Origin of the sequence: Rugosimonospora acidiphila, from assembly GCF_039543385.1 — a bacterium.
GTDB classification, from domain to species: Bacteria; Actinomycetota; Actinomycetes; order Mycobacteriales; family Micromonosporaceae; genus Rugosimonospora; species Rugosimonospora acidiphila.
Map to the genome: position 1 here is coordinate 1 of NZ_BAABJQ010000013.1, position 57,671 is coordinate 57,671.

The 57,671-nt window shown below is 71.7% G+C and carries 45 protein-coding genes and 1 pseudogene (1 of these 46 running past the window's edge); 27 read left to right on the plus strand and 19 right to left on the minus strand.

All coding sequences use genetic code 11. The features are described 5' to 3' along the window. Positions 1-56: 56 nt before the first annotated feature. Complete coding sequence (locus ABEA87_RS21560) at positions 57-923, minus strand: oxidoreductase (protein ID WP_345632160.1); 867 nt, start codon at positions 921-923, stop codon at positions 57-59. 166 nt (positions 924-1,089) lie between these two features. On the opposite strand from ABEA87_RS21560, the gene ABEA87_RS21565 reads away from it, so the two are divergent. Continuing rightward, positions 1,090-1,983 (plus strand): helix-turn-helix domain-containing protein, encoded by an 894-nt coding sequence (locus tag ABEA87_RS21565; RefSeq protein WP_345632162.1) that lies wholly within the window; start codon positions 1,090-1,092, stop codon positions 1,981-1,983. 54 nt (positions 1,984-2,037) lie between these two features. On the opposite strand, the gene ABEA87_RS21570 is transcribed toward ABEA87_RS21565, so the two are convergent. Continuing rightward, positions 2,038-3,306, minus strand: a complete 1,269-nt coding sequence (locus tag ABEA87_RS21570; RefSeq protein ID WP_345632164.1) for a CobW family GTP-binding protein — start codon at positions 3,304-3,306, stop codon at positions 2,038-2,040. A gap of 153 nt (positions 3,307-3,459) precedes the next feature. On the opposite strand from ABEA87_RS21570, the gene rpmB reads away from it, so the two are divergent. Beyond that, a complete protein-coding gene (gene rpmB / locus ABEA87_RS21575) occupies positions 3,460-3,696 on the plus strand; it encodes a 50S ribosomal protein L28 (protein ID WP_345632166.1) in 237 nt (78 codons plus the stop codon). Beyond that, positions 3,696-3,863, plus strand: a complete 168-nt coding sequence (gene rpmG / locus ABEA87_RS21580) for a 50S ribosomal protein L33 (protein WP_345632168.1) — start codon at positions 3,696-3,698, stop codon at positions 3,861-3,863. The genes rpmB and rpmG overlap by 1 nt, the downstream gene beginning before the upstream one ends. A gap of 379 nt (positions 3,864-4,242) precedes the next feature. Here the strand turns inward: rpmG and ABEA87_RS21585 are convergent, their stop codons facing one another. Together ABEA87_RS21585 and ABEA87_RS21590 are read right to left on the minus strand one after the other, a co-directional pair. Further along, positions 4,243-4,470 carry a hypothetical protein gene (locus ABEA87_RS21585; protein WP_345632170.1) on the minus strand — a complete coding sequence of 76 codons (228 nt, stop codon included), beginning with the start codon at positions 4,468-4,470 and terminating at the stop codon, positions 4,243-4,245. Between the two features lie 216 nt (positions 4,471-4,686). After that, positions 4,687-5,286, minus strand: a complete 600-nt coding sequence (locus ABEA87_RS21590) for a helix-turn-helix domain-containing protein (protein ID WP_345632172.1) — start codon at positions 5,284-5,286, stop codon at positions 4,687-4,689. A gap of 73 nt (positions 5,287-5,359) precedes the next feature. On the opposite strand from ABEA87_RS21590, the gene ABEA87_RS21595 reads away from it, so the two are divergent. Then, complete coding sequence (locus tag ABEA87_RS21595) at positions 5,360-6,973, plus strand: methyltransferase domain-containing protein (RefSeq protein WP_345632174.1); 1,614 nt, start codon at positions 5,360-5,362, stop codon at positions 6,971-6,973. A gap of 159 nt (positions 6,974-7,132) precedes the next feature. Continuing rightward, positions 7,133-8,086, plus strand: a complete 954-nt coding sequence (locus tag ABEA87_RS21600; protein ID WP_345632176.1) for an MBL fold metallo-hydrolase — start codon at positions 7,133-7,135, stop codon at positions 8,084-8,086. A 23-nt stretch (positions 8,087-8,109) separates the two neighbouring features. On the opposite strand, the gene ABEA87_RS21605 is transcribed toward ABEA87_RS21600, so the two are convergent. The 3 genes from ABEA87_RS21605 to ABEA87_RS21615 form a co-directional block, all read right to left on the minus strand. After that, positions 8,110-8,376, minus strand: coding sequence for a hypothetical protein (locus tag ABEA87_RS21605; protein ID WP_345632178.1), 267 nt, complete (start codon positions 8,374-8,376; stop codon positions 8,110-8,112). A 92-nt stretch (positions 8,377-8,468) separates the two neighbouring features. Further along, a complete protein-coding gene (locus tag ABEA87_RS21610) occupies positions 8,469-9,410 on the minus strand; it encodes a PfkB family carbohydrate kinase (protein ID WP_345632180.1) in 942 nt (313 codons plus the stop codon). Then, positions 9,407-9,703 (minus strand): hypothetical protein, encoded by a 297-nt coding sequence (locus tag ABEA87_RS21615; RefSeq protein WP_345632182.1) that lies wholly within the window; start codon positions 9,701-9,703, stop codon positions 9,407-9,409. Before ABEA87_RS21615 ends, ABEA87_RS21610 begins: the two co-directional genes overlap by 4 nt. 355 nt (positions 9,704-10,058) lie before the next feature. On the opposite strand from ABEA87_RS21615, the gene ABEA87_RS21620 reads away from it, so the two are divergent. From ABEA87_RS21620 to ABEA87_RS21655, 8 genes are all read left to right on the plus strand, one after another. Continuing rightward, entirely contained in the window at positions 10,059-11,102 is a 1,044-nt protein-coding gene (locus ABEA87_RS21620; protein ID WP_345632184.1) for a LacI family DNA-binding transcriptional regulator, read from the plus strand. A 53-nt stretch (positions 11,103-11,155) separates the two neighbouring features. Beyond that, positions 11,156-12,139, plus strand: a complete 984-nt coding sequence (locus tag ABEA87_RS21625; protein ID WP_345632186.1) for a ParB/RepB/Spo0J family partition protein — start codon at positions 11,156-11,158, stop codon at positions 12,137-12,139. A 329-nt stretch (positions 12,140-12,468) separates the two neighbouring features. Further along, on the plus strand, positions 12,469-14,082 hold the full coding sequence (locus ABEA87_RS21630) for an ABC transporter substrate-binding protein (RefSeq protein ID WP_345632188.1): 1,614 nt from the start codon (positions 12,469-12,471) through the stop codon (positions 14,080-14,082). Between the two features lie 2 nt (positions 14,083-14,084). Further along, entirely contained in the window at positions 14,085-16,052 is a 1,968-nt protein-coding gene (locus tag ABEA87_RS21635) for a sugar ABC transporter permease (RefSeq protein ID WP_345632190.1), read from the plus strand. Beyond that, a complete protein-coding gene (locus ABEA87_RS21640) occupies positions 16,049-16,966 on the plus strand; it encodes a carbohydrate ABC transporter permease (protein WP_345632193.1) in 918 nt (305 codons plus the stop codon). Before ABEA87_RS21635 ends, ABEA87_RS21640 begins: the two co-directional genes overlap by 4 nt. 128 nt (positions 16,967-17,094) lie before the next feature. Further along, complete coding sequence (locus ABEA87_RS21645; RefSeq protein WP_345632195.1) at positions 17,095-19,236, plus strand: glycosyl hydrolase family 28-related protein; 2,142 nt, start codon at positions 17,095-17,097, stop codon at positions 19,234-19,236. A gap of 71 nt (positions 19,237-19,307) precedes the next feature. Next, positions 19,308-20,735 carry an alpha-L-fucosidase gene (locus ABEA87_RS21650; protein WP_345632197.1) on the plus strand — a complete coding sequence of 476 codons (1,428 nt, stop codon included), beginning with the start codon at positions 19,308-19,310 and terminating at the stop codon, positions 20,733-20,735. Then, entirely contained in the window at positions 20,728-22,350 is a 1,623-nt protein-coding gene (locus ABEA87_RS21655; RefSeq protein ID WP_345632199.1) for an FAD-dependent oxidoreductase, read from the plus strand. The genes ABEA87_RS21650 and ABEA87_RS21655 overlap by 8 nt, the downstream gene beginning before the upstream one ends. Before the next feature lie 127 nt (positions 22,351-22,477). Here ABEA87_RS21655 and ABEA87_RS21660 read toward each other — a convergent pair whose 3' ends face one another. Beyond that, entirely contained in the window at positions 22,478-22,822 is a 345-nt protein-coding gene (locus tag ABEA87_RS21660; protein WP_345632201.1) for a hypothetical protein, read from the minus strand. A gap of 233 nt (positions 22,823-23,055) precedes the next feature. Beyond that, positions 23,056-23,547, minus strand: a complete 492-nt coding sequence (locus ABEA87_RS21665; RefSeq protein ID WP_345632203.1) for a MerR family transcriptional regulator — start codon at positions 23,545-23,547, stop codon at positions 23,056-23,058. Positions 23,548-23,571: 24 nt separating this feature from the next. Here ABEA87_RS21665 and ABEA87_RS21670 point away from each other — a divergent pair, with 24 nt between their 5' ends. Further along, complete coding sequence (locus ABEA87_RS21670; protein ID WP_345632205.1) at positions 23,572-24,366, plus strand: SDR family NAD(P)-dependent oxidoreductase; 795 nt, start codon at positions 23,572-23,574, stop codon at positions 24,364-24,366. A 94-nt stretch (positions 24,367-24,460) separates the two neighbouring features. Here the strand turns inward: ABEA87_RS21670 and ABEA87_RS21675 are convergent, their stop codons facing one another. Beyond that, a complete protein-coding gene (locus tag ABEA87_RS21675; RefSeq protein ID WP_345632207.1) occupies positions 24,461-26,032 on the minus strand; it encodes an alpha-amylase family glycosyl hydrolase in 1,572 nt (523 codons plus the stop codon). Positions 26,033-26,204: 172 nt separating this feature from the next. Between ABEA87_RS21675 and ABEA87_RS21680 the strand changes: the two genes are divergently transcribed. Next, a complete protein-coding gene (locus tag ABEA87_RS21680; RefSeq protein WP_345632209.1) occupies positions 26,205-26,711 on the plus strand; it encodes a DinB family protein in 507 nt (168 codons plus the stop codon). Between the two features lie 168 nt (positions 26,712-26,879). On the opposite strand, the gene ABEA87_RS21685 is transcribed toward ABEA87_RS21680, so the two are convergent. From ABEA87_RS21685 to ABEA87_RS21695, 3 genes are all read right to left on the minus strand, one after another. Further along, positions 26,880-29,912, minus strand: coding sequence for a helix-turn-helix transcriptional regulator (locus ABEA87_RS21685; RefSeq protein ID WP_345632211.1), 3,033 nt, complete (start codon positions 29,910-29,912; stop codon positions 26,880-26,882). Between the two features lie 295 nt (positions 29,913-30,207). Continuing rightward, positions 30,208-32,220: a family 20 glycosylhydrolase gene (locus ABEA87_RS21690; protein WP_345632213.1), complete on the minus strand. Its 2,013-nt coding sequence runs from the start codon at positions 32,218-32,220 to the stop codon at positions 30,208-30,210. A 147-nt stretch (positions 32,221-32,367) separates the two neighbouring features. Further along, positions 32,368-32,682, minus strand: a complete 315-nt coding sequence (locus ABEA87_RS21695; protein ID WP_345632215.1) for a hypothetical protein — start codon at positions 32,680-32,682, stop codon at positions 32,368-32,370. Positions 32,683-32,712: 30 nt separating this feature from the next. On the opposite strand from ABEA87_RS21695, the gene ABEA87_RS21700 reads away from it, so the two are divergent. Next, entirely contained in the window at positions 32,713-33,327 is a 615-nt protein-coding gene (locus ABEA87_RS21700; RefSeq protein WP_345632217.1) for a TetR/AcrR family transcriptional regulator, read from the plus strand. A 64-nt stretch (positions 33,328-33,391) separates the two neighbouring features. Here ABEA87_RS21700 and ABEA87_RS21705 read toward each other — a convergent pair whose 3' ends face one another. Next, positions 33,392-35,629, minus strand: coding sequence for an ABC transporter permease (locus ABEA87_RS21705; RefSeq protein ID WP_345632219.1), 2,238 nt, complete (start codon positions 35,627-35,629; stop codon positions 33,392-33,394). Positions 35,630-36,070: 441 nt separating this feature from the next. On the opposite strand from ABEA87_RS21705, the gene ABEA87_RS21710 reads away from it, so the two are divergent. From ABEA87_RS21710 to ABEA87_RS21730, 5 genes are all read left to right on the plus strand, one after another. Further along, on the plus strand, positions 36,071-36,745 hold the full coding sequence (locus ABEA87_RS21710; RefSeq protein WP_345632221.1) for a class I SAM-dependent methyltransferase: 675 nt from the start codon (positions 36,071-36,073) through the stop codon (positions 36,743-36,745). An 18-nt stretch (positions 36,746-36,763) separates the two neighbouring features. Next, positions 36,764-37,300, plus strand: a complete 537-nt coding sequence (locus tag ABEA87_RS21715; protein WP_345632223.1) for an RBBP9/YdeN family alpha/beta hydrolase — start codon at positions 36,764-36,766, stop codon at positions 37,298-37,300. 579 nt (positions 37,301-37,879) lie between these two features. Then, positions 37,880-38,140 (plus strand): class I SAM-dependent methyltransferase, encoded by a 261-nt coding sequence (locus tag ABEA87_RS21720; RefSeq protein ID WP_345632225.1) that lies wholly within the window; start codon positions 37,880-37,882, stop codon positions 38,138-38,140. 11 nt (positions 38,141-38,151) lie between these two features. After that, complete coding sequence (locus ABEA87_RS21725; RefSeq protein ID WP_345632227.1) at positions 38,152-38,712, plus strand: SUKH-4 family immunity protein; 561 nt, start codon at positions 38,152-38,154, stop codon at positions 38,710-38,712. Positions 38,713-38,779: 67 nt separating this feature from the next. Beyond that, complete coding sequence (locus ABEA87_RS21730; protein ID WP_345632547.1) at positions 38,780-39,040, plus strand: YciI family protein; 261 nt, start codon at positions 38,780-38,782, stop codon at positions 39,038-39,040. A gap of 23 nt (positions 39,041-39,063) precedes the next feature. On the opposite strand, the gene ABEA87_RS21735 is transcribed toward ABEA87_RS21730, so the two are convergent. Both ABEA87_RS21735 and ABEA87_RS21740 read right to left on the minus strand, forming a co-directional pair. Next, entirely contained in the window at positions 39,064-41,151 is a 2,088-nt protein-coding gene (locus ABEA87_RS21735; RefSeq protein ID WP_345632229.1) for a glycoside hydrolase family 127 protein, read from the minus strand. A gap of 167 nt (positions 41,152-41,318) precedes the next feature. After that, positions 41,319-44,423: an NEW3 domain-containing protein gene (locus tag ABEA87_RS21740; protein ID WP_345632231.1), complete on the minus strand. Its 3,105-nt coding sequence runs from the start codon at positions 44,421-44,423 to the stop codon at positions 41,319-41,321. A 392-nt stretch (positions 44,424-44,815) separates the two neighbouring features. Between ABEA87_RS21740 and ABEA87_RS21745 the strand changes: the two genes are divergently transcribed. The 4 genes and pseudogenes from ABEA87_RS21745 to ABEA87_RS21755 all read left to right on the plus strand — a co-directional run bounded on the left by ABEA87_RS21745 (position 44,816) and on the right by ABEA87_RS21755 (position 50,202). Continuing rightward, complete coding sequence (locus ABEA87_RS21745) at positions 44,816-45,829, plus strand: LacI family DNA-binding transcriptional regulator (RefSeq protein ID WP_345632233.1); 1,014 nt, start codon at positions 44,816-44,818, stop codon at positions 45,827-45,829. Between the two features lie 526 nt (positions 45,830-46,355). Then, positions 46,356-46,646: pseudogene (locus ABEA87_RS42675) on the plus strand (hypothetical protein); the annotation flags it as partial. A gap of 35 nt (positions 46,647-46,681) precedes the next feature. Next, on the plus strand, positions 46,682-47,137 hold the full coding sequence (locus tag ABEA87_RS21750; RefSeq protein WP_345632235.1) for an alpha/beta hydrolase family protein: 456 nt from the start codon (positions 46,682-46,684) through the stop codon (positions 47,135-47,137). 137 nt (positions 47,138-47,274) lie between these two features. Beyond that, a complete protein-coding gene (locus ABEA87_RS21755; protein ID WP_345632237.1) occupies positions 47,275-50,202 on the plus strand; it encodes a glycoside hydrolase family 2 TIM barrel-domain containing protein in 2,928 nt (975 codons plus the stop codon). A 31-nt stretch (positions 50,203-50,233) separates the two neighbouring features. Here ABEA87_RS21755 and ABEA87_RS21760 read toward each other — a convergent pair whose 3' ends face one another. Further along, positions 50,234-51,343 carry a D-alanine--D-alanine ligase family protein gene (locus tag ABEA87_RS21760; RefSeq protein ID WP_345632239.1) on the minus strand — a complete coding sequence of 370 codons (1,110 nt, stop codon included), beginning with the start codon at positions 51,341-51,343 and terminating at the stop codon, positions 50,234-50,236. A gap of 5 nt (positions 51,344-51,348) precedes the next feature. Continuing rightward, the gene (locus ABEA87_RS21765) at positions 51,349-52,434 is read right to left on the minus strand and encodes a threonine ammonia-lyase (protein ID WP_345632241.1); all 1,086 of its coding nucleotides are present in this window, start codon (positions 52,432-52,434) and stop codon (positions 51,349-51,351) included. 411 nt (positions 52,435-52,845) lie between these two features. Here ABEA87_RS21765 and ABEA87_RS21770 point away from each other — a divergent pair, with 411 nt between their 5' ends. Both ABEA87_RS21770 and ABEA87_RS21775 read left to right on the plus strand, forming a co-directional pair. Next, the gene (locus ABEA87_RS21770) at positions 52,846-54,039 is read left to right on the plus strand and encodes a PucR family transcriptional regulator (protein WP_345632243.1); all 1,194 of its coding nucleotides are present in this window, start codon (positions 52,846-52,848) and stop codon (positions 54,037-54,039) included. 561 nt (positions 54,040-54,600) lie between these two features. Beyond that, positions 54,601-57,558, plus strand: coding sequence for a discoidin domain-containing protein (locus ABEA87_RS21775; protein WP_345632245.1), 2,958 nt, complete (start codon positions 54,601-54,603; stop codon positions 57,556-57,558). A 93-nt stretch (positions 57,559-57,651) separates the two neighbouring features. On the opposite strand, the gene ABEA87_RS21780 is transcribed toward ABEA87_RS21775, so the two are convergent. Then, positions 57,652-57,671: the 3' end of an APC family permease gene (locus ABEA87_RS21780; RefSeq protein WP_345632248.1), read on the minus strand. 1,486 nt of this gene lie beyond the right edge of the window; only the last 20 of its 1,506 coding nucleotides appear in the window; its start codon lies off the right edge, out of view; its stop codon occupies positions 57,652-57,654.

Here is a 57,671-nt window from a genome sequence, read left to right on the forward strand (position 1 = left end):
GCGCTTGGATGTGGCGGAGCGGGTCGGACGAGTCCGGCCCGCGCCGCCGTCTCGGCTCACCGGCCGATGGCGTCCAGCTCCGCGATGGCGTCGTCCGGCAGCGTCAGGCTGGCCGCGGCGAGGTTCTCCCGCAGGTGGTCCACCGACGAGGTCCCGGGGATGAGCACCGTCGTGGCGGAGCGCCGCAGCAGCCAGGCCAGGGCGACCTGCTGCGGGGAGGCGCCCACCCGCGCGGCGACGGCGTTGAGCGTGTCGTGCTGCAGCGGGCTGAACCCGCCGAGCGGGAAGAACGGGGCGAACGCGATGTTCGCCGCCGCGCACCGGTCCACCAGGGCGTCGTCCTGCCGGTTGGCGAGGTTGTAGAGGTTCTGCACCATGACGACCGGCGCGATGCGCTGCGCCTCGGTCAGCTGCGCCGCGGACACGCCGCTGAGCGCGAGGTGGCGGATCAATCCCTGCTCGCGCAGCTCCGCCAGGGCGCCGAACTGCTCCGCGATGGACTCCTCGGTGGTGCCCTCGTGCGAGGCGGTGCGCAGGTACACCACGTCGAGGGTGTCCAGGCCGAGGTGTCGCAGGTTCTCGCGGACCTGGGCCGCCAGGTCCTCCGGCGCCAGCGAGGGCCGCCAGCTGCCGTCCGCCCCGCGCCGCGCGCCGACCTTGGTGGCGATGCGCAGCTGCGACGGGTACGGCGACAGGGCCTCCCTGATCAACTCGTTGACCACTGCCGGGCCGTAGAAGTCGGAGGTGTCGATGTGGTTCACGCCCAGCTCCACCGCGGTACGCAGCACCGCGATGGCCTGGTCGCGGTCTTTGGGCGGACCGAAGACGTTGGGCCCGGCGAGCTGCATGGCGCCGTAGCCCATCCGGCTGATGGTCAGTTCGTCGGCGAGCGTGAGGACCCCGCCCGGAATTGTGAAAGTCATTTGCCCCATCCAGGACTAGATGTCACATAACAGGCGATCCGGTCATCTCGGGCAACCTGCCGTGACTCCCACTGTCCGCGATACCCGCCGCGGCCGGCAGTACTCCCGTGTTCCTGGGAGTGACAGGGCCAGTCACCTGCCGGAACGCGCCACTACGGTGGAGCGTATGGACGGTAGGAACGCGATCGGGGAGTTCCTGCGGGCCCGCAGGCAACTGGTCCGGCCCGAGGACGTCGGCATCAGGGCCGGCGGCCTGCGGCGGGTGCCGGGACTGCGCCGGGAGGAGGTCGCCATGCTTGCCGGCATCAGCTCGGACTACTACCTCCGGCTGGAGCAGGGCCGGGATCGTAACCCCTCGGTGCAGGTACTTGAGGCGTTGGCCAGGGTCCTGCGGCTGGACGCCGACGCGACCGCGTACCTGATCGGACTGGCCCAGTCGCGGTCGGCGCAGCGCCCGGCCCGGGCCGCCGCCCAGACCCGCCAGCCCGCGCCGGAGCGGGTGCCGGCGAGCGTCCTGCAGCTCATCGACGGCTGGACGAACAACCCCGCGTACGTCCAGAACAAGGTCTCCGACGTGCTCGCGGTCAACGCCCTCGCCGCCGCGCTGTCGCCGAACTACGCCCCCGGCGTGAACCTGCTGCGGGCCGCCTTCCTCGACCCCTCGGACCGCGCGCTGCGCCGGGACTGGGACGAGGCGACCGCGGAGGGCGTGGCCGGCCTGCGCGCGCAGGTCGGCCCCGACATCGACGACCCGCGGCTGGTGGAGCTGGTCGGCGAGCTGTCCGTGCGCAGCGAGCGGTTCCGGCGGCTGTGGGCCCGCCACGACGTGCAGCCGAAGCGGGGCCGGACCAGCCACCTGCGCCACCCGCAGGTCGGCGACCTGGAACTGCACTCCAACAAGCTGGTCGTCAGCGGCACCGAGGGGCTCATCCTGGTGGTGTTCCACGCCGAGCCCGGCAGCCGCAGCGCCGAACTGCTGGGGATCCTGGGCAGCCTCACCGCCCCCGCCGCCGGCCCCCGGCGCGCCGAGCCCGATCACTATCCCCTCGACGAGCGGTGAGCCGCGGCCGGCCCCGGGCTACTGCGCGGCCCCCGGCTACTGCGCGGCCCCGGGCTACTGCGCGGCCCCGGGCGGATCGGGCGCTTCGTCGTCGGCGAAGCAGCCGGCGAACGGATCGTCGAAGGTGCGCCAGCGTGACTCGCCCAGCGACAGTTCGGCGTCGGTGAGCAGGCAGCCGACCAGCGTCCGGTGCACCGTCGCGGCGTCCAGTCCGATGCCGATGAACACCAGGTGGGTGTCGCGGTCGCCGTAGTACGGGTCCCATCCGGCCGCCGCGGTGACCCGGCGCTGGTCGCTCGCCTCACTCCAGTCCTCATCCGGTACGGCGGCCAGCCAGCGGCCCAGCGACCCCAGGCCCAGGCCGCCGCCAGCGCCCTCCCAGGCGACCACCGTGTCGGGCTGGCTGGCCAGCCAGAGGTGGCCCCGGGAGCGCAGCGTGGGCACGGTCAGTCCGCGCAGTGCGGCGTCCAGCCGCCGCGGGTGGAAGGGGCGGCGGGCCCGGAAGACGACCGAGACCAGTCCGCAGTCGGGGACGGGTTCGTGCACGCCGACCAGATGCCCCTCGATGCCGCGGGCCAGGATGCCCGGGGTCTCAGGGTCGTAACGGTGGGTGTGGCCCACCGCCGGAAGCCGGCCCGGTGCCCCGCCGGTCACCTGGTGCTGGGTGGCCCAGGGCGCCAGGCGGTGCAGCAGCACGGACAGCCGTACCCGGTCGAAATCCTCGTCGGCGGTGTGCCAGAACAGCGCCAGCGTGTCGGCGGACTCGATCTGGTGCGCGACGAGGTCGGCGACCGCGCGGTGGTCGTCGTCGGCGGCCTGCAGGCCGCGGTCGGCGAGGTCGTCGGTGCTCGTCAGGTCGTCCAGCAGGCGCCGGCCGTGCACCACGGTCAGGTAGGAGTCGAACCGGACCGAGTCGGCGACCGGTGCGCCGTCGACCAGGCAGTAGGCGCACGCGGCCTGGAGCGTCTCGGGCTCGATCGACCGGGGGAGCACGAGCAACTGGTCGTGGTCGGGGTGGGTGGCGGCCAGCCGCACCAGGGTGGGCAGGACATCCTCGCGCAGGGTGCACGACACACAGCCGTGTACCAGCTCGACGGTGACGTCCTCGAGCACCTCCGCGCCGGTGCGTACCACGCGCCGTACGGCGCCGGCCGCCATGCCGGTCAGGTCGTGCTCGACGCACAGCAACGCCGGCCGGCTCGCCAGCAGGGCATCGGTGACGGCGGCGGTGGCCTCGGGCCAGAAGCCGGACAGCACGGTGACGGCCGGGCGGATCTCGGCCGTGGTGCGGCCGGCGCGGGCCGGGGCTATCGGTGAGGACATGCACCCTCCGGTGACACTAGTTGAAAACGATTGTCATTATAGAGCGGCGGTGGTGCCGGGAACAGCCCGGCCCCGCCTGCGATTGTCGGCCCGTCCGGCCGCCGGCCAGCGGGCCGCCGGCGGAAGGGCCGCCGGCCCGAAGGAGAAGAGTTCATGTCCCGACGATGCGACGTCACCGGGGCCGCGCCCAGCTTCGGTAACGCGGTCTCCCACTCGCACCGGCGCACCCGTCGCCGGTGGAACCCCAACCTGCAACACCACCGGTACTGGCTGCCCTCGCAGCGGCGCTGGGTCACCCTGAGGCTGACCGCCAAGGCGATGCGCACCATCGACCGCCAGGGCATCGAGGCGGTGGTCCGGCGGCTGCCCGACCGGGGAGCGGGCCTCTGATGGCCCGCCGCACCGCGATCCGGCCGATGGTGACGCCGCGCGGCACCGCCGGCGCCGGCCACCCGTACGTCATCCGGAAACACCGGCGCAATGATCCGGATCGGCTCGTGCCGCGCGACTACGACCCGAGCGAGCGGCGGCACGTCGAACTCCGCGAGCAGCGCTGAGCGGTGGCGGAAGAGAAAGTGGGCGGGGGCAGGCGGTAGGCAGGGCCTGCCCCCAGGTGAGGCAGGCGGGGTAGGCAGGGCCTGCCCCCAGGTGGGGCAGGGGGGGTAGGCAGGGCCTGCCCCCAGGTGGGGCAGGCGGTGAGCCCGCCTCGCCCTGCCACCGCGCTGCGGCGTCGCCAGGCGAATCGTGGGGGTAGTGCGACTCGTTGCGTCCCGGGTTGGTGACCGCCCAGAACGCGCCGAGGCCGCTGGAGAGGCTGACGACGACCGGATTGCGCGATCGGCCCAGCAGCGGCAGCGCGGCCCGGGTCACCCGGACGACGCCGGGCGCCTCACCTCCGGCTCAGCGGACGAGCGAACGGCCCGCGAGCCAGTGGGGTCAGCGGGTCCGCGGCGTGGCCGCCGCGGTCAGCTCGGCCAGGTGTTGGGGGGAGCACGCGGTCAGCAGCCGCCGCCCGTTGAGCGAGGGATCGTCGCGGTCCACCACGCCCGGATCCGCCACCAGAGCACAGCACGCGTCGTCGCGCAGTTCGACCGAGCACAACTGGCACCGGCTCGCCGGTAGGGCGCTGCGGCGGTGCGACCACCATTTTCTTCCAAGGCGCATCCTGCATGTCTACGTCAGATTCGCCGCGCTGCTCACCGGTCAGACACGCGATACCCGCCTCCTCCACTATCCGTTAGGCCCCCACGAGCAGGCGAGATGCTCGCCCGAACGGAGGACCTACGGTGTCGATCGGCTCATTTCGACCCGGTCCGACCCGGCTCAGCCAGGGCGGCTCACCGGCCCGGCCCGGTCCGACCCGACCCGGCGCGGCGCGGCTCAGGCGGTGCGGCGAGGGCGCTCGGCGGGTCGGGCGCGGACGTGCAGCCGTTCGCCCTGCGGCCCGAAGAGGCTCAGGACCTCCGCGGGCCCCGGCCCGGGGTTGGAGAGGCGGTGCGGCGTACGGGTGTCGAACTCGACGACCTCGCCCGGGGCCAGGATGAGGTCGTTCGCCCCGAGCAGCAGGCGCAGCCGGCCGGACAGCACGTACAGCCACTCGTAGCCCTCGTGGGTCTGCGGCTCCGGCGAGCAGGGGGCCTGGCCCGGCGGGAAGATCTGCTTGTACGCCCGCAAACCGCCCGGACGGTTGGTCAATGGCAGGTACGTGACGCCGTGCCGCACGATCGGGCGGCTGCGCACCCTCGGGTCAGCGGTCTCCGGCGCGCCGACCAACTCGTCCAGTGCCACCTGATGGGCCCGGGCCAGCGGGAGCAGCAGCTCCAGAGTGGGTTTGCGCCCGCCGGATTCGAGTCGGGACAGGGTGCTGACCGAGATCCCGGTGGCCTCGGCGAGCTGGCTCAGCGTGACGCCACGCCGCCTGCGCAGGGCGCGCAGCCGCGGGCCGACGGATGCCAGTGCCTCGTCGTCATCGTTTGCCATATCAGCAACGATACTTGCCGCATTCGTGGCGGCGGCGGACCGTTGGCGCGACGCCGAACGGAGGAGAGAAACGATGGTGGACGAGGCGTACGACGTGAACGAGGCGTACGACGTGGACGAGGCGTACGACGTGGTCGTGGTGGGCGGCGGAGCCGCGGGGCTCAGCGGGGCCCTGGCGCTGGCCCGGGCGCGGCGGTCGGTTCTGGTGGTGGACGCCGGGCAGCCGCGCAACGCCCCGGCCGGGCACGTGCACAACTACCTGGGCCGGGAGGGCACGCCACCGGCGCGGCTGCTGGCGACCGGGCGCGAGGAGGTGGCCCAGTACGGCGGGCGGGTCGTCGCCGGCCGGGTGGAGGCGGTGCGGCGGCACGGCGAGGGCGCGTGCTTCTCCGTCCGGCTGGATGACGGTCGTACCGTCTCGGCCCGGCGGCTGCTGGTCACCACCGGCCTCGTGGACGAGCTGCCCGACCTGCCCGGCCTGTCCGACCGGTGGGGGCGCGACGTGCTGCACTGCCCGTACTGCCACGGCTGGGAGGTTCGTGACCGGCGCGTGGGCGTGCTGGCCACCGGCCCGGCGGCGGTGGCGCAGGCGCAGCTGTGGCGGCAGTGGACGCCGCACGTGCTGCTGTTCCTGAACGGAGTTCCGGCGCCCGAGCCGGAGGACGCCGAGCGGCTGGCGGCGCGCGGGATCGTCGTCGTCGAGGGCCCGGTGGCGGAGCTGGAAGAGACCGGCGTGCGGCTCGGGTCCGGCGAGATCGTCGCCGTCGACGCGGTGGTGGCGATGCCGCGGGCCACCGCGCGCTCGGAGTTGCTGGAGTCGCTCGGCCTCACGCCGGTCGACGTCGAGCTGGCCGGCACGGTCGTCGGCGCGCAGGTGGCGGCCGACCCGACCGGGGCCACCGCCGTACCGGGCGTGTGGGTCGCCGGCAACGTGGCGGACCTCCGCGCGACGGTGATCGCCTCGGCGGCGGCCGGGCTGAGCGCCGGGGCGGCGATCAACGCCGACCTCGTCGCCGAGGACACCCGGGTCGCCGTGGACGACTACCGGCACCGGTTGAGCACCATGTTCGAGGAGGCCGCGTGGGAGGAGCGCTACCAGTCCCGCCCGGCCATCTGGAGCGGCCGGCCGAACCCGCAGCTGGTCGCCGAGGCGGCCGGGCTGACCCCGGGCCGGGCGCTCGACGTCGGCTGCGGCGAGGGCGCCGACGCGGTCTGGCTGGCGGAGCGGGGCTGGCGGGTCACGGCGGTGGACATCTCGGGTACCGCGCTGGAGCGGGCCGCCGCGCACGCCGCCGAGGCGGGGGAGCGGGTCGCCGGTCGCATCGAGTGGGTGCACGCGGACCTGCGCGACTCCCCGCCCGCCGAGGGCGCGTACGACCTGGTCTCGTCGCAGTTCATGCACCCGACGACGCAGACGCGCGAGCGGTTCTTCGCGGGGCTGGCCGCGGCGGTGGCGCCGGGCGGCACTCTGCTGATCGTCGGGCACCACCCGTCCGATCTGGCCACCTCGGCGCACCGGGCGCACTTTCCGGACCTGATGTTCACCGGTGAGCAGGTCGCCGCCTCGCTCGACCCGGCCGACTGGGAGGTGCGCGTCGTCGAGGCCCGGCCGCGCGCCGCGGTCGATCCCGAGGGGCACGACATCGCCATCAAGGACGCGGTGCTGGTGGCCCGCCGCCGCCCCTGACCCATCCTCCACAATGGACGGATGGGCCCGTGCGCCGGCCCGGCCCATCCGTCAACCCGGCGGTCGCCTCGCGCCCGAGGCCGCGTTGATCGGCTCGGAAGATCGACGGCTAAACTGGCGCGCTCCGAGCAGATGATCAATAGACGCGGGGTGTGTGGCATGGGCGAGATCGAGTACCAGGCGGGCCTGCACCGCCTGACCGGCAACACCTACGCCTACCTGCAGCCGCCCGGCACCTGGGGATTCAGCAACTGCGGCCTGGTGGTGGGCGAGGGAGAGGCGCTGCTGGTCGACACCCAGTTCACCCTGCCGCTGACCCGGCGCCTGCTGGCCGCCGTCGAGGAGGCGGTACCCGGCGTGCCGGTCACCACGGTGGTGACCACGCACGCCAACGGCGACCACGCCTGGGGTACCCAACTGCTGCCGGACGCCGTGACCATGGGATCGGAGGCCACCGCGCACGGGATGGCCGACGAGATCCCGCCACAGGCGTTGTCGGCGCTCGCCAGGAGCCCCGAGGGTGCCAGCCCGCTGGGCGACTACGCCCGCCGGTTCTTCGGGCACTTCGACTTCGACGGGATAGTGCTCACCCCGCCGGCGAAGACGTTCACCGGCGAGGCCGAGGTCACCGTCGGCGGCATCCCGGCGCAGCTGATCGAGGTCGGCCCGGCGCACACCTCGGGCGACGTCATCGTGCACGTTCCCGGCGAGGGCGTGCTGTTCGCCGGCGACATCCTGTTCATCGACGACCACCCGGTGATGTGGACCGGGCCGGTGCGCAACTGGATCGCCGCGTGCGAGCGCATCGCGGCCACCGGCGCCGAGTTCGTGGTGCCCGGCCACGGTCCGGTCACCGACGTCGCGGGCGTCCTGGTGTTCCGGGACTATCTGGCATACCTGGACGAGCACGCGCGGGAGAGCTTCCGGCGGGGGCTGCGGTACTGGGAGGCGGCCATGGCGCTGGCGCTGCCGGAGCCGTTCGCCTCCTGGGGGCACCGCGAGCGGGTGGTGATGAGCTTCGCCGCGATCTACCGGGAACTCGGCGACCGCGACGCCGCCGACCCGATGGCCGTGCTGCACCGCACCGCCGAGGCGTACCAGCGGCTGCCGTAGCGGCCGGCCGCGGGTGCGAACGGTTACCCTCGGCCGTCGAGTGGTTCGTTGTCCAGCCCGATATCGGTGTCGAGGTCGAAGCCGGCCACCTCGTGCGGGCGGGGCACGGGGTGCGCCAGGTCGGCGGCGAGATCGTACCCGGCGAGCCCGGCGTCACGCGCCAGCTCGTCGTCCCGCCCGCCGCCGAGCCCCGGCTCGTCGGCGACGTCGCGGTGGTGCGGGTGGAGCCGGCCGGCGAGGTCGCGTAGGTGCCCGTGCCCGTCGTTGGCGCCGGATTCGGTGCTGCTCATGCCGCCATCGTGCTAGCCGCGCGGGTCATGCCGGCGAACCGGGGATGGCCAACCGGCGAACGCGCGGTGCGCCCGGGGGCGCACCGCCGGCGTCAGTTCCCGGCCGCCACCTCGAAGGCGTCGATGTCGGCGGCGGTGGGTGCGGTGGCCGAGCCGTAGCGGGTGACCGAGATGGCCGCGCCCACCCCGGCCCGGCGCAGTGCTTCCGGCCAGTCGTACCCGGCGCCAAGCGCCGCGACCAGCACCCCCGTGTGCGCGTCCCCGGCCCCGGTGGTGTCGAGGGCGACCACCGCCGGCACGGGTACCCGCACCAGCCGGTCCGGCCGGTCCGCCTCGGCCGCCACGCTGGCCCGCGACCCCCGGCGCAGCACGATCCGCGCCCTCGCGGGCAGCCGGGCGGCCAGCGCGCGCACCGCCCCGGCCGGATCGCCGGCGCCGGCCAGCAGGGCGGTCTCGCGCCGGTTGAGGGTGAGCAGGCCGGTGCGGGCCAGCACGGCCGCCAACAGGTCGGCCGGGATCTCGTCGGCCACCGGCCCCGGGTCGAACACCAGCAGGGCTTCCTCGGGCAGGCCGTCCAGCCACCCGGCGATCGCCGGCCCGCTGTCGGGGTAGCACAGCTCGTACCCGGAGACGTAGACCGCGTCGTCGGGGCGGGCGCTCACCCCGGCCAGCCGCGCGCCGGTGAGCATCGACTCGGCGCCCGGGCTGGTCACGAACGTCCGTTCGCCGTCCGGTTCGATCAGCGTCAGCGAGAACCCGGTGTCGGTGTCGGGATCGGGGTCGAGCAGCACCGGGATGCCGGCGGCGTCGAGGTCCTGGCGCACCCGCGCGCCGAACGGCCCGACGCCGTGCCGGCCGGCCAGCGCCGCCGGCAGGCCGTTGCGCACCGCCGCGACCAGCACGTTGAACCCGCCGCCGGTCTGCACGTCGGTGCGGGTGGCCAGCCGGTCCCCGCCGCGCTCGGGCAGCGACGGCACCGCCATCCGGACGTCCGCCAGCACGCTGCCCACCAGCAGCAGCCGGGCCGGCCTCATCGGTCGGCCCCCGCGTGGCGGGCCCCGCCGGCCAGCCCGGCCGTGCCCGCCACCGGCCGGCCGGCTGTGCCCGCCACCGGCCCGCCGGCCGGGCGCACCACCGGCCCGCCGGCCGGGACCGGGGCCGGCTTGGCGGCCGGGCGGAGCCCGAACGCGGCGTAGAGGCCCGCACTCACGCGCTCGCCGTCGGGTGCCGGTTCGACGCCCCGGGCCTCGATGCTGCCGGGCATGCCCAGGGCGTCGCCGATCGCCGGGCCCAGCCGGGCGCCGTACGCGCGGTCACGGACGGTCATCGCAGTTCTCCCAAGGTCGTCTCCAGCCGGAAGTGGCCGGGGTCCGGTACGCGAGCGACCCGCTCGGCGACCTCCCGCGCCACCGGCGAGGAACACGGTGCGCGCGGTGTGCGGGAACGGTAAACCTTCGACCCCCGGTCGCCAAGGCCCGGACCTTCGCGCGGTCGTGGGCCGCGGGTGGGGAGAGCGTTTCTCGGCCGTTCGGCCGGGGCTTCCGGCTGGGCGGACGGGTGGCCCGCCCCGGGGCTTGACGGTGCGGGTGAGGCCGGGCTAATTTGCTGACACGAAACAGCAAATCAATCAGTGCGAGGGCTGACCCGATTGCTGACACGAGCTAGCTGAGGTTGTCTTGCCAGTGCCAGGTCACGCCGGACCGCCGACTCAGGCGGACGTTGCCCACCACGCCGGGGTGTCGCGGGCCGTCGTCTCGGCGGTCATCAACGATCGCGCCCGGGATCAGCGGATCTCCGCCGAGACCGAGCAACGGGTCCGCGACGCGGTCCGGGAGTTGGGCTATGTCGCCAACCTGGCGGCCCGCAGCCTCAAGGGCATGCGCAAGCGCATCCTCGGGGTGCACACCTTCGAGTCGGTGTTCCCCATCGCGCGCCGGGACTTCTACCACGAGTTCCTGACCGGGGTCGAGGAGCAGGCGGTGATCGAGGGGCATGACCTGCTGCTGTTCACCTCGGCCGAGGGCTCCGACGGGCGGCGCAAGCTGTACACGAACGGTTCGAACCGGCTGACCGCGGCGGACGGGGCGGTCCTGCTCGGTGTGACCGACGACCACTCCGACCTGTTCCGGCTCAGCCAGGAGCGGTACCCGTTCGTCTACATCGGCCGGCGCGACGTGCACGGCGCCGACATCGCCTGGGTGGGCCCCGACTACGCGACGGCCGCCCGCGACGCGGTGGCCCGGCTCGTGGCTCACGGGCACCGCACCATCGCCTACGTCGGGTACCCGCAGGCCCAGGAGGCCAGGGCCGACCGGGAGGCCGGGTACCGGGCCGGCTGCCGGGCGGCCGGGATCCCGCCGCTGTCGCTGCTGGTGAACCTGGAGGACCTGAGCCGGGAGTGGTTCGACCTCGCGCTGGCCACCGGCGTGACCGCGCTGGTCGTCGAGTTGGAGTCGTTCGCGAATCAGATCGCCGCGTGCGCGGCGGCCCGCGATCTGTCCATTCCGGCCGACCTGTCGGTGGTGGCGCTGGGCGGCACCGAATCGGGGCCGGTCAGCGAACGGAAATGGAGCTGTGTCGGCCTTCCCCGACGGGCGGTTGGCCGGGCGGCGGTCAGTTTACTGGTGGCCATGCTCGACGCGCCGGACGAGCCGTTCGACCACCAGATTCTGCTGCCGTGTACGCCGCCCGACGAATCGACTATCGCGCCCTCTCCCGCGTCCTAGCGGAGGGGACCGATTCTCCACCGAGTCTGACCTCTGTGGTCCTAAGGGGTGCCATGAACGAGCACGCGCAGCGCCGGGCCGGCGCGGACGGGAATGGTGAGATTGCCGCCGTACCCATCGAGAAGTTGCTTCCCGCCGACTCGCCGCGGCTTTCCGGAGTGGACGCGCGGCACGCCGCGTCGCTGGCCGACTCGGGGGCGGAACTGCCACCAATTCTCGTGCGGCGGCGCGACCTTCGGGTCATCGACGGCATGCACCGGCTGGCCGCGGCGCGGCTGCTGCGGCGCGACACCATCGAGGTCCGGTTCTTCGACGGCGACGACCACGACGCGTTCGTCCTGGCGGTGGAGCTCAACGTCGCGCAGGGCCTGCCGTTGAGCCTGGCCGACCGGCAGGCCGCGGTGGCCCGCATCCTGGCGACGCGCCCGCAGGTCTCGGACCGGTGGATCGCCGAGATCGCCGGCCTCGCGCCCGGCACCGTGGGCGCCATCCGGCGGCGCGACTCCGCCGGCCCGGCGGAGGTCGGCGCGCGGATCGGCCGGGATGGCCGGGTGCGCCCGGTGGACAGCACCGAGGGCCGGCGCATCGCCAGCGAGGTGGTGGCTCGGCGCCCGGACGCTTCGCTGCGGGAGATCGCGCGGACGGCGGGGATTTCCCCGGCGACGGCGCGCGACGTGCGGGAGCGGATGCGGCGCGGGGACGATCCCGTGCGACCACGGCGGCGCGGCGACCAGCACGCCGCGAAACGGTGCCCGACGTGCGGCGGCGGCGCGCACGCCGGCCGGTGCCGCGACCGGCGTGACCTGTCGTCGCTGCTGGAGACCCTGGCCAGGGATCCCTCGCTGCGCTTCAACGAGTCCGGGCGGACCATGCTGCGCTGGCTGCATGCCCGGGCCGACAGCCTGGACAGCTGGGAGAGCATGGCGGGCAAGATACCGATTAATTGCGCGTACTCATTCGCCGAACTGGCCTTCGGCTGCGCCCAGGAATGGATGGCGTTCGCCGAGAAACTGCAGGAACGACTGAACGCCGCCTGATATCGCACCGCGTTCAGCTGACCATTTTCCACAGTTGAACAACCCCGCCCCATCGCCTGCTGGTCGTCCCGGTGGGCGCTCGGGCCTGCCCTTATAGCCACACGACCGGGTCGCGCGGCGGATCCTGGGCGCCCCGGAATTGTTCATCGGAAATCGACCGTACGCGTTATTGACACCTCAAGATCCCGAGTTATAACGTCCCCGCAACACGCCATTCATCTCGCGAGTACAAGCCGAAATTCCTTCCCGCGCCGACCCGGCGCCGTCGTGGAAGCGACGGCGCACCGGGTAGCGCAATTTCCCGCGGATATCACGAAGAAGGGATCACCATGACCAGCGACGTCAGGCTGGATTCACTGGGCCCCGCGCAGGGGCGAGCGCCGAGCCGGCGGGAGTTCCTGACCCGCGTCGTGGCCGGCGCCCTGGCCGTGCCCGCGCTCGGCGGTGTACTGGCCGCGTGCACCGACAACGGTGGCGGATTCGACAAGAGCAGCAGCGGCGGCGGCTCGACCGGCGCCGGGAAGAAATTCACCGGCCAGCTGGTCATCAGCACCGTCATCAACCCGCCCAAGGCGGCTCAGCAGGCGCTCACGGACGCCTACAAGAAGGTCCAGCCCGGCGTCGAACTGGTCTGGGAGACCCAGGACTTCAGCGGCTCGGACGCTTACACCCAGTTCCTGACCACCCAGCTGGCGGCCAAGAGCCCGCGCCCCGACTTCGTCAGCGGCGTGTACGCCAAGACCTACAGCGGTTACGTCGACCTCGACCAGTACCGCCAGACCACCGACCCGTACACCAAACAGCCGTGGGGCCAGGACATCAACTTCGACCTCGGCGGTTCGCGCAACGCGCTCGGCCAGCTGTACCAGGCGTCCACCGCCGTGTCGCACTACAACTGGATCTACAACCAGGACATGTTCGGCAAGGCCGGCGTGCAGCCGCCGACCACCTGGGACGAGTTCGTCGACGTGTGCGCCAAGCTCAAGGCGGCCGGCATCACCCCGGTGGCGGCGAACTTCCAGTGGATCGTCCCGCAGTGGCTCACCGAGATCTACTTCGACCAGTACCACGTGGACTGGGTGCAGACCGTGCGCGCCCAGAAGGGTGACTGGAACTACGACCCGACCCTGGACGGCAAATTCGCCTACGACCCCAACGACGGCAACATCCACGCCAAGTACACCTACAGCCCGCAGCGGTTCTGGAAGGGCATCAAGGACCAGACGCTGCGCTTCGACACCCCCGAGATGGCCGAACTGGTGGCCAACCTCGCGAAGGTGTTCCCGAAGTACGCCACGAGTGACTTCTTCGTGATGGCCGACCCGTACCCGTCGCTGCTCAAGAGCCAGGCGGCGATGATCCTCGCCGACCCGCAGGTGACGATGAAGACCCTCGCGTCCGACTTCAAGTCGAACTCCGCGTCCCCGTTCACCCCGGCCACGTTCGAGGGCCCCGCCATGCAGAGCTCCCTCGTGAAGTGCAAGCCACGGGCGATCGAGCCCAAGGGCGGCGACTACGTCAGCATCATCAAGAAGGACAGCCAGCAGACCGCGATGGCCGTCGACTTCGCGATGTTCTGGCTGTCCAAGGCGGGCTACCAGCCCTACCTGAACGGCGAGATCCAGGCCGGGCTGGCCGTCGGCACCTCGGACATCAGCGGCCTGACCTTCCCGGCGGCGATCGAGCAGCAGAACAAGTCCATCACGTTCGTAGGCAACGCGGAGGTCGTGTACAACCAGGCCTGGACGGCGGGCGCCGACCCGACGTCAAAGGCCGACCTGCAGGGGATGCTCAAGGACGTGCTGCAGGGCAAGCTGGCGCCGCAGGCGTACGCGACCGGGCTGCAGAAGTACTTCCAGGACAACTTCGACAAGCTGATCGCCAAGTTGTCGCTGACCGAGGACGACATCGCCAACCCGTCCCGCCGGCCGAGCGCGGCGTAGCCATGGGGAGGGGAAGGCTCTGGCTGCTGGCCGCGGCGGCGGTGGTCGTCGCCGCGGCCGGCAACGCCGGGTTCGCCACCGCGTACGGGTCGGGCGGGTCGGACCTGCGATCGGCCCGGCCGGCGGCGGTCACTGGCGTCGCCGACGCGGTCGCGGTGGACCCGTCCACCACGCTGGTCGCCACCCTGGGCGACCAGGTGGCGCTGGTGCGGGACGGGCGGGTGGTGGCCCGGCAGGCGCTGGATGCCACGGTGGGTGGCGTCGCGGCCTCGGCCGACGGTTCGACCTACTACGCGGGTACGTCGCTGGGCACCGTGTACACATTGGACGGTAGTCTGCACCCGACCGTCGCCCTGCGGGTGCCCGACGCGGTCGCAGGGCTTCGGGTGGCGTCCGACGGCGCAGTGGTGGTCGCGCACGGTTCCGGCGCGTTCGGCCAGAACTCCACTGTGGACGTCTACCCGGCCGGTGCCGCCACGGCGTCGGCCGTCGCGCGGGTCGGCGCGAGCGTCAACGGCCTGGACGCGGCCGGCGGCACGGCCGTGTACGGCACGCTGGCCGCCCAGGTCGGCGAGCTGACCCTGGACGGTGGCGGGAAGCAAGCCTGGCAGGTCACGCTCCCGCAGCCGGTCACCAGCGTCGCCGCGGTACCGTCCCGGGGCTGGGTGCTGGCCGGCGACTCCAGCGGCCGGCTCAACCTGCTCGACGACCACGGCTCGGTGTCGGGCTCGGTCGCCGTCGGCCCGTACCCCCTCACCACCGTCGCCTACGATCCCGCCCACGACGAGATCCTCACCGGCGACCAGCACGGCACCTTGCGGATCCTGGACGACTCGGGGCGCGTGCTGGTGACCAGCCAGCTGGCCAACTCCCCGCTGCGCGCGATCGTCGCGACGCGGCGCGGCGACTACCTGGCCGTGCCGCAGAGCGGGGTGTGGTCCACTGTGGACACCGGGGCCGCCCGGGCCGCGTACCGTGCGCAGCGGCTGCGGCCGTGGTGGATAGCGTTCGACGCGGTACTGGTGGTCGGGCTGCTGGTGCTGCTGGGGCTGACCGGTCGACGCCGCGCCGGCCTGGCCCGCACGGGCCGGCGGGTCTGGCGCAACCGGCTGGCCTACCTGATGGTGGCGCCGACCGTGCTGGTGGTGGCCGGGCTCACCTTCTACCCGGCGGTGACCGCGTTCTACTACTCGTTCACCAACTTCAGCCTCAGCGCGGTCACCGAGTGGGTGGGCCTGTCCAACTACCGCACCATCTTCACCGGCGACACCTACTTCTGGGTCGGCGTGAAGAACATGGCCATCGTCACGGGCTTCAGCCTGCTCAAGACCGTGACGGTGCCGCTGCTCGCCGCCGAGCTGGTGTTCTGGCTGCGCAACGCGATCCACCAGTACGTGTTCCGGACCCTGTTCGTGCTCTCGGCGGTGGTGCCCACGCTGGTCATCACGCTGCTGTGGAAGCAGGTCTTCGACCCGTACGGGCTGATCAACTCGCTGCTGTCGGCGGTGGGGCTGGACAGTTGGCGGCACGCGTGGCTGGGCGACGAGGCGACCGCGCTGTGGTCGGTCATCGGGGCGGGCTTCCCGTACCTGACCGCGTTCCCGTTCCTCATCTTCCTCGGCGGTCTGCTGACCATCAACCGCGAAATCTACGAGTCCGCGGCCATCGACGGGGCGGGCCGGTTCCGGCGCTTCGTCCACGTGGACCTGGCCCACCTGCGACCCCAACTGCGGATTGTGGGGTTCCTGGGCCTGGTCGGCACCGTCGAGAACTTCGCCTCCATCTTCATCCTCACCAACGGTGGGCCGGGCGACGCCACCGAGGTTCCAGCGCTGGAGATGTACACCCGGATCGGCTCCGGCGACCTGGGCTACGCGTCCGCGATAGGCGTGATCCTGTTCGCGGTCATCGTGGCGGCGACCATGTTCATCCTGCGGTTCCGCCGCTCGGCCATGGAGGTTGACGCGTGAGTACCACCACCACCCCGCCCGAGACCCGCGGCCGTTACGTGGCACCGGCGAAGGCACCGGCCGCCGCGCGGCGCAACCGGCCGGGCCGGGTCACCCCGGCCGGTGTGGTGCAGTACGCCCTGCTGATCGCGCTGGCCGTCGCGTCGTTCTTCCTCATCTTCGTGATGGTGGACCTGTCGCTGCGCCGGGGCTCGGACATTTACGTCAACTTCTGGCACCTGTTCTCGGCGCCGGACTTCGGCAACTACCGCACGGCGGTGGTCAAGCTGCTGCCCGCCCTGGGTCGCACCCTGTTCATCGCGGTCGCCTCGATCGCCGGCATCCTGCTCGCGTCCACCGCCAGCGCGTACGCCTTCGCCCGGCTGCGCTTCCCCGGTCGCGACGTGCTGTACTACCTGGTCCTGGCGGTGATGACGGTGCCCACCGTCATCCTGCTCACCCCCCAGTTCGTGCTGGCCAACCAGTTGCACCTGGTCGGCTCGGTGTGGGGGCTGATCGTGTTCTACATCGCGGCCGGGCTGCCCTTCGCGGTCTTCCTGGTCACCACGTTCTTCCGGTCCCAGCCGGACGAGGTGTTCCAGGCGGCCCGGATGGACGGCGCCTCGGAGGTGCAGTCGCTGCTGCGGGTGGCGGTGCCGCTGGCCACGCCGATCCTGGTCACCGTCGCGATGATGAACTTCCTGACCGTGTACGGCGACTACATCTGGCCGACGCTGATCCTGAACAGCGGCAACGACACCCTGCTCATGGCGTTGCAGACCTTCAGCCCCCGGCTCGACGCCTACGTCAACCGGCCCGACTTCGGAGTCCAGTCCGCCGGGTACGCCTTCGCCACCATCCCGCAGCTCATCGTGTTCATTCTGGGCATGAGGTACTTCGTCGCCGGCGTCACCTCCGGCGCCGTCAAGGCCTGAGGCGTGCCCGCGCCCAGCCGGGGACCGCCCGCCGGCGCCGGTCCACGCCGCCGATCCACCGCACCCCTGACGGAACAGAGCATCGATACCACACACCCCGCAGCGCAATCCGAGGACATGAGGACGTCATGAGACATCGCTTGCTGGCCCTGGCCGGATCCTTACTTCTCGCGCTACCCCTCGCCTGGGCGAGCCAGGCCACCGCGCAGCCCGCCACCGCGCAGCCCGCCACCGCGCAGCCCGCCACCGCGCAGCCCGCCCTCGCCGCCCACACAACGGCCGCGAAGAAGGCCCCGAAGCCGACCGGGGCCGACACCTCCTGGCAGAAGCAGCCCCAGGAGCGCACCTTCCCCGCCGACTCCGGCATGGTGAACGTCAAGACGGACTACGGCGCCGTCGGCGACGGGGTCCACGACGACACCGCCGCCATCCAGGCCGCGATCCAGGGCACCATCCGGCGGCAGGACGTCTCGCGCATCCTCTATTTCCCGGCCGGCACCTACCTGGTCTCCAAGCCCCTGGTGTGGAAGAACCCCAGCGGTGGCTTTGACGCCGAGCTCACCCTGCAGGGTGAGAACCAGGGCAAGACCGTCATCAAGCTCACCGACCACAACCCGCTGTTCCAGAATGCCACGCTGCCCAACTCGGTCATCCAGACCGACTCGCTCAACCCGTCCAGCGCGGACGCGGCCGCCGGCGGCGGCAACAACGGGTTCGACAACTACCTGTTCGACCTCACCGTCGACACCGGCAGGGGCAACCCCGGCGCCAACGCGGTGAACTTCATCGGCAACAACTATTGCGGCCTGCGCGACGTCACGCTGCGCTCGGGCGACCCGAAGCACATCGGCGTCGCCGGGCTGGCCATGATGCGCTACGCGACCGGGCCCTGCATGATGAAGAACCTGTCGGTCGACGGCTTCCAGTACGGCGTGGAGGCCGGGCGGCAGGAGTACTCCGTCACCTTCGACAACGTGGCGCTGAAGAACCAGCTGGACGCCGGCATCATCAACACCGACAACGTGCTGTCCATCGAGAACCTCAGCTCGCAGAACACGGTGCCGGCGGTGGAGAACTTCGGCAGCTCGGCGACCGGGTTCTCCGGCCTGGTGACGCTGATCGGGGCGACCCTCAAGGGCGGCAGCCACCAGGTCTCCGCCATCCAGAACTTCCAGACGCTGTACGCGCGCAACGTGGTGACCACCGGGTACAAGTCGGCCATCTCCGACTCGCAGATGCAGCCGGTCAAGGGCGCCACGGTCACCGAGTACGACTCCGGGCCGACGTACACCCAGTTCGGCGGCGGATCCTCGTCGCTGAACCTGCCCGTCAAGCCGACCCCGCAGTTCGAGGAGACGGACCTGAGCAAGTGGGCCAGCGTCGTCACGTTCGGCGCCGACCCGACGGGTGCCAAGGACAGCGCCGCCGCGGTCCAGGCGGCCATCGACTCCGGTGCCACCACGGTCTACTTCCCGGCCGGCCGGTACATTCTCAACTCGCCGGTGACCGTACGCGGCAACGTGCGCGCGATCGAGGGCTTCGACTCGCGGGTGGTGCCCAACGGCCCCACCTACACCAGCGCCAGCGCGACGACCCGGACCCCGTTCTTCATCTTCGCCAACGACAACGACGTCATCGTCGACCACATCCGGTTCGGCAACGGCAGCGTCACCTACCCGGGCCTGCTCTACGTCCAGAACAACTCCAGCCACGCCGTCACCATCCGGGACACCGTCTTCGACCGGTTGGACCCGGGCAACCTCTACCAGAACGGCCCCAACGGCACCGGTGACCTGTTCATCGAGGACGTGACCGGCTCCGGCTGGACCATCCAGGGCCCGCAGCACGTCTACGCACGCCAGTTCGACCCCGAGGGTGGGATCCCGAAGGTGATCAACGACGGCGGCACCCTGTGGGTCTTCGGCCTCAAGGTCGAGCGCCCTTCGGACGCCACCCACGTGGCGGGGGTCATCGACACCGAGGACGGTGGCAGCACCGAACTGCTGGGCGGCCTCATCTACCCGGTCGTCACGGTGCCGGTGAACCAGGCGGCCTTCGTGGTCAACAACTCGAGGGCATCGTTCGTCTACGCGGTGTCCGTGCACAATCCGCTGGTGGCCGACCCGAACACGCCGGACGGCGACTTCAAGATCCAGGTGCAGGAGACGCAGGACGGCGTCACCAGCAACCTGCTCTCGACGACCGTGTTCGCGCAGGATTCGCGCGGACCGCAGGGCGTCATGATGCCGCTCTACACCAGCAAGCCGTAACGCCCGTGCGGTGGGCGCGCCGGCCGTCGCGCCCACCGCACACCCATCCCTCCTGGCACGAAGGAGCACCCATGGCCGCAGCAGCGCCGACCCGGCACGCGGGCGACGCGGACTCGATGCCACCCTGGTTCCGCGACGCGAAGCTGGGCATCTTCGTGCACTGGGGCGCCTACTCGGTGCCCGGCTGGGCGGTGCCGCTCGGCGAACTCGGCGCGGTCGACCCGGACGAGTTCTTCGTGCGCGCCCCGTACGCGGAGTGGTACGCCAACACCATCCGCATCCCGGGCAGCCCCGCCGCCAGACACCACGAACGGGTGCACCACGGCGCACCGTACGACGACTTTCTCGACGGCTGGCACGCCGAGCGGTTCGACCCGGCCGGCTGGGCCGAGCTGTTTCGCTCCATCGGCGCCCGGTATGTGGTGCTGACCACCAAGCACCACGACGGCATCTGCCTGTGGGACGCGCCCGGCACCGGTGACCGCAACACTGTCCACCGTGGACCCCGCCGGGACCTGGTGGGTGAGCTGTCCGAGGCGGTACGCGCGGCCGGCCTGCGGTTCGGCGCCTACTACTCGGGTGGGCTCGACTGGTCCCGCGGCGACTTTCCGCCGATCAGCGCCGACGAGCACCTCGCCACCTACCGCCCCGTCGACGACGACTACGCCCGCTACGCCGGCCGGCACGTCGAGGACCTCATCGCCCGGTACGCGCCCGATGTGCTGTGGAACGACATCAACTGGCCCGACGCCGGCAAGCCCCGACTGCCCGAGCTGTTCGACGGGTACTACCGGGCGGTGCCCGAGGGCGTGGTCAACGACCGGTGGGGCATCGCCGAGGCCGACTACCTCACCAGCGAATACTCGGCCCACCGGGAGAACGAGAGCACCGGCCGGGCGTGGGAGCACAACCGCGGCATCGGCTACTCGTTCGGCTACAACCGCGAGGAGGCCGCCGAGCACCGGCTCACCGGCCCGGCGCTGATCCGCCATTTCGTCGACGTGGTGGTGCGCGGCGGCAACCTACTGCTCAACGTCGGGCCCCGCGCCGACGGGAGCATCCCGGAACCGCAGCGGCGGCCGCTTGCGGAACTGGGCGCCTGGCTGGCCGTCAACGGCGAGGCGGTCTTCGGCACCCGGCCCTGGGCCGGCCCTGCCGGCCCGAACCCTGCCGGCCCGAACCCTGCCGGCCCGAACCCTGCCGGCCCGAACCCTGCCGGCCCGAACCCTGCCACGTCGGGCCCTGGCGGCCCGGGTCGCCTAGGGTTCACGGGCGCCGGATCGCGGCTCTACGCCCACCTCGACGGCGAAGGGCCGGCCGTCACCCTGCCACTGTCCACATCGGACGTGGGGGACCGGCCGGCGGTCGAGCTGCTCGGCCACGGACCGATCGGGTCGCGGTGGGGTCCCGGCGGGTTGGGCTGCGAGCTGCCCCCGCCCACCGGCGATTCACCCAGAGTATTGCGCATTGATCGAGATTCGAAGGGACGTCATGCCTGAGCTGCACGCGGATATCGTGATCGTCGGGGCTGGCCTCGGCGGCGTCGCGGCCGCACTGGCCGCCGCCCAGGGCGGCTGCTCCGTCATCCTCACCGAGGAGACCCCGTGGCTCGGGGGTCAGCTGACCTCCCAGGGAGTACCCCCCGACGAGCACCCGTACATCGAGGAATTCGGCTGCACCCGCGGCTACCGCCGGCTGCGCGACGGGATCCGGGAGTACTACCGCCGCCACTACCCGCTGACCGCGCACGCACTGGCGAAACCGCACCTGAACCCCGGCAACGGTCAGGTCAGCCGGCTGTGCCACGAGCCCCGCGTCGCGGCGGCCGTCATCGACGAACTGCTGGCGCCGTACCTGTCCAGCGGGCGGCTGCGCGTGATGCGGGGGTACGTGCCGGTCTCCGCCGCGGTGGACGGTGACCGGGTCGACGCCGTGGTCGTGCGCGACACCCACACCGGTGCCGAGACCACGCTGACCGCCCGGTACGTCATCGACGCCACCGAACTGGGCGACCTGCTGGAGTTGGCCGGGGTGGAGCATGCCGCCGGGTCGGAAAGCGCCGATGACACCGGTGAGCCGCACGCCGTCGACGGCCCGGCCCGGCCACTGGACCAGCAGGCGTTCTCGGTGTGCTTCGCGATGTCCCACCACCCCGGCGAGGACCACGTCATCGACCGTCCCGCCGAGTACGACTTCTGGCGCGGCTACCGGGCCGACTTCTGGCCCGACAACCACCTGTCCTGGGCCGAGGTGCAGCCCGAGACGCTGGAGCCGTTCCGCCGGGGGCTGTTCCAGGATCCGACCGGGCACGGCTCGCGCGGACCCCGGGACCTGTGGCACTTCCGGCGCATCCTCACCGCCGCCCACTTCGAGCCGTCGGCCGCCATCGGCGACATCACGCTGGTCAACTGGCCGCAGGTGGACTACTGGCTCGGCCCGCTCGTCGGGGTGCCGCAGCCCGAGGCCGAGGTCAACCTGGCCCGCGCCCGGCAGCTGAGCCTGTCGTTCCTCTACTGGATGCAGACCGAGGCGCCCCGGCTGGACGGCGGCGTCGGGTACCCCGGCCTGCGGCCGCGCGGCGACGCGCTGGGCACCGTGGACGGCCTGGCGCTGTACCCGTACATCCGGGAATCCCGGCGCATCCTGGCCGAGACCCGCGTGGTCGAGCAGCATGTCGGTGTGCAGGCCCGCGGTGACCTCGTCGGGGCCGAGATCTACCCGGACTCGGTCGGCATCGGCAGCTACCGCATCGACCTGCACCCCAGCACCGGCGGGCCGCACGGGCCGCGCAACTTCATCGACGTGGAGGCGTGGCCGTTCCAGATCCCGCTGGGCGCGCTGATCCCGCAGCGGGTGGAGAACCTGCTGCCGGCCGGGAAGAACATCGGCACGACGCACATCACCAACGGCTGCTACCGCCTGCACCCCACCGAGTGGAACATCGGCGAGGTCAGCGGGGCGCTGGCCGCACACTGCCTGCAGACCGGCCGCACCCCTCGCCAGGTACGCAACAAGGTCGAGCCGCTGGCCGACTTCCAGCGGCTGCTGACCGACCGGCGGGGCGTCGAGCTGGCCTGGCCGGAGCGGGTACGCACGACGACGAAGTACTACTGACGCGGAAGAGCGACGGGCGCCGCGACCGCCGGCGGCATTCGCGGCGCCCGCGAGGCTGCGGGCGTCATTCGCGGCGCCCGCGAGGCCCCGGGTGTCATTCGCGGCGCCCGCGAGGCGGCCCCGGGCGTCATTCGCCCCGCCCCGTCGGCGCGGGTGACGGCCGATTCGGTGGCGGTGGCTTGCGCAGCCGGACGAGGTCCCTGAAGAACGCGCGGTTCACGGCGTCCTGGCGTTCTGTGAACAGCGCGCGCTCGCTCACCATCAACGGAATACTGAGAACGAACATCACCAATCCGCCCACCGTGAGCACCATGCCCACGAGGACGCCGGGCAGAAAGACGGCGGTCGGCACCCGTCCCGCGGCGCCCAGGCCGAACGCGAAGAGGACGACGAAGCCCACGAAGAACGTCTGGGTGCCCCGGACCCAGAGGCGCCATCGCCGGGTACGCCGCACGACTTCCAACGAATCCACAGGCCACTCCCGACCGACGCGCGTACCCGCCGATTATTCCGCACCGACCGGAGGCACCGCCGAACGCTCGTCCGGATTGTGGTCGACAGGGCGCGGCGCCGGCCTTGCTCAAGCGGTGAGGGTGACGTGGCGCACAGCCGTCCAGCCGGCGCGGTGTGTTCAGCCCGCGCCGCCCGCCCAGCCCGTACAGCCCCCGACGGTGTGGCCGTGGCCGGACGTGGTCCTCGGGCGGCTCAGCTCGCCTCGGGGGACGGGCGCTCGGCGGGCTCGCCACGCCGGTCGGGGGCCCAGAGCCGGTCGGCGTCGCCGGCGGCGATCCGGCCCCGGTAGACGTCGATCTTGTGATCGATGATCTTCAGATTCTCCTGTACCTCGGCGAGCCGGGCGGTCACGTCGGCGCGGTGAGCCTCCATGAGGGCGAGTCGCTCCCGCTCGTTGCCGCGTCCGGCCGCGACGAGCTCGGCGTAGCGCCGGATGGTTCTGATCGGCATGCCGGTGGCCCGCAGCCTGGTGCAGACGACTATCCAGTCGAGGTCGAGCCGGTGGTAGCGCCGCTGGCCGCCGGCGGTGCGGTCGACGGCGGTGACGACCAGGCCGGCGCGCTCGTAGTAGCGCAGGGTGTAGATGCTGACCCCGGTGCGGCGGGAGGCCTCGGCGATGGTCAACCCCGCCGGTGGGTCGGACGGGGCGGACTCGAGAGCCGGCTGCGGCTTGACCTGGAGCACGCTCTAGATTCTACCGTCGTCGTCATGAGTGCTTCGACGCATGACGTACCAGGGAAGCCCCCGATGCGGGTGCTGGTGACCGGCGGGACGAGCGGGCTGGGGCTCGCCATGGCCGCGGCCCTGGCCACGGCGGGTGCGGTGGTCGCCCTGACCGGTCGATCCGGCCGGCGGGCCGACTCGGTCGCCGCCACGCTGCCGGGGGCGATCGGCATCGAGCTGGACGTGCGGGACGAGTCGTCGGTGGCCGGGGCGGTCGACCAGGCCTGGTCGCGCCTCGGCGGCATCGACCTGCTGGTGAACAACGCCGGGATCGGCATGCGCACGGTCAATCCGCGCTTCATGACGGACCCTCGGGGATTCTGGGAGGTGCCGGTCGACGGATTCCGGTCGGTGGTCGAGACCAACCTGACCGGGTACTTCCTGGTGGCGCGCGAAGTCGCGCCACGGATGCTGGCCGCCGGCTCCGGCCGTATCGTCAACATCTCGGTGAGCGACTCGACCATGCACCGGGCCGGGTTCGTCCCCTACGGGCCGTCCCGCGCCGGCAGCGAGGCGCTGTCCCGGGTCATGGCCGCCGACCTGCGGGGCACGGGCGTCACCGTCAACGTGCTGCTGCCCGGTGGCGCGACCATCACGGGGATGGTGCCGCCGGAGGCCGTGCGGGAGGGCCGGCGGTTCCTGGACCCCGAGGTGATGGGCCCTCCCATCGTCTGGCTGGCCTCCGAAGACGCGGCCGGCGTGCACGACGAGCGCATCGTCGCCGCCGAGTTCGAGCGCTGGCTGCGCGACCGGCCGCGGTCGGCCACGCCCCGCCCCTGACGGAGCGCCCCGCCCCTGATGGGTCGGGGCGCCCCGGCCGTCGCGGGCGCCGGGCCACCGGCTGGTGGCCCGGCCGGTGGCCTCGGCCGGTGGGTCAGCCGAGTTCGAAGATGCCGTGGGCGAAGCCGTCGGCGACGAGTTCGTCTCCGGTCACCGTGACGCCCCGCGCCTCCAGCGCTCGGGCCGGCCGCAGCCCGTCGACCGTTATCCGGGCCGGCTCCCGGCGCGGGTTGACCACCACCAGGTGGCGCTCGCCGCGCAGGTACGCCAGCGGGTACCCGGAGTGCAGCACCCGCACGTCGCCCCCGGTACCCAGGGCCGGATGCGCCCGGCGCAGTGCGATCAGCCGCCGTACCAGGTGCAGCAGCGAACCGGGGTCGGCCCGCTCGGCGGCCACCGACGGGCGGTCCGGCGCCGGGTCGACGGGCAGGTAGAACCGGTCCGGTGCGGCGGTGGAGAACCCGGCGCCGGGGGTGTCGTCCCATTGCATAGGGGTGCGTGAGCCGGCCCGGTTGTAGTTCGGCCTCAGCTGGCTGCCCTCCTTGTCGGGCAGGCCGGGGACGTAGCGCATGCCGATCTCGTCGCCGTAGTAGATCGCTGGCACGGTGGGCCAGGTCAGCACGAAGGCGAACGCCGGGCCGAGTTGGTCGCGGGTGCGCGGGCCGCAGGCCAGCCGGGCGAAGTCGTGGTTGCTGGTGGGCAGCGAGATGAACCCGGCCCCGGCGATGGTGGCCGTGGCCGCCTCGTACGCCTCGACGAACTCGTCGGGAGCGCCCCGCCCCTCGGGATCGAAGAAGCACGGGGCCTCGGGCAGGTGCTCCTGCAGAGTGGCGGTGCGGGTGTCCCACAACGACGGGAAGGCCCGTCCGGAGAAGTGCAGGAAGAAGTCGGCGTGGAAGCCCGCCGGCACCGATACGGCCGGCTCGCCCCACTCGGCCAGCAGCGCGGCGTCCGGGTACCGCCGGTCGAGCCAGTTGCGCAGCTCGCGCCACAGCCGCCCGGTCTCGACCCAGCCGGGGTCGTCCTTGACGAGGCTCGCGGCCATGTCCACGCGGAACCCGCCGACCCCGCGGTCCAGCCAGTACGCCATGATGTCGCGCAGCGCGGCCCGGTTGGCCAGCGGCCCCGGCGCGTCGATCGGCTGGCGCCACGGCTCGGCCTCGTCCAGCCGGGCGTAGCCGAAGTTGAGCGCGGGCTGGATGGGGAAGAAATTCTGCAGGTAGAACCCTGGGCGCGGGCCGGGGGAGGGGTTCCAGCCCGGGCCGGCGGCGTGGTCGGACCAGACGTACCGGTGGTCGTCGGGGTCGGCGGCGGAGGCGCGGAACCACGGGTGCTCGATGGAGGTGTGGCCCGGCACCAGGTCGAGCAGCACCCGGATGCCCCGGGATCGGGCCGCCTCGACCAGCCGGACCAGGTCCTCGTTGGTGCCGTACCGGTCGGCGATCCGGAAGTAGTCGGCGACGTCATATCCGGCATCGCCGAACGGCGAGGTGAAGCACGGGTTGAGCCAGACCGCGTCGACCCCCAGCCAGGCCAGGTAGTCCAGGTGCTCGGCGAGACCCGCGAGGTCGCCGATCCCGTCGCCGTTGCCGTCGGCGAAGCTCTGCGGATAGATCTGGTACAGCACGGCGTCGGCCAGCCACGGCGACGATTCGGGCACGGGCATCGGCGAAAACTCCACGGGTGAGGGGACTACCGACAAGCGCCGGCGTCGGCAAGCAGCGATGGTAGCTCCGATCCCGGTGACTTTCACCCGTGCGCGGTGCACACGTGCACGGTCTTTTGTCGTACCCGCGTGGTCAGATTCGATCGATGGCGAGGCCGGGGAGGCGCACGGCATGGTGAACGGTTATCCCGATGGTGACCACGGCGGCGAGCGGGCCGCCCTGCTCATGTTCCTGGAGGCCCAGCGCGCCAGCGTGCTGGCGATCCTCGACGGCCTCGACGACGCGGCCCTGACCACCGCCGTGCTGCCCTCGGGCTGGACCCCGCTGGGCCTGGTCGAGCACCTTGGCTACGCCGAACGGCACTGGTTCCAGGAGGTCGTCGCCGGCCGCGCCGAGCCGCTGCCCTGGTCCGACGAGCCTGCCCCATTGACCACTCCACGCCCGAAGTCGGCGGTCTTCGCGTTCTACCGTGCCCAGTGCGAGTCCTCCGACGCGGTGCTCGCCGCGACGCCACTGACGGCGACCCCGCGCGGGCGGCATCCGGACCCGCTCGGCGCCGAGATGACCGAGGTGCGGCGGGTCGTGCTGCACCTCATCGAGGAGACCGCGCGCCACGCCGGGCACCTCGACGCCGTGCGTGAACTCCTGGACGGCCGCACCGGGCTGGGCCCCCGCTGACCTCTCTCGCGCAACCGAGCGCCCGGGGTCGACCCGCGGGCCCGGCGGGGGATGAGCCGGTCGCGGGTAGCGGGTCGGCGGGTCGCGGTCGGTAGCGGGTAGCGGGTCGCGGTCGGTAGCGGGTCGCGGGTTGGCCGGTCGCGGGTTGGCCGGTGGCGGGTGGGTCGGTCAGCCGGCGGGCAGCAGGCCGTGGCGGTGCGCGGCGGTGGCCGCCTCGGTGCGGCTGGAGGCGCCCAGCTTGGTGAGGATGTTGGACACGTGGACACTGGCCGTCTTGGGGCTGATGAACAGGGCGGAGGCGATCTTCCCGTTCGAGTGTCCCTCGGCGACCAGTGCCAGCACCTCGAGTTCCCGGTCGGTGAGCCGGTGGGAGCCCGTCCCGGCGGTGACCGCCGGGGCCGCCGGCTCGACGCGCAGCCGGGCGCGCCGGATCAGCGCGCGGAGGTCGGGTGCAGTCGACGCGGCCAGGTCGTTGGCCAGCCGCAGGCACTCCCGTGCCGTCGCGGCCGCACCGCCGGCGTCCGGCCCTGTCGTGCCGCCGGCGTCGAGCCAGGCGGCGCCGCACTGGGCCTCGGCGAGCCGGTACAGGGCGTAGCACATGGGGAATGCCTCGCCCGCGGCCCGGGTCGTTTCGACCGCCTCCCGCCAGGCGGCCACCTCACCGCACCGGTTCAGCCGGGCCGTCTCGGCGGCGGTCAGCGCCCGGTACGCCACCGCCGGTGGGGCGAGGGCGGGGATCGCGGCGGCCAGGGTACGCAGGGAATCCCGTCGCCGGCACACGGTCGCGGTGCCTCCCGACGCGGCGCCTCCCGACGCGGCGCCTCCCGACGCGGCCGCCCCCGACGCGACCGGCCCCGACGCACTGGCGATGTCGGCCTGCACGCGCATGCCGAGCCAGACCAGCGGCCACGCGTAGCGCATGGCGGTGGCCGAGAAGGGCCGGTTCAACGCCGTGCGAATGTGCTGCCAGGCCGTGGCGGTGTCGCCGGAGGCGCGGGCCAGTTCGGCCTCGATGAAGGCCATCGGCGCCGTGTACTGCGTGTCCAGGCCGTCGCCGAACTGGCGGCGGGCCTCGCGCACGTCGTCGGCGGCGGCCGGCGCGTCGCCCTGCCACATGGACAGCTCCGCGCGCTGCAGCAGGACCGTGCTGGCGAAGATCCCGGTCGGGCCGTCGGCGAGGGACCCGGTGATCAGGCTCAGCGCCTCGCCCCAGCGGCCGGGGCGCATCAGCGATTCGGCGAGGTTGCCGACCAGCAGCGCGCCGAAGGAGCGCTTGCGGCCCAGGCGGTTGGCCAGGGCGATGCCGGACCGGGCGGTCTCGGCCGCCTCGGTGTGCTGGCCGAGCATCTCCAGGCCGTCGGAGAGGTTGATGTAGCCGCGCAGGGCCACGTCCAGCAGGCCGTGGCGCTCGGCCAACGCGAGTCCGTCGCGCATCGCCGCCAGCCCGGCCGGCGCTTCGCCCAGGTACACGGCCGAGATGCCCAACGTGATCAGGGCATCGGCGTGCTGCGGCGTGGCGCCCACCGCCGCCGCGGCGTCCACCGCCGCGCGGGCCACGTCGCGGGCCTGTCCGAGTTCGTCGGCGCGGCCCAGCGAGTTGGCCAGCGAGGCGAGCACCACGGCGTGGGTGGTGGTGACCGGTGCGGCGGGCAGCAGTGCCAGCGCCTCGCGCAGCTGCCCGGCCGCCTCGTCGTCGCGGCCGAGGGCACGCAGCATGTACGCCCGCCGCTCGACCACCTGCGCCCGGCGCACCGGGTCGCCGGCCGCCCCGTCGTCGGCCAACATGTCGTCCACAATGGACAATCCTCGACTCGGCTCGCCGGCCGTCCAGACCGCGTCCGCCGCCAGCAGGTTGATCCCGAGCCAGTCCATGCCCGCGCGGTCGGCGGCGTCCGGTACCCGGGGCCAGATCCGCAACGCCCGCTCCAGGTGGCGCTGCGCCTCGGCGGGTGCGAACGCGGCCGCGGCCTGCCGACCCGCCGCGACCGAGGCCCCCAGCGCCCGGGGCAGGTCCATGGCCGCGTACCAGTGGTGGGCCAGCGTCGCCGCGACGTTCCCGTCCTCCCCGAGCAGCGTCGGGTCGCCGGCCAGCGCCTCTCCGTACGTGGCGTGCAGCCGCACCCGCTCGCCGGGCAGCATGTCGTCGTACACGGCGTCGCGGGTCAGCTCGTGCCGGAACGCGTACCCGCTCCCGTCGCCGTCGACCACCAGCAGGTGATGCTCCACCGCCTCGCGCAGCGCCGGGTACAGCTGTGCCTCCGGCATGCCCGCGACCGCCTCCAGCAGCCGGTCCTCGACCCGAGGGCCGGCCGCCGAGGCCGCGCGCAGCACCCGTTGCGCGGCCTCGGACACGGTCTCGGTGCGGGCCAGCAGCATGTCGCGCAGCGAGGGCGGCAGCTCACCCGGGTCGGCGCCGCTGTCGACCGCGGCCAGGATCTCCTCGACCAAAAAGGCGTTGCCCTGCGAGCGCTCGAAGACCACCTCGGCGAACTGCGCGCTCGGTGCCGTGTCGCGGATCGCGCCGCACTGGGCGGCGACCTCGGAGCGGCTGAACCGGCCCAACTCGACGCGGTGCACCGTGCGTACCCGCTCCCAGCCGGTGATCAGCAGGCGCAGCGGGTGGCGGCGGTGCAGCTCGTCGGAGCGGTACGTCAGCAGCAGCAGTACCCCCAACTCCCGCAGCGTCTGCGCCAGGAAGGCGACCAGGTCCCTCGTGGAGCGGTCGGCCCAGTGCAGGTCCTCCACGACCAGCAGCAGCGGGCGCTGCGCCGCCAGCCGGGTGATGAGCCCGAGCACGTGCTCCAGCAACTGGGTAGCGGACGCCTCGGCGACCGGCCCGGCCGCCACGGTCGGGTCCAGCTCCGGCAGCAGCCGGGCGAACTCCTGGCGGGCCGGCCCCAGCAGCCGGTCCAGCGCCTCGGCCGGCGTGGTACGGGCCAGGGCGCGCAGCAGGTCGACCAGCGGCGCCAGCGGGATCCCCTCCCCGCCCAGCTCGACGCAGCCGCCGCCGAGCACGCGCGCCCCTCGTTCGGCCGCGATCCGGGACAACTCGCCGACCAGCCGGGACTTCCCGACGCCGGCCTCGCCGGCGATCAGGGCGACGGCCGGTCTGCCGGCCATGACCTGATCCAGCAGCGCGCACAACCGGCTCAGCTCGGCTCGACGGCCGACGAGAACGGGGCTGATGAGACTGCGGCTCACGGCTAACAGGGTATGCGCGGAAGCACCCGATCGATGCTGACCAATGATCATAGTGTCGGGATGTCGACCGGTGGGGGCGGGTCGCCCCACCCGGGCCGGGCCGCACCCCGGGATTAGCGGGCCGGGTGCGGGCGGGCCGGGTGCGGGCCGCTGCTATCCGCACGTCGTGGGCGGAACCTCCGCGCGGGACGGCGGGCCCGCCAACGGATCCGGCCGCGCATCGGGCGGTCTGCCCGATACGCGGCCGGTCGTGCGTGCGAACTGTGCCAGCTACCGCACGGTGTGGGTCATCCGCTCAGCGGCCGGGCCGCAGCGTCACCCCCACGGTGGCGGTGGTCGCGTTCGGCCCGGCCACCGTGACCGTCGCCTGGTAGATGCCCGGCCGGGCGTAGGTGTGGTTGGCGCCGATCGAGTACAGGCCGTTGACCGCCGTGGTGGTCGCCGCGGTGCCGGTCACCACGCCCGTGCTGGTGCTGCCGTCGCCCCAGTCGATGGTGGCCGTGACGGCGCTGGTGGCCATCCCGGGCGCGGACAGGGTCGCCAGCGCGCCGCCGACGGTCCCGTTCCGGTCGAGATGGGCGCCCGCGGCGGTCAGGTCCAGGTGCCACGGCACCTCGGGGCTCGGGTAGAAGTTCACTCCGGCGGCCATCAGGCGCGGCCCCTGCGCGGCGAGCCGGCCGAGGAAGTCCTGGTACGCCGGGCTGGTGGCGGTCCGCTCGACCTTCGGCGACCAGCCCAGCTCGGCGAGCGCGGGCAGCCGGGGGAACGCCATGTAGTCGACGTCGTCGAGGGTCACCAGGGTCTCGCTCCACAGCGCGCCCTCGACGCCGATGACGTTGTCATCCGTGACGCCGGTGACGTAGCTGCCCGGGTCCCAGTTGTAGAACTGGTCGACGTCGCATCCCTGGCCGCACGCCCAGGTCTGACCCAGCGGGCTCGGCACGTTCCGCGTGTACCGCTGGTCCAGGTAGGCGTGGTTGGCCGGCGACATCACCACCTTCATGCCCTTCTGCACGGCCTCGGTCGCGGTGACGGTGCCGGAGCTGGACCCGGACGCTGTCTGCCAGTACTCGGCGACGGAGCCGGGTGCCAGAGACGTTCCGGTACCGGCGATGTCGGCCCAGCCCATGGTGGTCTTGCCGTTGGCGTTGACGATTCCGGACTCCTGGTTGACCAGTGAGGCGTACCGCGCCTGGCTCAGCACGGTGGTCGGCACCTCATCGCCGCCGAGGTTGTAGTACGGCCCGGGGGTCAGCGCCGAGATCTGCTGGATGATGGCGTTCAGGATCGTCCAGGTGTTGTCGCTCTCCGGGCACAGCGCGCTGTAGCCGACCGCGCCGGTGAACCTCCAGGCCGGCGGGTTGCTGAGGCTGCAGTTGATGTCCTGCGAATTCCCGTCCAGCTGCGGGTTGGTCGTGTCGTTGTACTCCGACATGATGATGGCGTTGTTGTGCCCCGGCGAATCGACCTCGGGCACCACCGTCATGAAGTGCGCGGCGGCGTAGGCGACGACGGCCTTGTACTGCGCCTGGGTCCAGAAGCCGCCCGGATCCATGGTCTTACCGCCGGTGCCCACCGAGCCCTGCGCGCCGATCGAGGTGAGGTTCGGGAAGCCGTTGATGACCAGCCGGAATCCCTGGTCGTCGCTCAGGTGCAGGTGGAAAGTGTTGATTTTGTACGCCGCGGCCTGGTCGATCAGCTTCTCCACCTGGGCCGGCGGCTCGTAGTGCCGGGCGATGTCGAGCATGACGCCCCGGTAGCCGTACCGGGGGTAGTCGGTGATGTGCACCGACGGCATCGCCCATGCGACGGTCTGGGTGGTGGGACTGGCGATCTGCGCCGGCAGCAGCTGGCGGATGGTCTGTACCCCGTCGAACAGGCCGTGCGTGGTCTTCGCCGAAAGCTGCACCCCGTCCGTCGTGACGTCGAGTTGGTAGCCCTCGCCGGAGTTGTCGGTGGCCAGCGTGGCCGGGTCGCCGATGCTCAGGGTGATATCGCCGTCGAGTGCGGGTCCCGAGACCACGGGCAGCGGGTACCCGGTCGCCGGGCGCAGGTAACCGGCGAGGTCCTGGGCGACCGCCTTTGCCGCGCCGCCCGCCACGATCCGGGTGTGCGGGGTGGCGGTGAACTGCCCTTGCCCGAGCGTGGTCGACACCGGCTTGGGAATGATCTGCGGTGCCGCCGCCGTCGTCTCGACGGCCGGGTTGGCGATCGCCGGGGTGCTCAACGCGGCCACCATCCCGGCCGCGATTCCGATGGTGGCGATGGCGAGAATCTTCGATCTGGATCGTCTGCGGACTAGCGACATGGGGTCCCCTTCCCGGCGCGCGACGCCGTGCGCCGGCAACGATCGTGGTCCCTGGTAAACAGGCTAACCATTAACCTTAAGGAAAGCTGCCTGTCTGTCAATGGATCAATCGTCGTACCCGGGGGGCCGACCGGAACCCGTTGGCGGCTACCGTTCCTGGCGCGCGACCCGCTTGCCCCAGGGGTTCGGGCTGCGCCACGTCCTGGTGTGGATGAGCCCGACGGCCAGTACGCCGAGCGCGGCCGCGGCGTAGCCCGGGAGTGGGTGGTCGCCGACGTGGGCGTAGCTCCACGCCACGGCGGCGATGACGAAGGCGCCCCAGCCGCTCAGCACGCTGACGACCGGGGAGTCGGGGAACGGCCCGGGGTGCCTGCCGTCGCCGGTGCTGCCGCTGACGTAGTAGGGCAGGCCGTTGCCGACGAAGAAACCGGCGACCAGGGCGAGAGTGACGGTGCCGAACATCAGTTCCTCCCGAACCGTACAATCGGACTCGTGACTCCGATTAGACGATACGGACTGGAGACTCCGGATGTCAACGGGGGCAAGCCCCTGCGGGCCGACGCCCGGCGTAACCGGGCCCGAGTACTCGAGGCGGCCGACGATGTCTTCGCGGCCAAGGGGGTATCGGCGTCGACCGAGGAGATCGCCCGACGCGCCGGAGTGGGCGTGGGCACGGTCTTCCGTCACTTCCCCACCAAGGAGGCACTGCTACAGGCCGTGCTGGTGGAGCGTTTCGGCAGGCTGGCCGAGCAGGCGCGCGGCCTGGCCGGCGCGCCAGCGCCCGGTCCGGCGTTGTTCGACTTCCTCCACCACATCGTCGCCCAGAGCGCGACGAAGAACGTCTTCACCGACGCGCTGACCAAGGCCGGCGTCGAGGTGGAGGAGATGGTCGCCGAGGTCGGCCGGGAGCTGTGGAGCGCCCTCGACACGCTCCTCACCCGGGCGCAGGGGGCCGGTGCGGTACGCGACGATATCCGCACCGGCGAGGTGATAGCGGTGATTGTCGGTGCGTCGAGGGCGGCCGAGTACGCCGGCCGGGACCCCGACCTCCAGGCGCGGGCGGTCGCCGTCATCTTCGACGGCCTGCGCCCCGGACCGCGCCCGTAGCCGGGCGACCGACGGAACGCGGGTGGCCGTGGGGCTCGGCCGCGGGGGTCGGCGTTGTTTGGGCTCAGCCGTTGCGGGCGGTCTCCGGTCCGGTGATGCGTCGCAGCATCGGCAGGGTGGAGGCGATGATGCCGAGCGAGGCGAGCAGCCCGGCGGCCGAGATGACGTAGAAGACGACGCCCGGCGGCCGCAGTGTGTAGTCCATCTGCGCGCGTAGGAACAGGTGCGCCGCCAGGAACCCCGCGCCGGTGGCCAGTACCGCGGCGACCAGCAGCGGTACGGCGGTCTCCAGCACCACTATCCGGCGCAGCACGCTCAATTGCACGCCGGTCAGCCGCAGCAGGCTGAACGGTCGCTTGCGTTCGCTCAACCCACCGGCCATCACCACCGCGAGGCTCAGCCCCGCGATGACCAGGCTGGCGATGATCACAACGTTGGCCAGTTGCTGCCACCCGGCGAGCATGTTGGTGAACGTATTGCCGAAATCGCCGTCCAGCACGGGCATCGACTGGTCGGGGTACGCCAGCTCCAGCACTGATCGGGCCCGCTCCACGGTCGCGGTGGATCCGTTGGTCTGCACCATGATGGTCAGCACGGGGAGCCGGGTGAGCTGGTCGGCGCCGACCGTGGCGGCGGGCCAGACGTACGGCGGGTGCGGCCCGTCCGGACCGTCCGGACCGCGCTGCCGGACGTCGGGGAAGATCTCGGCGACCTCGGCGCCCGGCGGGCACTGCCCGTACTGGGGGATGCGGGCGAGGTCCACGCACGACACCAGCCCATCGGGTATCGGGCTGCGCGCGGTGGATGCCGGATTCACCCGGAACACCGTCACGCCGCGCACCCCGGGCAGGCCGCGCAGCCCGGCCGGAACCGGATCCGCGACAACCGTGGCCGTGCCCGGTCGGCGGTGCTCGTCGTCGAAGAAGTCCTGCGTCAGCGTGCCCCGGAACTGCGTACCCACGGCGACCGGGCCGCGGTAGTCGTCGATGGTGGTGATCACGCCAACGGCCACGCTGCTGACAAACAGGGCCAGGACCAGGCCGCTGACCGCGCGGAAACCGGCGTGCGGGTTGTCCGCCAGCCGCCGGGCGGCGATGAGCGGGGCGGACCGGCGCGCCCGCCGGGCGAGGAACCGGGAGCCCACCATGGTCAGCCAGGGGCCCGCGGCGACCAGCCCAGCCATGATGAGCAGGAACCCCGTCAGGTACGCGAAGGTCTGGCCGTTGTTCGTCTCGGGGCGCCGCCCCACCAGGTACGCCAGCTCCGCGATGCCGGCGACCAGCGGGATCAGCCGGTACGCGCGGGGCGGGCGGGGCGTCGCCCGCCGGCTCACGCCGAGCGGGGAGATGCGCACCCGGCGCAGCGCCACCCGGGCCGCCAGCGCGGCCGCGACCGGCACGCCGAGCGCTACGGCGGCGATCTCCCACCCGCCGAGCCTCAGCTCGGAGGGGAAGAACGGGTCGCCGGTCAGCGGGATCGTGGCGATCCGATCGCGCAGCAGGTAGAACAGCGCGAAGCCGAGCGCGGTGCCGATGACCGCGGCAGCCGCCGCCTCCACCGTGGCGAGCACCGAGATCTGTCTCGGGGTGGCGCCCACCAGGTGCATGGCGGCGAACCGCTCCTCCCGCCTGGCCGCGGACAGCCGGGTCGCCGCCGCGACGAAGATGAGCAGCGGGAACAGCAACCCGGCGGCCACCACGGACACCACGAGATCGATGCCGGCCGCGTCGACGCCGATCTCGCAGCCACAGTCGTCGGGGGAGGTGCCGTTGATGAGGGTGATCTGCCTGGCGCCCTGTTGGTGGGACAGCTGGTCGGCGCGGTACCCGACGATGATGACGAGCGTGTCGGGTGAGGGCAGGGCCGCTTGGCCGATCGTGCCGGCCAGGTGGCCGGGGTACCGGTCGGCGAGTTCGTCGGCGGGGGTGGAGCGCAGCAGCGCCGCCAGGGCCGGGGAGGCGTAGTACTCCCCGGGGCCGGGCAGCCGCGGGATGCCGGGCGGCACCGGGGAGTGCGGGCCGGTGGGGGCGACGTCGACCCGGCCGATCTCCTGCCTGTCGAACTGGTCGTGGTCGATCCGCCACCACAGCGGCTCGGCGGCGGCGGGCGCCGTGGCGGCGGCGTGCTGGCTGCCGGAGTTGAACCAGGCGTAGCGCGTGTTCTGCGCGAAGAAGCCGTTGAGCGCGGCGAGGATGCTGGTCACCAGCAGCACTCCCAGCGCCACGGCCGCGGCGATGGTGACCAGGCGGGCGATCGCGTCGCGCCCGCCGGCAATGGCGAGGCGCAGACCGAGACGGATCATGAGGCGGCCGTCGCCGTCGTCGTCGCCGAGTTCACGCTGCCCTCGTCCATGCGGACACGGTACCCCAGATGTATACGCCGAGGGTATATACCCGGTGTATGAATTCTCTTCCCGCTTGACGCGGCCGGGCCGCCCGCCCTGGTCCCCGCCTTCACGCGGCCGGGCCGGCCACCCTCTCCGGGGTGGCCGGCCCGGCGGTCGACGTGGCGAAGATGTACATCGCGGTGTTGTTGCGGTGGTAGCCGGCGACGACCAACTGCGTGTTGCCGCCGTCGGCGCGGTGTCGCGGGCGGAACTTTTCATGCTCGGGCGGGCAGGACTTTTGTGCTATGCCGCTAACGCTGACTACTGCGTCAGGCGCGGGTGCGACGGCGTGTCGACGCTTGATGCCATGAGCGAACGGGGATGACCCGTACCCGGGCTGTCCGTAGCATCGGGCGCATGGGAACCGGTACGAGGGCGGCATACGACGCCCATGCTGACTGGTACGACGACTTCATGTCGCCCGAGCGGCGATACGTCCAGCAGGTGCATCACACGCTCGCGGACCTGCTCGGTTCCGGCGACGGTACCTGCCTGGACGTCTGCTGCGGCACGGGCGCGCACGTCGCCGCCCTGGCCGGCCTCGGCTGGACCCCCGTCGGCGTGGATCTGTCCACCGGCCAGCTGCGCCACGCGTCCCGGCGGGAGCCCGTTGCTCGCGGCGACGCGACGGCGCTGCCGATCGCTAGCGATAGCGTGCCGGCCGCCGTGTGCGTGTTGGCGAGCACGGACGTGCCGGACTATGCCGGCGTGGTGCGGGAAGTCGCCCGGGTGCTGCGGCCCGGCGGGCGGTTCGTGCACCTGGGCGTCCACCCGTGCTTCATCGGGCCGTTCGCGGACTGGAGCGCCGCCCCCAGGATTGTGCTGGACGAGCGGTATCCGGACCGGGCGCACACGTACCAATCGTGGAATCCGGCCGGGGTGCGGGCCCGGGTCGGAGGCTGGCACCTGCCGCTGTCCGACCTGCTGAACGCCGCCACCGCAGCGGGGCTGCGGCTGCTGCGGACGGTCGAGGCGGGCCCACCGGGCGTCCCGGACATCTTCGGCTTCGTGACAGCGAAGGAGCGTTCGTGACAGCGAAGGAGCGTGAGCATGCCGCGTAAGGCGATTATCTTCCACGGTACGGGCGGGAGCCCGGAGGTCGCGTGGCTTCCGTGGCTGGGCCGGCGGCTGACCGAGCGTGGGTACGCGGTCGAGATTCCGCACTACCCCGACATCAACGTGGAGCCGATCGCGACGTTCCTGCCCAAGGTGCTGGCCAACCACAGCTTCGACGAGGACACCGTGCTGGTCGGGCACTCCGGGGGAGCGGCGATGCTGCTCGCGCTGCTGGAGCACCTGGACGTCACGGTGCCCCAGGCCATCCTGGTGGCCGGGTACTCGACCCAGCCGAACACGTCGGAGGAACCGGTGCTGCAGGCCAGCTACGACTGGGCGGCGATCCGGGCGCACGTGGGTGACGCGTACTTCATCAACTCGCGGGAGGACCCGTACGGCTGCGACGACAAGCAGGGGCGGGTGCTGTTCGAGCGGCTGGGCGGCACGCAGATCGTCCGCGACGACGGGCACTTCGGGGACTCCGGCCAGCCGTACGACACCTTCGAACTGCTCGACCGGCTGATCCCGTAGCAATATGGAGTCAAGTCGGGGGTGGCGGTACCGGTATGTGGGTCCCGCGGAAATCGCCGCGGCTGCCCCGTCCGGCCGGGGTGGGGAGCCGGTGCGGTCGCGGGCGGACTTCGACGCCTGGACCTCGACGATCGACGCACGTGACCTGGCGGAGCCGTTCTCCTACGTGGTCGACACCGAGGGCGTCCTCAGATTGGCCGCGCGGCGCAGTGAGCATGTGGCGTGCGCCGGAGGCGGTGAGGTACTCGCGGCTGGGGAGATCACCTTCGTGAGAGGGGCCGTGAGCGAGGTCAGCAACCTGTCGACCGGTTACTGCCCCGATCCAGGGTGCTGGTCCTCGCTCGCCGCGGCTCTCGACCGTGCCGGGTTCGTGTGTTCCGGCGCTGCCCCGACTGCCTCCAGCTCAACGTCGTCAAGGATGACGATTTCGGGTGTTGCCTCTGTGGTGGGGAGCTGCCCCCGGCGTGGAACGTCGACCCGAGGTAGGACCGTTACCGAGGTAGGACCGACCGATGGGCGTGGTCACGCTGTTGGCGTAACCGCTCGCGTTGTTCGCCCGTCCGCTGGCAGGCCGAGCCGATGAGCCTGGGGTTCGGTGGCGAGGTGGCCGGCTACTACGCCAGGTACCGGCGCGGATATCCGCCGGCCGCCGTTGACGCCATCGTGAAGGCGTTCGCGCTGGGTACCGACGACGTGGTGCTGGACCTCGGCTGCGGTACCGGCCAGTTGACCCTGCCGCTGGCCGAGCGGGTACGCGCGGTCGTGGACCCGGAGCCGGACATGCTGGTGCTCGCCCGGCGCGCCGCCGAGGCGCAGTACGATCTGCGTCGCAGATCGTAGAGGAGTGACCCGTGCTGGTGTCGGTGGACTGGCGGGCGATCGCGGCGGATGTGCCCGCGGGGAGCCTACTGAGGATCCGGGCCGACCAGGCCGCGCGGATCTGGTCGGATGGGGCCGATGCGCGCTTCGCTGCGGAGTTCGGTATCCCATACTCCGACGGACTGTTCCGCATGCTGGCCGGCGTGGCCGACCGCGATCCGGGCGCTCCCGAACCGGCCTACGTCGAGGGCGCCGATCCCGTGCCGTTCGACGGGCCGCACGGGCCGCTGCTGCAGTTGGGCCTGGTCTACGGCGCCGAGTTGTACGTCTGCCTGCCGGACGGCACGATCTGGGTCGCCGATCCGGACTCGGAGCACGAACTCGAACTCATCCACCGAGACCTGTCCTCTCTGTCCTATCTGCTCTACGTGATCAAGGCGGAGAAGCCGCGTCCCGAGGAGCGCCCGACGCCCAACGACTGGGCGGACGTGGAGGACCTCATCAGGGAGGCGATCACGCCCTGGGACGACCTTCCGTTCGGCGGCGAGGGACGGTTCTGGGACAGGTACCTTGATTCGTACCCGATGCTCTGAGCAGGTGGAGGTTACTACACCCATGCAGTTTCTCCTCCTCGCCTAGGACGGCGACGACGACGAGGCCCTGGATCGCAGGATGCGGACCAGGGACGCGCACCTCGCGCTGGGCGACGAAATGGTCGCCGCCGGGCGGATGCGCTACGGCGGCGCCATCCTCGACGCGTCGGGGAACATGACAGGATCGATGCTCGTCCTGGACATGGCCGACCGTGCCGAGGTGGACGCATGGCTGGCGGTCGAGCCATACCTGACCGGCGACGTGTGGCGGCGCGTCGAGGTCCTCCCGTTCCGGGTCGGCCCGTCGTTCGTCGGGCTCCACCCCTGACCCAGGGCTCCACCCCTGACCCGTCACGCCGTCGGCAGCCAGACCCGCATCGCCCCGGGCTCGCGGTTGGCCCACCGGAAGTACGGGATCGTCAACACGTCGATGGGCCTGCGGGCGTGCGGCGGCCGTTCCCGGGTGTCGTAGAGCGCCTGCTCGCCGTCCGGCTCCACGAACCCGTGCGCCACGACGCCGACCGGCACGTCGAGCAGGCCAGCGATGGCGACCGGGATCGGCGCGGCGGCCGGGTCGACGCGGAGGTCGTCGAGGCGTACGCCGTCGGGCAGGTCGACCTGCTCCAGGCAGTACACGAGGGGGCCGCGGGTGATCGCGACGCTGCCGCGTACCGCGTCGAGGTGGGGGTGCGGCGTGACCAGCCGGGCCGGCATGGGCAGGTCGAGCACCACGGTGTCGCCCTCCCGCCAGGCGCGGCGCAGCCGCAGGTACCCGTCGCTGGCCTCGGCATCCATGGGCTCGTCGTTGACCGTGACGGTGGGCGTCCGATCGCACCAGCCCGGTACCCGAAGGGCCAGCTCCCATGATCCGGCCGCGGCCGTGCTCGCCACGGCGACCGCGATCCGGCCCCGCCACGGGTACTCCGTGTCGACCCGCAGTTCCACGGGTGAGTCACCGATCCAGGTGGCGATGGTGGCGGCGGAGTAGAGGTGCAGTTGGATGCCGTCGGGGCCGGACGAGGCCAGGTAGGCGTCCAACGAGGCGAGCAGCCGGGCGAGGTTGGGCGGGCAGCAGGCGCATTTGTACCATGCCTGGCGGCGTGCCGCGTCCTCCTCGGTACCGTCGTGGTCCACCCGCAGCTGCAACGGGTTGGAGTAGAAGAAGTGCCGGCCGTCGACTGCGGTGGAAGCGGCGATCGCGTTGTAGAGCACGCGCTCCAGCTCGTCGGCGTAGCGGGCCCGCCCGGTGGCCAGTAGCAGCCGCCAGTTCCACTGGAAGCTGGCGATGGCCGCGCAGGTCTCCGCGTAGGCCCGGTCGGGCGGCAGCTCGTAGCGGTCGCCGATGGACTCGTCGCGGTGCCGCGAGCCGTGCGCGCCGGTCAGGTATGTCTTGGTGGCGAACAGGTCCTCCCAGATGCGTTCGGAGGCCGCCAGCAGGGACCGGTCGCCGGTCTCCACGGCCACGTCGACCACTCCGGCCTCCAGGTAGAGCTGGCGCACCGCGTGGCCGGTCGCCGCGCCCGCCTCGCGCACCGGCATGTGGTCGAGGTAGTAGGCGGCGCCGAAGCTGGAGCCGCCCAGGCCGGTGTCCACACTGTGCTCGGCCAGCCAGCCGCGCCCGCGTAGCTCGACCATCCCGGCGGCCAGCTCGAGGTAGGCGCGGTTGCCGGTGCAGCGGAAGAACTCCACGAGCGCGGTCTCGATCTCGGGGTGCCCGCAGATGCCGAGCCGCCCGTCGCCGCCGAACCTGTCGACCAGCAGGTCGGCCAGGCGGGTGGCGACCTCGACCAGGCGCGGACCCACCCCGCCGCGGATGGCGGCCACGGCGGCCTGCAGCAGGTGCCCGGCGCAGTACAGCTCGTGCCCGACGGCGAGGTTCATCCACCGGTGTTCGGGATCCATGAGCTGGAACCAGGAGTTGAGGTAGCCGTCCTCCCGCTGCGCGGCGGCCAGCACGTCGGCCACCTCGTCCAGCAGTTCGGTCAGGCGACCGTCGTCGGCGTGGCCGAGCCACCAGGCCGCCGCCTCCAGGGTCTTGTACACGTCGGAGTCGGCGAACCACTTCCCGCTGAACCGCTGGCGCTCGCCCCGCGCCGCGTGGCGCAGGTTGTCCAGGGCGCCGTCGCGCTCCAGGTTGGTGACGCAGTGCGGCAGCGTCTCGGTGGCGTTGCGGCGCTGCCAGCGGCCGAGGAAGCCGTCCGGGTCGAGCCGGACCGCGCGCCCGGCCAGGGGGCGCAGGGCGACGGCCGCCGCGTCGGTGGGCGCGACCGGCCCGGCCGGTCGGTGGACCGTCGCCCGCGTGCTGGACTCCGTCGTCCTGGTGGATTCCGGCGCGGTGGCGGATTCCAGCGCGGTGGCGGGTTCCAGTGCGGTGGCGGATTCCAGCGCGGTGGCGGGTTCCAGTGCAGTGGCGGGATCCAGTGCAGTGGTGGATTCCATTGTCCTGGCGGCCTTTCGCGTCGATGGGCCGGTCCGTCCGGGGAAGGTGCGGCCGGTCCGTCCGGGGAGAGGTGTGGCCCGGTCTGTCCGGGGAGAGGTGCGGCCGGGGGAGCGGACCGCACCGCGGGGACGCCCGACCAGGGCGCCCCCGCGGTGACGGGATCCGTTCAGCTAGCGGGTGCGCTGTCGACGAGCCACTCGAGCACGCCGACCGAGGTGGTTGCGGCGCTCTGCAGAGCGATCCGCATCTTGGTGGTGGTGACGGTGTCGAAGTTGATCTGGTTGAAGGTGTTGAGGTTGGTGGTGTACGCGCTGGGGTCGCTCACGTTCACCCAGTTGGCGCCGTCCCAGTACTGCACGGTGTACGAGGTCGGCAGGCCGATGCCGCCACCATCATCGAAGAAGTAGATGCCCGAGCCGTTGGTGGTGATGGCCTGGTTCCAGTCCAGCTCCACCCACTGCGGGCCCTCCATCGGCCAGTCGCCCCAGCGCAGGTTCACGCTGTCGTTCGAGCTCGGCGGGAAGATGCCGTCGTTGATGGCCTTGACGTTTTCCCACGGCGACGTGTACGAGGCGGACGGCGTGGCGCTGAGCGCCACGTTGCTGGAGCCGGGCGGCACCGGCAGCTCACGCTGCACGGTCACGAACGGCTCGGCGCCCACACTGCCGGACACCCCGTTGGCCGAGGAGTACGTCGTGGTGATCGGGATGCCGATGTTGCCGTTGAGCGAATCGGGGGTGGTCAGCGTCCAGGTCACCGTCGCGCTGGCCCCGGGCGCGATCGAGTCGATCGTCGCCGGCGTGGCCGGGTCGGCGGTCCACCCGGTCGGGGTGTCCAGGTTGACGGCGACGTCGGTCAGCGTGGTGGCACCGGGGTTGGTGACCGTCGCGGTGGCCGTGGTGGTCGCGCCGGCCGAGATGGTCGGCTGGCTGTGCTGCCCGGGTACCGTGCTGGCCACGTTGACCGCGACGGTCGGCTTGGCCGCCTCGCCGAGCCGGATCTGCACGGTCCGGCCCGAGGTGACCGTCACGGTCTGGGTGGCCGGGTCGTACGTGCCACCGGCGACCGACTTGACGCCGGCCGTGGCCAGGCTCGGCAGCTGGACGCGCACGTCGTTGCCGGGCAGCGTGCCGGGCAGGTTGACGGTGACCACCCGGTCGCCGCGGTCGCCGACCACCGAGATGTCGACGCCGTAGGTCTTACGCGCGCCGTTCTTCACGTTGTACGACGAGGTGATGTTGTCCATGTTGATGTGCTGACCGGGCACCAGCCAGGCGTCCGGGATGCCGCGCCCGACGTACAGGGCGGTGTGGAAGTCGAACGTGCCGTCCGGCTTGGTGGTGGACACCAGGCCCGGCGCGGCCAGCGCCTGCACCAGGGTCTGCGTCTGGCTGGCCATCGGCCAGACGTACGGCACGGCGCCGAACTGCGGCGCCGCGTGGCTGCCGGCCCACGGGTTGTTCGGGTCCGGTGCGCTGCCGTTCGCCTCCCACCAGGCGTTGGGGCCGCCGGTGGTGTTCTGGATCTGCCAGGCGTAGCTGGTCAGGGCCAGGTCGCGGTACTGAGAGCCGTACAGGCCGCCGGACGCGTACCCGGTGTTCAGCGCCACGCTGTAACCGCTGTACGCGCCGAAGGACGGGAACGGCACCCCGCTGCCCGAAAGGCGGCTCATGCCCATGGTGTAGAGGTTGTCGGTCTGGCTCGGGTCGCCGAGGACGCCGTTGAGCGTGCCGCCCGAGAGCATCACGTCCCAGACGTTCTGGCTCCACAGGTTCGAGCCGGCCCAGTTGGCGTCGTTCTTGGTGTTGCAGCGGTCCGCGGTGCTCGGGACGTTGACCTCGCACGGCAGGTAGTTGAAGTCGTTGGCCTTCTCGTTGGCGGCCAGGCCGGCGTTGGTGGCGTTCAGCAGGCTGGTGTACGCGCCATCGGCCCACTGCGCCTCGGCGGTGTTGCCGATGCGGGTGGCGATGTACTTGTACGCGGCGAGGCCGGCCAGTGCCGACTCGTCGTCGAACAGCCAGGTACCCGAGGAGTCGTTGTCACCCGAGGTCCGCAGGTAGTGCGTGCTGTTGCTCAGCTGCGCCAGGTAGTCGGTGTGCATCAACGTGAACAGGCTCGGGCCCCACTGGCTCGGGCCGTTCGCGTCGTCGTGGAAGTACGTGCTCACGAACGACGTGTCGTTGGTGACCTCCAGGTACTGCGCCCAGGTCGCGGGGGTCTTCCACGGCCCGTCCCAGTACCAGTTGGCGCCCTGCTCGTTGAAGTTGCTGGCCTCGGAGATGCGCGCGGTCAGCAGCAGGTTCTGCGCGTCGGCGTAGTCGCCCAGTTCGAGCCGGTTGGACAGGATGCTGGGCACGTCGTGGTTGAGCAGCGAGTCGTAGTTGTTCGCGCCGGAGAACTGCGCCTCGCCGACCTGCACGATGCGGGTGTAGATGGCCGCCGCCTTGTAGGCGTTGTCCATCGCGGTGCCCGGGTTGGCCAGCCCCGTGTTGGGCAGCGTGACGTTGGGCAGCGACAGCGTCGGGATGACCGACAGCTGCTGGTTCCAGAACGCGCTCATGTGGCCGTACGCCGCGTCGTACGAGGCGACGCCGGACAGCTGCGCGGCAGTGGGCAGGGTGCTGGTCGCGTCGAAGGTGTCCACCGCGGCCACGAAGTCGTGGGTGACGGTGGCGCCCGCCGCGACGGTGTCGCTCGCGTCGTTGAGGCTGACCAGGTTCGGGCCGGACTGGCCCGGGGGCACGTCCAGCGAGCCCGACGTGCTGTTGTGCACGGAGATACGGGTGTAGACCAGCTCGACCGGGTGGCCGTTGATGGTCTGCTGGTCGGCGAAGTCGGTGATCGCGATGTCCGCGCCGGCCCGGCTGAACGAGGTGGTCATGGCCGGCAGGTAGCCGTCGGCCTCGGTCCACTGCACGGAGCCCGGCGCGGGCGCGCTACCGGCGGCCAGGCCGTAGTTGTAGACGTTGAACGAGTACATCGCGCCGCAGTACGTGGTGTTGCCGCCCTTGTACTGCGTCGGCACGCCGCGGGCGAAGTACGAACCGGACAGGTAGTTCAGCGGGGCGTAGTAGTTGCCCTGCCAGCCGATGGCGGACTCGTTCGCGAACCCGTGGCCGTACGGGTCACCGGGCAGTGGCGCGTTGGTGCCGCCGGCCTTCGGCAGGGTGGAGTCGTTGCAGCTGTTGATGGGCAGGGTCGGCAGCGGCTGGAAGGCCGGGGTCGCGGCCTGGGCGGTGGTGGCCAGGACGGCCGCACCGGGGACGGCCATGGCCAGGGCAATGGATAGCCGTAACAGCCGATGTTGTCGGGACAATGTCGTCGTTCCCCCTCGTGCTGAGTCGGGCGAGCGTGGCGGGCCGTGCCCACCGCCGCGACACCACGGGGAGTCGGGCACACGGCGGTCGCGCATCAGGGCGGATGCTGCCCTGGTGCGCGCGAAGTCAGGCTCGTTTCGGGGCGTGGAACGGGCACGTTCGGTATGTCGGGACGCGCGGAAACCGGTTGTCGCAGGCCGAACATTAGGCCCCCTCGCGAGCGAAGTCAACGATCTCTATCCGTCTTGTTACCGGTCACATGCACCAGTTTGCGGGTTTTTTTGCCAACGGAAAGCACGCATGGTTATCCTGTCGCGACTTATCGATGTAACGGAAAGGAGTTTCCGTGTCGGTTCGCCGAGGGGGGCCGGTCCGGATCGCCGACGTGGCCGCGCTGGCCGGCGTCTCGACCGGTACGGCGTCGAAGGCGCTCAACGGCCTGGGCCAACTGCGCCCGGAGACCCGCGAACGCGTGCGCAGCGCCGCCGAGCAACTCGGATTCCGCCCCAACGCGCTCGCGCGGGCCCTGCCGTCCGGGCGCAGCTACACGGTCGGGCTCATCACCACCGACAGCTTCGGCCGGTTCACCATCCCGATCATGATGGGCGCCGAGGACGGGCTGTCCGCCGGCCAGATCTCGGTGTTCCTCTGCGACGGCCGGGAAGACTCGATCCGGGAGCAGCACTACCTGCGCACCCTGCTGGACCGCCAGGTCGACGGCATCATCGTCACCGGCCGGCGGCGCGACGCCCGGCCACCGCTGGCCGAGGGCCTGCCGGTGCCGGTGGTCTACGCGATGACCGAGTCGTCCAACCCGGCGGACTGCTCGGTGGTGCCCGACGACGCGCACGGCGGCCGGATCGCCACCACGCACCTGCTGGACATCGGCCGTACCCGCATCGCGCACATCACCGGGCCGGAGCGCTTTCTCGGCGCCCGGCTGCGCGCGAGCAGCGCCGAGGAGGTGTTGGCGCAGGCCGGGCTGCGGCTGGTCGGCACCGGTGCCCGGTTCGGCGAGTGGAGCGAGGCGTGGGGCCGGCAGGCCACCGCCATCGTGATGCGCTCGGCCCCGGACACCGACGCCATCTTCTGCGGCTCCGACCAGATCGCCCGCGGCGCGACCGACGCGCTGCGCGAACTCGGCCGGCGGGTACCCGACGACGTGGCGCTCATCGGGTACGACAACTGGGAAATCTTCGCCGCGACCAGCCGCCCGGCGCTGTCCACCGTCGACCCCAACCTCAGCGAGGTCGGCCGGATCGCGGCCCGGCACCTGCTCTCGGCGATCGACGGAGCACCGGTTCCGGGCGTGCACACGGTGCCGGGCATGCTCGTCATCCGCGCCTCGACCGGCAGCTAGGCCGGTCCCGCCGACCATCCGCCGGCCCGCGCGACGCCATCGATGCGCGGGTCGCGGTGCTCGACGCCCCGCCGCGGACGCCCCGCGGACGCCCCGCGGCCAGCGGGCAGTGCCAGTCGAGTGAACAATCGACCTCTCCAAACGACTCCGCCGGTGTAATCGACATTGGCTCTCGTCTAATCGTGAACTTAGGGGTCGTTGGTGGGGGTCGACTAAGTTATCGTACCTGTGCACGTGTCGCTCCACACGACGAACGGGATTTCCCCGTGCTGTTGTGCACCGACTACACCTGAGTAATGGGGGCGCCCGCGACCGGCGCAGTCCGGCCGCAGGCATTCCCGCCGCTCGACACGGGAGCTAGTGCCAGACACGAATACGCGAGACACCCGAATTCGCAACACGCGGGGGACACGTGATCCTTAAGGTCTTGGACGACCACCTCTGCCTGGCGACCGCGTGCATCGAGGTGGCCGGCCGGTGGTTCGACGGCGGAGCCTAGGACCCAGGTGCGGAACACGCGGGCGTCCGCGCCCGTAGCGAGGCGATCGAACGGGCCAGCCTGATCGGGCTGGGACACTCGACCGTCATCTCGCGAAAACAGGTCGAATCCGAGGGTCGGCGCATACTTTCCCCGTTGGCCGAATTGTTCGACCGAGATCGGTGGGTGCCGGGCTCCATAGCCGGCAATGGTGAGTGGGTTGCCGTACCGGCGGATGTCGCATTGCTGGAAACGGTGGAGACGCCGCCATTATTGTGGAAACAGACTTCGGTGGGCACCGCCGCGCACCCCGATGCCGACCGCGCGGTCACCGGCGGGATTCTGGAAGCCTTGAGCGGTATGCGATCCGCGAATTGTGGGCCGGCACCGCGCATACCGTTGCCGCCACGAGTCTTCTCCGCGACCAGTGCACCGATACCCTGCCCGACGCGTTGGCCGCGGTGGGCACACCCGGGCCGTCGCCGGGACGGGTGACCCTGGCGGGGCTGGGCGCGGGCGGCCGGATAGCGCTGGACGCGGCGCTCACCGGCGAGGTGGCCGCCGCCGGTGCCATCGCCTTCGCACCCGACCTCGGGCCGCTGGCCACCCGGCTCGCCGCCGGCCCGGTGCCGGCCAACCCCACGCCGCCGCGGTGCGTCGTGTTCACCGGTGACCGTCCGGGTGCGTTGGACTCGTGCCGGCGCTTCGAGGACTGGGCGGCTCGGGCCGCGGTGCCGTGCCGCCTGGTCGTCGAGCCGGGTCTGGGCCACGCGTACCCCGAGGACTCCGCCGCCGCGCGCAGGGAGGCGCCGGCCTGGATCCGCCCGTGACGCCGGCCATCCGTCCGGTCCGCCGCGAGGCGCCCCCCACCCCTCGACCGGGCGCGTCCGGCCGGCAGAATGGGCGCTGCCGGCCGCGCCCGGCCGGCGGCACGGGCGCCGCCGATCGCGGGGAGGATGCTGCTGCCATGGACCGAACGACTCCGGTGCCGGGGGACGACGCGCTCGACCTGACCTCCACCGGGCCCGGCACGGGAGGCATCGCGCCCCGGGCGCGCTTCGACTCCGGCCTGCCCGAGCTGTCGCTGGACGGGCAGTGGCGGTTCCTGCTCTCGCCCTCACCGCTCGCCGCGCCGGCCGGGGTGGGCGAGGAGGACTTCGACGATTCCGGCTGGGGTTCGATCCCGGTGCCGTCGAGCTGGCCGATGCACGGGCACGGGCAGCCCGCGTACACCAACGTGGTGTACCCGTTCCCGGTCGACCCGCCGTTCGTCCCCGACGCCAACCCGATCGGCGACCACCGCCGGCGCTTCGACGTGCCCGACGAACTCCTGGGCGGCGCGCTGCTGCGCTTCGACGGCGTCGACTCGGCCGCCGCCGTGTGGCTCAACGGCCGGCTGCTCGGCACCACCCGGGGCAGCCGGTTGCCCACCGAGTTCGAGGTCGGCGACCTGCTGCGGCGCCGGGACAACGTGCTGGCGGTACGGGTCGCCCAGTTCTCCGCGGCCAGCTACGTCGAAGACCAGGACATGTGGTGGCTGCCCGGGATATTCCGCTCGGTCACCCTGCTCGCCCACCCGGCCGGCGCGCTGCGCGACGTGTTCGTGCACGCCGCCTTCGCCGGCGGGCGCGGCGAGCTGCGCGTCGAGGTGGACGGGCCGGACCGGGAGCTGACCCGCGTCTCGGTACCGGAGCTGGACGTGCGTGACCTGGCGCCGGGCGTCACGCTGGACGCCGGTCCGGTGCGCCCCTGGTCGGCCGAACGACCCCACCTCTACGACCTGGTGGTGCGGACCCCGGCCCAGCGGGTCACGCTGCGCGTGGGCTTCCGCACCGTGACCGTGGAGGATTCGCAGATCCGGGTCAACGGGAATCCCGTGCTGTTCCGGGGCGTCAACCGCCACGAACACCACCCGGACTTCGGCCGCGCGGTGCCGGCGCAGACCGCGCTGGACGAACTGCGCCTCATGAAGCGGCACAACCTCAACGCCATCCGCACCTCGCACTACCCGCCGCACCCCGACGTGCTGCGCTGGGCCGACGAGCTCGGCTTCTACGTCATCGACGAGTGCGACCTGGAGACCCACGGCTTCTCGCACGTCGGCTGGCGGCGCAACCCCTCCGGCGACCCGGCGTACCGGGACGCGCTGCTGGACCGGATGGCCCGGATGGTGGAGCGCGACAAGAACCACCCGAGCGTGCTGATCTGGTCGCTGGGCAACGAGGCAGGCGTCGGCGACAACCTGGAGGCCATGGCGGGCTGGGTGAAGGAGCGCGACCCGTCCCGGCTCGTGCACTACGAGGGCGACTGGCAGCGTGCCGGCTACGTCGACGTGTACTCCCGGATGTACCCGTCGGTCACCGAGGTCGAGGCCATCGGCCAGTTCGAGGAGCCGGAGGTGGACGACCCGGAGCTCGACGCGCACCGGCGCGGCCTGCCGTTCCTGATGTGCGAGTACGCGCACGCCATGGGCAACGGCCCCGGTGGGCTGAGCGAGTACCAGGCGGCTTTCGAGTCGTCGCCTCGCCTGCACGGCGGGTTCGTCTGGGAGTGGCTGGAGCACGGCATCCACCGCACGACCCCGGACGGGGTGCGCTACGACGCGTACGGCGGCGACTTCGGCGAGCCGGTGCACGACGGCAACTTCGTCATCGACGGCCTGGTGTCGGCCGATCGGGTGCCCCGCCCCGGGCTGCTGGACGTCAAGAAGGTCGTGGAGCCGGTGCGGATGGCCGTCGGCGAGGACTGGCGCACGCTGAGCCTGACCAACCTGCACGACGTCAGCGACCTGTCCGAGTTCGCGCTGCGCTGGTGCGTGCGGGACGAGACCGGACGGCGCTCGGACGGCGGGCTCGACCCGGTGCGCGTGGCCCCCGGGCAGTCCGCCACCGTCGCGCTGCCTGCCGAGGTGACCGGCGAGCGGATCGACGGCCGGGTGCTGACCGTGTCGCTGGTGCTCGCCCACGCGGCGGACTGGGCGCCCGAGGGCCACGAGGTCGCCTGGTGCCAGGCCGGCCGGGTACCGGCGCAGCCCGTCGCCCCGGTCGCGTCCCCGGCCGCGCCGGTGTCCACACCGGACGGACTGCGGCTCGGGCCGGCGCTGTTCGATGCGGGTACCGGGCTGCTGCGCTGCCTGCGTGGGCTGCCCGTCGACGGTCCGGAGTTCGGCCTGTGGCGCGCGCCGACCGACAACGACCGGGGGACCGACTCCACCGCTGGCGGGCGGCGGCCCGCCGACGCCGACGTCTGGGAGCGGCTGGGGCTGCCCCGGCTGGTCAGCCGTACCGTCTCGGTCGAGTCCACTGGGGACGGTCTGGTGGTGGTGCGCCGGTCGGGGACGGCCGGGCGCGACCACGCCGTCGACGTGACGTACCGGTGGGAAAGCGACGGCGCCGGGCTGCGCCTGGCGGTCGAGGTGAACCCGGTCGGCCCGTGGACCGGTACCTGGGCGCGAATCGGCATCGACCTGACCCTGCCCGCGACGCTGACCGAGGTGGAGTGGGCCGGGCTCGGGCCGGGCCCGAAGTACCCGGACACCGGGCAGGCGCAACGCCAGGGCTGGTACTCCGCCACGGTCGCCGACCTCGGGGTGGACTACGTGCGCCCGCAGGAGAACGGGGCGCGGGCCGGGGTCAGCCGGCTGCGGCTGCGCGACCCGGCGTCGGGCCGGGAGCTGACGGTGCGGGGCCCGGAGTTCAGCTTCACGGCCCGGCCGTGGTCGCAGCGGGCCCTGGCGTCGGCGCGGCACACCTTCGACCTGGCCCCGGACGGCCGCCTGTACCTGATGCTCGACCACGCGCAGCACGGCATCGGTACGGCGTCGTGCGGCCCGGGCCCGCTGCCGCGGTACACGCTCACGCCGGGGCCGGCCCGCTTCGACCTGTGGTTTGAATAGCCGGCTTACCGCCGGATGCCGGTCGCCGGCGTCACCACTGCCGGCGCTGCTGCTGGCGCTGGAACGCCAGGTCGACGAGTTGGTCGACGAGGTCGGCGTAGCCGACGCCGGCGGCGGCCCAGACCTTGGGGTACATGGAGTGGGCGGTGAAGCCGGGCATGGTGTTCAGCTCGTTGACGTACAGGTCGTCGGTGTCCGGGTCGTAGAGGAAGTCGACCCGGGCCAGGCCCCACCCGTCGATGGCGCTGAACGCGCGCAGGGACAGTTCCTGGATCCGGTCGGCGACCCCGTCCGGCAGCACGGCGGGCACGATCATGGGGTCGGCGTCGCCGAAGTACTTCTGCTGGTAGTCGAACCAGCCGCCGGTCACGGTGACCTCACCGACCGATGACGCCTTGGGCCGGGGTCCACCCAGCACCGCGCACTCCAACTCCCGGCCGGTCACACCCTGCTCGACGATGATCTGCGTGTCGTACTGCAGGGCATCCGTGATCGCCGCACCCAGGTCGCCACCCTCGGTGACCCGGGAAACCCCGATCGACGAGCCCATGCTGACCGGCTTCACGAACAGCGGCCAGCGCAGCCCGTCCACCAGCTTCAACGGGTCATCAACCTGCCCGAAGGTGTTCGCGTCGAACCACACGTACGGGGTGACCGGCACGTCCTCGGCGCGCAGTGCCCGCTTCATCGCCACCTTGTTCATGCCGACCGCCGAGGCCAGGACGCCGCACCCGACATAGGGCAGCCCCAACGATTCCAGTACCCCCTGCACCACCCCGTCCTCGCCGAACGGGCCGTGCAGCAGCGGAAACGCCACGTCCAGCTCGGCCAGTACCGTGCTGGGGTCCTCGACCGGTGACACCCGCACGATGCCCGGCGTGGTGCCGGCCCGCAACTGTACCGCCGGGCCGGTCACCTCCAACCGGTCCTCGATCGCGCGGGCCGCCCCCGAACCGTCACGCAGCCGCGAGAGCACCTGCTCGGGAACCAACCGAAACCCCCCGGTCCGGCTGACCCCGATCGCCATTGCCTCGTACCCGCTACCGGACAGCGCCCGGATCACCGACAGCGCCGACGCGCACGACACGTCATGCTCTGCCGACGGACCACCGAACAACACCCCGACCCGCACGGAACTCATTCCGCTCACCCCTCCCGACATGCCGCTGTTCCTTCCCGACGGGCCGGCATGGACAGGCCGTCCGCCGTCAACCGAGCCAGCAGGCCCGGCTCGATGTTCCCCCCGGTCAACACCACTCCGATCGTGCTGTGACCATCCGCGGCCGCGACCGCTAACGCCCCGGCCAACCCGGCCGCCGCCGACGGCTCCACCAGGAGCTTGAGGTGCAGCAGGGCCAGCCGGAGCGCCTCGGCGATGGCATCGTCGTCGACCACCCGCACCCCGGCCAACTTCCCGCGAACCAGCGCGAACGGCAGCGCCCCCACCCGCGAGGGGCGCAGTCCGTCCGCCAGCGTCGGACCCGGCTCCACCGTCACCGGTGAACCCGCGGCCAGACTGCGTGCCAGCGAATCGCACCCGACCGGCTCGACTCCGTACACCGCCACTGCGCTGCCGGCGGCGGCCAGGCACGCGCCGGCCACGCCGCCCCCACCGCCGACCGGCACCACCACCGCGTCCACCGGAATTCCCAGTTCCCGCGCCTGCTCGATCAGCTCCAGGCTCGCGGTGCCCTGCCCCGCCACCACGTCCGGATCGTCGTAGGCGTCGATGAGCCGGAACCCGGTCGACTCACTGATTTGTCGGGCCACCGCTGATCGGTCCGCCACGGTGGTTCCGGCCAGCACGATCTCCGCTCCCGCCGCCCGTGCCGCGGCCACCTTCGACGGTGCCGCGTCCACCGGCAACACCACCGTGGCCACCAGACCGTGCTGTCGCGCCGCCAGGGCCACCGCCACCGCATGGTTGCCGGTACTCTGCGCCACCACCCCGGTGTGCGTACCGGCCGCGGCGGCCCGACCCACCGCTACCAGCGCGCCCCGCATCTTGTACGACCCGCCGGCCTGCAGGTTCTCCGCCTTCACCAGGATCCGCGCGCCCGCCAGCTCGTCGATCACCGGCGACCACAGCACCGGGGTACGCACCACCCGCCCGGACAGCCACCGCGCCGCGGCCAGCACGTCATCACGTACCGGCCGTGGCGCGGCGGGATCACGGCCGATGGTCGGTCGCGCGTCGAGCCCGGGCGCCGAGCCGAGCGTCGTGTCTGGCATGTTCTTTGTCCCTGTTCGCTCGGTGTGACGAATCGGTCTGGTGATCAGCAGCGGGCGGCGCGCTGACCGGCACCATTCGGCCGGGATCAGCGTGGGTCGCCCGGCGCGTCAACAGCCGCGGCGTCGCGGCCGATCGTTGCCAGGGTCACTCCATGAGGTTGACGACTCGCCTCCGGGCCGACGCCGGCTACGGAACGTTTCCGCGTGGCGCGGTTCGTGAGGGTGCGAGGTGGCTGTCATCGCTCGTCTCCGTGAAGCTAGCGTGGCCCGAGCGTCGACGCGGGCCGGTGAATTCCGGCTGTAACTTCACGTTATTCGGCGAGAATCGTCCCGGGTAGGGAGCTAACTCTGAGATAGTCTTGGCGAATCTTGTGGGATTCACAGTATAGGTGCAGCGTGACACGCAGTGATGTGCAGGGGAACACGGACAGTCACTGGTTTCCCGTCGTGGCGCTCTGTCGCGCACTGGAAGACGGCTTTATCCCCTTCGTGACCCAAGTAATTGATCATATTCGTGCCGATGACCCCGCGGCGTACGCCAGCGTTCCCCGCGGCGAGCACGAGGCGAGCTTCGGTGAGCAGTACAGGTCGCTACTCACCGGTATGGTGGCCCGGCGGCCGCCGAACGCCGCGGAGATCGATCGTGCGCGTGCCCTGGGCCGCCGCCGGGCTGGGCAAGGGCTGCCCGCCGAGCTGATGATCCGCGCGTACCAGCGCAGTTACCGGGATTTCTGGGCCCGGGTGGCTGGCCGTGGCCTCGACGAGCCGGCGCAGGCGCCGGTGCTGCTCGAACTGGGCGATCTGGTGTGGACCTGGTTGCAGGCGATCACTTGCGCCGTCGTGGAGGGCTACGCCGAGACCGCCCGCTCGCGCAACGAGATCCGCATCGGCTTCGGCCAACAGTTTCTGGACGCGCTCTACTCCGGTCGGGCCGGTGCCGAGGAGACCGGATGCCTGGCGCGTGCGTTGGGTTTCGATCCCGACGGCTCGTTCCAGGCGATCTGTTGCCCGGCCGGGTCGATGACACCGGAGCGCGTCGATCGCCTTCGGCGGCGCTCCCATGACAACGGCGCGCTCGTGATGGTGCGCGGTGCGGTCGTTGTGATCGTTTGTCAGGGCCTGCCCGAACCAGAGGTAGTCCAGTTGCTGGCCGACTGCGATGCGCAACCGACGGCCGGGCTCGGCCTGCTTCGCTCGGGACTGGCCGGCGCCGCGGAGAGCATCGTGGACGCGGAGCGTGCGCTGAGCGTCGCGCAGAACGGGCCGCCCGGTAAGGTCGTGCGGTTCAGTTCGTCCTGGCTGCTCGCCACGCTGTTCCCGCAGTCTGGCCGGCTGCGTCCGCTGCTCGATCCGGGCAAGGCGATCAGCCAGAGACACCTGGGTGAGGCGGTCCGCGCCTTCGCCGACCACGGATTCTCCATCACGGCCAGCGCCGACGCGCTGCACGTCCACCCGAACACGGTCAAGTACCGGCTCGACCGCTGGCAGCACCTCACCGGCTGGAACCCACGGACCATCGACGGCCTGCAGCGGTCACTGTTGAGCATCGCGCTCGCCGAGCGGCAGCCGGAGGTGGCGGCCGGGGCACCGCAAGACGGTAGCTGACGTCTTCGCCCGCGACTGGCTGGGGATCGCGATCCGGACCGTGATCGGCCTGCACACGGTGCCGCTCGAGGGTCCGGGCGCCGGCGGGTGGCGGCCGGCCGGGAGCCCCGGCGAGCCGCTGTGGAATTCACCGGCGCAACCGGTCGACTCTTGAAATCTCAAGGCAAAATATTTCCACAATGGAAAACCATATCGGCGATCCCGCCCAGGCTCCAGTGCAAGTCCTTTCGTCCTATCTGGACAGATAGATGCTGTAATTCCGAGAAGGTCGCGCCGGGTGTGAGCCGTCGCGATCCACGCTCCGTCCCCCTTCCGGCAATCCGCCGGCAACAAGCCGTTGACAGATTCGGCAAAGGATTGCCATAGTCGATCTACCTTGGCCGGGTGCGCGATGGCCGAGGTTGCCGGGTGCGCGACCAACGAGCTGCGGACGTCACCCGGCCGTCGGCGTGCCCTCACGCCGCCGCACGATCGCCCCGGCGACCCGACGTGGCCACGGAAGGAGCACGACGCCGTCAGCTGAGCAAGCAACGTCCCGCCTCACAAGGAGCACGAACCCCCATGAAATCCAGATCCCGCGGCAAAGCCACGCGGGTGCTGTTGTCGGCGGCGCTGGCCGCCGGAGCGCTGGCCGGCGCGAGCGCCGTGCCGCACGGTGCGTACGCGGCACCGGCCAGCATCACCCTCAACCGTTCGAACAGCACGCTGACCCTGCGCAACCACAACCTGAGCATGGTCTACGACTACGACCACCAGGCCGTGGTCAGCTCGCTGGCGCTGGGCAACACTCAGCTGCTGGACGCCGGGATGTACAGCACCGCCATCCTCGACGGCGACGGCAGCACGCTGTCCAGCAAGACGCTGGCGGCGAGCCCCAGCGTGAAGGTCCACGGCCACACGGTGACGACCTCGTTCACGATGGCCAACGACGCGGTGTCGTTGCGCGAGACGTGGACGTTCACGCTCACCAACGACACCATCCGCCTCGGCGTGCAGCGCACGTACGACTGGCTGGACACGACCAACACCAGCGTCCGCCACAACGGCATGCTGTCCATCGGCTGGGGCCGGGTCTGGGACAACGTCCGCCGGCCGGCCGACGGCGGTGACCTGCCCATCGGCAACGCCTACACGGGTGAGAACAACTTCTTCCTCTCCGAGCCGAACGACCGGTACGGCGTCGAAGAGTCCGACTTCGTCATGCTCAAGAACTCGACGAAGCAGGCGCTGGACGTCAGCGCCAGCAGCAGCCGCAACCTGGCGACCGAATTCGCCTACACCGGCGACGGCAACACCTACCAGGAGACGCAGGTCAGCAGCGCCGCCTCGTGGGACTACACCGCCGGTACCAAGGCGCAGGGCTACGTCTACGGTGGACACTCCTCCAACGCGACCAGCGCCTACATCTACGCGCCGGTGGCCACGACGCAGAAGCAGACCGACAGCGTCACGTACACCTTCGCGCCGGACAACTACGCGAAGTACTACTCGCTGGGCGGCACCGTCAAGGGCGTCGACGATCCCGCCGCGCTGTCGTCGATGCTCAACGACTTCGGTCGCTCCGGCGTCATCGACAAGGGCTACGGCATGTCCACCGTCGGCCTGCGCTACCCCGGCGTCGGCCCCTATGACATGGTCTACGCCGACCGGACCGTCGAGGGGTACTTCGACCCCGCGATGACCCAGTCGCAGGAGAACCTGCTGTCGTACTTCCGCGACTACGCCCAGAACTCCAGCGGCCACATGGACGGCCGCACGTACCATCTCGACCACCCGTGGGGCGACGACAACCTGTACGACGCCGACCCGTCCTACGCGTCGGCCGTGGCCGACATGTACCAGTACTCGTCGGACAGCGCGTGGCTCGCCTCGATGCGCACCTCGGTCGAGAGCTCCCTCGGGTACATGATCAACAACGAGTTCGACCAGACCGACAGCCTCTTCCACAACGACATCAACACCTGCACGTCGTCGAAGAGCATCCGTGAGTGGAACGACGCGCTCTACATCAAGTGGGAGAGCGGCTACATCAACGAGCTGATGTACCAGGCCCTCACCCAGTGGTCGCAGCTGGAGCGGGACGTGTTCCACGACGACGCGCAGGCGACGACCTACGCCTCGCTGGCGACGGCGCTGAAGACCCAGTTCAACAAGGACGCCGCCGACGGCGGCCTCTGGGACCCCAGCACCGGCATGTTCGCCTACTGGCGCTGCCCCGACGGCACCGTGCACGGCAACGTCGAGCAGACGCAGATCAACCTGCAGGCGATCAGCTTCGGCATGGTGGACCTGTCGCGGGCCAAGCAGATCCTCGATGGCATCGACAAGGACATGCAGCGCTACCACCTGTCGATGGTGCCGGAGAACTTCGCACCGCTGACCCTGACCACGCTGGACTGGAGCGGCGACCACTTCTCCCAGGGCATCGAGGACGGGTCCGTCTACCCGTTGATGACCGAGGAGTACATGCGGGCGGCGGCCATGGTCGGCGAGCGTGACCGGTCGCTGACCTACCTGAACAACACGGTCGACCGGTACACCCAGGACGGCTTCAACGGTTTCAGCTTCCTGGACTGGACGCTGCAGCCGCACGGCGGGGAGGCCTGGTTCCCGTCCAACGCCAACGGCGCGGCGGGCCTGTTCAGCGACGTGCTGGGCATCCAGCCGACCGGCACCGGCGTCACCATCGCCCCCAACATCCCCAGTGCCATGAACGGGACCACCGTCACCAAGACGATTCACGGCACCGACTCGCTGACCGTCGACTACCGCAACGAGTTGACCGAGGTGGTCAACTACAGCGCGAAGAAGCAGCCGGTCACCCTGCAGTGGTCGGGGCAGACCCCGTCCAGCACCTACACGGTCGTCGACAACGGACGCAAGCACCAGGTGAGCGCGGACAGCTTCGGCATCGTCCGCTACACCTACACGGGGAAGGGCCAGCACACGGTCACCCTCGACCGGGGCAGCGCCAACGGTTACGTGCTGCCGGACCAGGTCCCGACCGACCTGGCCCTGAACAAGCCCGTCACCACGTCCAGCAGCCGTGAGGACGCCGACTGGGGTGCCGCCAACGTGGTCGACGGCCAGCCCTTCAGCGTCGACGGCTCGTACGGCTGGTCGAGCGACTCCAACCCGACCGTCAACCACACCGAGTCGATGACGGTCGACCTCGGCAAGAAGCAGACCGTCGGGGCGGTGACATTGTGGCCGCGTGACTGGGACGGCAAGCCCTCGGACCTCGCCGACGACTTCCCGATCGACTTCACCATCGCGGTGTCGGCCGACGGCACGAACTGGACCACGGTGGCGGATGAGAGCAACTACCCGAAGCCCAGCGACGGCTCGGCGCAGACGTTCTCCTTCGACCAGCAGCAGGCCCGCTACGTCCGGGTAGAGGGCACCAACCTGCGCAAGGATTCCGACACCAACGACGGCACCACCGACTACAAGATGGAGCTCGCGGAGGTGGAGGTGTTCAGCACCACGCCGCCGCCGGCGACGAAGCCCGGCACCTGAGCCGGATCCGCACCTGAGCCGATCGCACCGTGAACTGATCCCGCGCCCGGCTGGCCAACCAGCCGGGCGCGGGCCGTCAGCGGGCGCGGGCCGTCAGCGGGCGTGCTGCCGGA

Coding starts and splice junctions, on each gene's coding strand:
- ABEA87_RS21605 (WP_345632178.1), bottom strand. CDS start 8,376: ATGAGCAGCACCGAATCCGGCGCCAACGACGGGCACGGGCACCTACGC.
- rpmG (WP_345632168.1), top strand. CDS start 3,696: ATGGCCCGCCGCACCGCGATCCGGCCGATGGTGACGCCGCGCGGCACC.
- ABEA87_RS21690 (WP_345632213.1), bottom strand. CDS start 32,220: ATGTCGCTAGTCCGCAGACGATCCAGATCGAAGATTCTCGCCATCGCC.
- ABEA87_RS21585 (WP_345632170.1), bottom strand. CDS start 4,470: ATGCGCCTTGGAAGAAAATGGTGGTCGCACCGCCGCAGCGCCCTACCG.
- ABEA87_RS21635 (WP_345632190.1), top strand. CDS start 14,085: ATGGGGAGGGGAAGGCTCTGGCTGCTGGCCGCGGCGGCGGTGGTCGTC.
- ABEA87_RS21765 (WP_345632241.1), bottom strand. CDS start 52,434: ATGCCAGACACGACGCTCGGCTCGGCGCCCGGGCTCGACGCGCGACCG.
- ABEA87_RS21695 (WP_345632215.1), bottom strand. CDS start 32,682: ATGTTCGGCACCGTCACTCTCGCCCTGGTCGCCGGTTTCTTCGTCGGC.
- ABEA87_RS21565 (WP_345632162.1), top strand. CDS start 1,090: ATGGACGGTAGGAACGCGATCGGGGAGTTCCTGCGGGCCCGCAGGCAA.
- ABEA87_RS21625 (WP_345632186.1), top strand. CDS start 11,156: ATGAACGAGCACGCGCAGCGCCGGGCCGGCGCGGACGGGAATGGTGAG.
- ABEA87_RS21720 (WP_345632225.1), top strand. CDS start 37,880: ATGAGCCTGGGGTTCGGTGGCGAGGTGGCCGGCTACTACGCCAGGTAC.
- ABEA87_RS21670 (WP_345632205.1), top strand. CDS start 23,572: ATGAGTGCTTCGACGCATGACGTACCAGGGAAGCCCCCGATGCGGGTG.
- ABEA87_RS21735 (WP_345632229.1), bottom strand. CDS start 41,151: ATGGAATCCACCACTGCACTGGATCCCGCCACTGCACTGGAACCCGCC.
- ABEA87_RS21615 (WP_345632182.1), bottom strand. CDS start 9,703: ATGACCGTCCGTGACCGCGCGTACGGCGCCCGGCTGGGCCCGGCGATC.
- rpmB (WP_345632166.1), top strand. CDS start 3,460: ATGTCCCGACGATGCGACGTCACCGGGGCCGCGCCCAGCTTCGGTAAC.
- ABEA87_RS21570 (WP_345632164.1), bottom strand. CDS start 3,306: ATGTCCTCACCGATAGCCCCGGCCCGCGCCGGCCGCACCACGGCCGAG.
- ABEA87_RS21755 (WP_345632237.1), top strand. CDS start 47,275: ATGGACCGAACGACTCCGGTGCCGGGGGACGACGCGCTCGACCTGACC.
- ABEA87_RS21590 (WP_345632172.1), bottom strand. CDS start 5,286: ATGGCAAACGATGACGACGAGGCACTGGCATCCGTCGGCCCGCGGCTG.
- ABEA87_RS21645 (WP_345632195.1), top strand. CDS start 17,095: ATGAGACATCGCTTGCTGGCCCTGGCCGGATCCTTACTTCTCGCGCTA.
- ABEA87_RS21680 (WP_345632209.1), top strand. CDS start 26,205: ATGGTGAACGGTTATCCCGATGGTGACCACGGCGGCGAGCGGGCCGCC.
- ABEA87_RS21600 (WP_345632176.1), top strand. CDS start 7,133: ATGGGCGAGATCGAGTACCAGGCGGGCCTGCACCGCCTGACCGGCAAC.
- ABEA87_RS21760 (WP_345632239.1), bottom strand. CDS start 51,343: ATGAGTTCCGTGCGGGTCGGGGTGTTGTTCGGTGGTCCGTCGGCAGAG.
- ABEA87_RS21595 (WP_345632174.1), top strand. CDS start 5,360: ATGGTGGACGAGGCGTACGACGTGAACGAGGCGTACGACGTGGACGAG.
- ABEA87_RS21560 (WP_345632160.1), bottom strand. CDS start 923: ATGACTTTCACAATTCCGGGCGGGGTCCTCACGCTCGCCGACGAACTG.
- ABEA87_RS21710 (WP_345632221.1), top strand. CDS start 36,071: ATGGGAACCGGTACGAGGGCGGCATACGACGCCCATGCTGACTGGTAC.
- ABEA87_RS21610 (WP_345632180.1), bottom strand. CDS start 9,410: ATGAGGCCGGCCCGGCTGCTGCTGGTGGGCAGCGTGCTGGCGGACGTC.
- ABEA87_RS21630 (WP_345632188.1), top strand. CDS start 12,469: ATGACCAGCGACGTCAGGCTGGATTCACTGGGCCCCGCGCAGGGGCGA.
- ABEA87_RS21650 (WP_345632197.1), top strand. CDS start 19,308: ATGGCCGCAGCAGCGCCGACCCGGCACGCGGGCGACGCGGACTCGATG.
- ABEA87_RS21740 (WP_345632231.1), bottom strand. CDS start 44,423: ATGGCCGTCCCCGGTGCGGCCGTCCTGGCCACCACCGCCCAGGCCGCG.
- ABEA87_RS21775 (WP_345632245.1), top strand. CDS start 54,601: ATGAAATCCAGATCCCGCGGCAAAGCCACGCGGGTGCTGTTGTCGGCG.
- ABEA87_RS21705 (WP_345632219.1), bottom strand. CDS start 35,629: ATGATCCGTCTCGGTCTGCGCCTCGCCATTGCCGGCGGGCGCGACGCG.
- ABEA87_RS21715 (WP_345632223.1), top strand. CDS start 36,764: ATGCCGCGTAAGGCGATTATCTTCCACGGTACGGGCGGGAGCCCGGAG.
- ABEA87_RS21655 (WP_345632199.1), top strand. CDS start 20,728: ATGCCTGAGCTGCACGCGGATATCGTGATCGTCGGGGCTGGCCTCGGC.
- ABEA87_RS21675 (WP_345632207.1), bottom strand. CDS start 26,032: ATGCCCGTGCCCGAATCGTCGCCGTGGCTGGCCGACGCCGTGCTGTAC.